At 70.3% G+C, this 54,564-nt stretch carries 58 protein-coding genes (2 of these 58 running past the window's edge); 31 read left to right on the forward strand and 27 right to left on the reverse strand.

Features of this window, described 5'->3' with window-relative positions; all coding sequences use genetic code 11:
• The 3 genes in view from ACVDFE_RS19025 to gabT are tightly spaced (at most 35 nt apart) and all read right to left on the reverse strand, a layout consistent with a single transcriptional unit that may run on beyond the window.
• Positions 1–603, reverse strand: partial view of a LacI family DNA-binding transcriptional regulator gene (locus tag ACVDFE_RS19025; protein ID WP_458431260.1) — the 5' portion only. It extends 387 nt beyond the left edge of the window; the window shows 603 of its 990 coding nt (coding positions 1–603); its start codon is at positions 601–603; its stop codon lies beyond the left edge, outside the window.
• Between the two features lie 35 nt (positions 604–638).
• A complete protein-coding gene (locus ACVDFE_RS19030; protein WP_458431261.1) occupies positions 639–1,949 on the reverse strand; it encodes an aldehyde dehydrogenase family protein in 1,311 nt (436 codons plus the stop codon).
• Complete coding sequence (gabT, locus tag ACVDFE_RS19035; RefSeq protein WP_360396163.1) at positions 1,946–3,229, reverse strand: 4-aminobutyrate--2-oxoglutarate transaminase; 1,284 nt, start codon at positions 3,227–3,229, stop codon at positions 1,946–1,948. The genes ACVDFE_RS19030 and gabT overlap by 4 nt, the downstream gene beginning before the upstream one ends.
• Positions 3,230–3,310: 81 nt before the next feature.
• Here gabT and ACVDFE_RS19040 point away from each other — a divergent pair, with 81 nt between their 5' ends.
• Positions 3,311–4,576 (forward strand): PucR family transcriptional regulator ligand-binding domain-containing protein, encoded by a 1,266-nt coding sequence (locus ACVDFE_RS19040; RefSeq protein ID WP_458431262.1) that lies wholly within the window; start codon positions 3,311–3,313, stop codon positions 4,574–4,576.
• Here ACVDFE_RS19040 and ACVDFE_RS19045 read toward each other — a convergent pair.
• A complete protein-coding gene (locus tag ACVDFE_RS19045) occupies positions 4,550–5,350 on the reverse strand; it encodes a dioxygenase family protein (RefSeq protein ID WP_458431263.1) in 801 nt (266 codons plus the stop codon). The two genes, ACVDFE_RS19040 and ACVDFE_RS19045, sit on opposite strands and share 27 nt — an antisense overlap.
• A gap of 87 nt (positions 5,351–5,437) precedes the next feature.
• Between ACVDFE_RS19045 and ACVDFE_RS19050 the strand changes: the two genes are divergently transcribed.
• A complete protein-coding gene (locus tag ACVDFE_RS19050) occupies positions 5,438–5,998 on the forward strand; it encodes a dihydrofolate reductase family protein (protein ID WP_458431264.1) in 561 nt (186 codons plus the stop codon).
• Here ACVDFE_RS19050 and ACVDFE_RS19055 read toward each other — a convergent pair.
• The gene (locus ACVDFE_RS19055) at positions 5,995–7,167 is read right to left on the reverse strand and encodes an FAD-dependent monooxygenase (RefSeq protein ID WP_458431265.1); all 1,173 of its coding nucleotides are present in this window, start codon (positions 7,165–7,167) and stop codon (positions 5,995–5,997) included. The genes ACVDFE_RS19050 and ACVDFE_RS19055 overlap by 4 nt on opposite strands.
• A 75-nt stretch (positions 7,168–7,242) precedes the next feature.
• Here ACVDFE_RS19055 and ACVDFE_RS19060 point away from each other — a divergent pair, with 75 nt between their 5' ends.
• Positions 7,243–7,704 carry a MarR family winged helix-turn-helix transcriptional regulator gene (locus ACVDFE_RS19060; protein ID WP_360396172.1) on the forward strand — a complete coding sequence of 154 codons (462 nt, stop codon included), beginning with the start codon at positions 7,243–7,245 and terminating at the stop codon, positions 7,702–7,704.
• Between the two features lie 447 nt (positions 7,705–8,151).
• Here the strand turns inward: ACVDFE_RS19060 and ACVDFE_RS19065 are convergent, their stop codons facing one another.
• Entirely contained in the window at positions 8,152–8,460 is a 309-nt protein-coding gene (locus tag ACVDFE_RS19065) for a helix-turn-helix transcriptional regulator (RefSeq protein WP_360396174.1), read from the reverse strand.
• A gap of 251 nt (positions 8,461–8,711) precedes the next feature.
• Here ACVDFE_RS19065 and ACVDFE_RS19070 point away from each other — a divergent pair, with 251 nt between their 5' ends.
• From ACVDFE_RS19070 to ACVDFE_RS19080, 3 genes are all read left to right on the forward strand, one after another.
• Positions 8,712–9,125: a nuclear transport factor 2 family protein gene (locus tag ACVDFE_RS19070; protein WP_360396176.1), complete on the forward strand. Its 414-nt coding sequence runs from the start codon at positions 8,712–8,714 to the stop codon at positions 9,123–9,125.
• Positions 9,122–9,739, forward strand: coding sequence for a ScbR family autoregulator-binding transcription factor (locus ACVDFE_RS19075; RefSeq protein ID WP_458431266.1), 618 nt, complete (start codon positions 9,122–9,124; stop codon positions 9,737–9,739). Before ACVDFE_RS19070 ends, ACVDFE_RS19075 begins: the two co-directional genes overlap by 4 nt.
• A 210-nt stretch (positions 9,740–9,949) precedes the next feature.
• On the forward strand, positions 9,950–11,236 hold the full coding sequence (locus ACVDFE_RS19080) for a serine/threonine-protein kinase (protein ID WP_458431267.1): 1,287 nt from the start codon (positions 9,950–9,952) through the stop codon (positions 11,234–11,236).
• A 154-nt stretch (positions 11,237–11,390) separates the two neighbouring features.
• Here ACVDFE_RS19080 and ACVDFE_RS19085 read toward each other — a convergent pair whose 3' ends face one another.
• The 3 genes from ACVDFE_RS19085 to ACVDFE_RS19095 all read right to left on the reverse strand — a co-directional run bounded on the left by ACVDFE_RS19085 (position 11,391) and on the right by ACVDFE_RS19095 (position 14,472).
• Entirely contained in the window at positions 11,391–12,056 is a 666-nt protein-coding gene (locus ACVDFE_RS19085; RefSeq protein WP_360396181.1) for an HAD family hydrolase, read from the reverse strand.
• Between the two features lie 156 nt (positions 12,057–12,212).
• Entirely contained in the window at positions 12,213–13,511 is a 1,299-nt protein-coding gene (locus tag ACVDFE_RS19090) for a wax ester/triacylglycerol synthase family O-acyltransferase (RefSeq protein WP_458431268.1), read from the reverse strand.
• Between the two features lie 61 nt (positions 13,512–13,572).
• A complete protein-coding gene (locus tag ACVDFE_RS19095) occupies positions 13,573–14,472 on the reverse strand; it encodes an anti-sigma factor RsbA family regulatory protein (RefSeq protein ID WP_458431269.1) in 900 nt (299 codons plus the stop codon).
• A gap of 273 nt (positions 14,473–14,745) precedes the next feature.
• Between ACVDFE_RS19095 and ACVDFE_RS19100 the strand changes: the two genes are divergently transcribed.
• Positions 14,746–15,480, forward strand: a complete 735-nt coding sequence (locus ACVDFE_RS19100) for an alpha/beta fold hydrolase (RefSeq protein WP_458431270.1) — start codon at positions 14,746–14,748, stop codon at positions 15,478–15,480.
• Here ACVDFE_RS19100 and ACVDFE_RS19105 read toward each other — a convergent pair.
• From ACVDFE_RS19105 to ACVDFE_RS19115, 3 genes are all read right to left on the reverse strand, one after another.
• Entirely contained in the window at positions 15,477–15,653 is a 177-nt protein-coding gene (locus ACVDFE_RS19105; RefSeq protein ID WP_458431271.1) for a DUF397 domain-containing protein, read from the reverse strand. The genes ACVDFE_RS19100 and ACVDFE_RS19105 overlap by 4 nt on opposite strands.
• A complete protein-coding gene (locus tag ACVDFE_RS19110; RefSeq protein ID WP_458431272.1) occupies positions 15,628–16,473 on the reverse strand; it encodes a helix-turn-helix domain-containing protein in 846 nt (281 codons plus the stop codon). Before ACVDFE_RS19110 ends, ACVDFE_RS19105 begins: the two co-directional genes overlap by 26 nt.
• A gap of 66 nt (positions 16,474–16,539) precedes the next feature.
• Positions 16,540–17,079 carry an MOSC domain-containing protein gene (locus ACVDFE_RS19115; protein ID WP_458431273.1) on the reverse strand — a complete coding sequence of 180 codons (540 nt, stop codon included), beginning with the start codon at positions 17,077–17,079 and terminating at the stop codon, positions 16,540–16,542.
• A 285-nt stretch (positions 17,080–17,364) separates the two neighbouring features.
• On the opposite strand from ACVDFE_RS19115, the gene ACVDFE_RS19120 reads away from it, so the two are divergent.
• From ACVDFE_RS19120 to ACVDFE_RS19175, 12 genes are all read left to right on the forward strand, one after another.
• The gene (locus tag ACVDFE_RS19120; protein ID WP_360396193.1) at positions 17,365–18,360 is read left to right on the forward strand and encodes a LacI family DNA-binding transcriptional regulator; all 996 of its coding nucleotides are present in this window, start codon (positions 17,365–17,367) and stop codon (positions 18,358–18,360) included.
• Positions 18,361–18,475: 115 nt separating this feature from the next.
• Positions 18,476–20,119 (forward strand): ABC transporter substrate-binding protein, encoded by a 1,644-nt coding sequence (locus ACVDFE_RS19125; protein ID WP_360396195.1) that lies wholly within the window; start codon positions 18,476–18,478, stop codon positions 20,117–20,119.
• Entirely contained in the window at positions 20,116–21,024 is a 909-nt protein-coding gene (locus ACVDFE_RS19130; RefSeq protein ID WP_458431274.1) for an ABC transporter ATP-binding protein, read from the forward strand. Before ACVDFE_RS19125 ends, ACVDFE_RS19130 begins: the two co-directional genes overlap by 4 nt.
• Positions 20,937–22,001: an ABC transporter permease gene (locus tag ACVDFE_RS19135; protein WP_458431275.1), complete on the forward strand. Its 1,065-nt coding sequence runs from the start codon at positions 20,937–20,939 to the stop codon at positions 21,999–22,001. The genes ACVDFE_RS19130 and ACVDFE_RS19135 overlap by 88 nt, the downstream gene beginning before the upstream one ends.
• A gap of 6 nt (positions 22,002–22,007) precedes the next feature.
• Positions 22,008–22,826, forward strand: a complete 819-nt coding sequence (locus ACVDFE_RS19140) for an ABC transporter permease (protein WP_360396198.1) — start codon at positions 22,008–22,010, stop codon at positions 22,824–22,826.
• Positions 22,823–23,779 (forward strand): ABC transporter ATP-binding protein, encoded by a 957-nt coding sequence (locus ACVDFE_RS19145; RefSeq protein ID WP_458431277.1) that lies wholly within the window; start codon positions 22,823–22,825, stop codon positions 23,777–23,779. The genes ACVDFE_RS19140 and ACVDFE_RS19145 overlap by 4 nt, the downstream gene beginning before the upstream one ends.
• A complete protein-coding gene (locus ACVDFE_RS19150; protein WP_458431278.1) occupies positions 23,772–25,127 on the forward strand; it encodes a GH1 family beta-glucosidase in 1,356 nt (451 codons plus the stop codon). The genes ACVDFE_RS19145 and ACVDFE_RS19150 overlap by 8 nt, the downstream gene beginning before the upstream one ends.
• An 84-nt stretch (positions 25,128–25,211) precedes the next feature.
• A complete protein-coding gene (locus ACVDFE_RS19155) occupies positions 25,212–26,480 on the forward strand; it encodes a lysine N(6)-hydroxylase/L-ornithine N(5)-oxygenase family protein (RefSeq protein ID WP_458431279.1) in 1,269 nt (422 codons plus the stop codon).
• A gap of 41 nt (positions 26,481–26,521) precedes the next feature.
• Positions 26,522–26,716, forward strand: a complete 195-nt coding sequence (locus tag ACVDFE_RS19160) for an MbtH family protein (RefSeq protein ID WP_458431281.1) — start codon at positions 26,522–26,524, stop codon at positions 26,714–26,716.
• Positions 26,717–27,038: 322 nt separating this feature from the next.
• Entirely contained in the window at positions 27,039–27,404 is a 366-nt protein-coding gene (locus tag ACVDFE_RS19165) for a GntR family transcriptional regulator (RefSeq protein ID WP_458431283.1), read from the forward strand.
• A complete protein-coding gene (locus ACVDFE_RS19170; protein WP_458431285.1) occupies positions 27,404–28,279 on the forward strand; it encodes an ATP-binding cassette domain-containing protein in 876 nt (291 codons plus the stop codon). The genes ACVDFE_RS19165 and ACVDFE_RS19170 overlap by 1 nt, the downstream gene beginning before the upstream one ends.
• Positions 28,276–29,028, forward strand: a complete 753-nt coding sequence (locus tag ACVDFE_RS19175) for a hypothetical protein (protein ID WP_458431286.1) — start codon at positions 28,276–28,278, stop codon at positions 29,026–29,028. The genes ACVDFE_RS19170 and ACVDFE_RS19175 overlap by 4 nt, the downstream gene beginning before the upstream one ends.
• Here the strand turns inward: ACVDFE_RS19175 and ACVDFE_RS19180 are convergent.
• The 3 genes from ACVDFE_RS19180 to ACVDFE_RS19190 are packed head-to-tail and all read right to left on the reverse strand — an operon-like array spanning position 28,941 to position 31,218.
• Entirely contained in the window at positions 28,941–29,912 is a 972-nt protein-coding gene (locus tag ACVDFE_RS19180; RefSeq protein ID WP_360396212.1) for a LacI family DNA-binding transcriptional regulator, read from the reverse strand. The genes ACVDFE_RS19175 and ACVDFE_RS19180 overlap by 88 nt on opposite strands.
• Before the next feature lie 5 nt (positions 29,913–29,917).
• Positions 29,918–30,385, reverse strand: a complete 468-nt coding sequence (locus ACVDFE_RS19185; protein WP_458431287.1) for a hypothetical protein — start codon at positions 30,383–30,385, stop codon at positions 29,918–29,920.
• Positions 30,382–31,218 carry a DUF1996 domain-containing protein gene (locus tag ACVDFE_RS19190; RefSeq protein ID WP_458431288.1) on the reverse strand — a complete coding sequence of 279 codons (837 nt, stop codon included), beginning with the start codon at positions 31,216–31,218 and terminating at the stop codon, positions 30,382–30,384. The genes ACVDFE_RS19185 and ACVDFE_RS19190 overlap by 4 nt, the downstream gene beginning before the upstream one ends.
• 214 nt (positions 31,219–31,432) lie before the next feature.
• On the opposite strand from ACVDFE_RS19190, the gene ACVDFE_RS19195 reads away from it, so the two are divergent.
• Positions 31,433–33,136 carry a discoidin domain-containing protein gene (locus tag ACVDFE_RS19195; RefSeq protein ID WP_360396217.1) on the forward strand — a complete coding sequence of 568 codons (1,704 nt, stop codon included), beginning with the start codon at positions 31,433–31,435 and terminating at the stop codon, positions 33,134–33,136.
• Here the strand turns inward: ACVDFE_RS19195 and ACVDFE_RS19200 are convergent.
• Entirely contained in the window at positions 33,120–35,045 is a 1,926-nt protein-coding gene (locus ACVDFE_RS19200; protein ID WP_458431289.1) for an endo-beta-N-acetylglucosaminidase, read from the reverse strand. The genes ACVDFE_RS19195 and ACVDFE_RS19200 overlap by 17 nt on opposite strands.
• Positions 35,046–35,229: 184 nt before the next feature.
• Between ACVDFE_RS19200 and ACVDFE_RS19205 the strand changes: the two genes are divergently transcribed.
• Positions 35,230–36,060: a dienelactone hydrolase family protein gene (locus ACVDFE_RS19205; protein WP_458431291.1), complete on the forward strand. Its 831-nt coding sequence runs from the start codon at positions 35,230–35,232 to the stop codon at positions 36,058–36,060.
• Between the two features lie 73 nt (positions 36,061–36,133).
• Here the strand turns inward: ACVDFE_RS19205 and ACVDFE_RS19210 are convergent, their stop codons facing one another.
• The 4 genes from ACVDFE_RS19210 to ACVDFE_RS19225 all read right to left on the reverse strand — a co-directional run bounded on the left by ACVDFE_RS19210 (position 36,134) and on the right by ACVDFE_RS19225 (position 41,134).
• Positions 36,134–38,656, reverse strand: a complete 2,523-nt coding sequence (locus ACVDFE_RS19210; protein ID WP_458431293.1) for an ABC transporter permease — start codon at positions 38,654–38,656, stop codon at positions 36,134–36,136.
• Entirely contained in the window at positions 38,649–39,440 is a 792-nt protein-coding gene (locus ACVDFE_RS19215) for an ABC transporter ATP-binding protein (protein WP_360396486.1), read from the reverse strand. Before ACVDFE_RS19215 ends, ACVDFE_RS19210 begins: the two co-directional genes overlap by 8 nt.
• A gap of 184 nt (positions 39,441–39,624) precedes the next feature.
• Complete coding sequence (locus ACVDFE_RS19220; protein ID WP_458431295.1) at positions 39,625–40,110, reverse strand: hypothetical protein; 486 nt, start codon at positions 40,108–40,110, stop codon at positions 39,625–39,627.
• A 46-nt stretch (positions 40,111–40,156) separates the two neighbouring features.
• Positions 40,157–41,134: an LLM class flavin-dependent oxidoreductase gene (locus tag ACVDFE_RS19225; RefSeq protein WP_458431296.1), complete on the reverse strand. Its 978-nt coding sequence runs from the start codon at positions 41,132–41,134 to the stop codon at positions 40,157–40,159.
• A gap of 39 nt (positions 41,135–41,173) precedes the next feature.
• Here ACVDFE_RS19225 and ACVDFE_RS19230 point away from each other — a divergent pair, with 39 nt between their 5' ends.
• The 5 genes from ACVDFE_RS19230 (at position 41,174) to ACVDFE_RS19250 (ending at position 44,931) form a co-directional block, all read left to right on the forward strand.
• Positions 41,174–41,443, forward strand: a complete 270-nt coding sequence (locus tag ACVDFE_RS19230) for a GNAT family N-acetyltransferase (protein WP_360396228.1) — start codon at positions 41,174–41,176, stop codon at positions 41,441–41,443.
• Between the two features lie 74 nt (positions 41,444–41,517).
• Positions 41,518–42,468 (forward strand): MBL fold metallo-hydrolase, encoded by a 951-nt coding sequence (locus ACVDFE_RS19235; protein WP_458431297.1) that lies wholly within the window; start codon positions 41,518–41,520, stop codon positions 42,466–42,468.
• A 241-nt stretch (positions 42,469–42,709) separates the two neighbouring features.
• Positions 42,710–44,041, forward strand: coding sequence for a hypothetical protein (locus tag ACVDFE_RS19240; protein ID WP_458431298.1), 1,332 nt, complete (start codon positions 42,710–42,712; stop codon positions 44,039–44,041).
• 24 nt (positions 44,042–44,065) lie between these two features.
• Entirely contained in the window at positions 44,066–44,800 is a 735-nt protein-coding gene (locus tag ACVDFE_RS19245) for a lysophospholipid acyltransferase family protein (protein ID WP_458431299.1), read from the forward strand.
• Positions 44,797–44,931, forward strand: coding sequence for a hypothetical protein (locus ACVDFE_RS19250; protein ID WP_360396235.1), 135 nt, complete (start codon positions 44,797–44,799; stop codon positions 44,929–44,931). Before ACVDFE_RS19245 ends, ACVDFE_RS19250 begins: the two co-directional genes overlap by 4 nt.
• Before the next feature lie 119 nt (positions 44,932–45,050).
• Here the strand turns inward: ACVDFE_RS19250 and ACVDFE_RS19255 are convergent, their stop codons facing one another.
• From ACVDFE_RS19255 to ACVDFE_RS19265, 3 genes are read right to left on the reverse strand one after another with little or no spacing between them, the layout of a single operon-like run.
• Entirely contained in the window at positions 45,051–45,491 is a 441-nt protein-coding gene (locus tag ACVDFE_RS19255) for a response regulator (protein WP_360396236.1), read from the reverse strand.
• Entirely contained in the window at positions 45,488–46,990 is a 1,503-nt protein-coding gene (locus tag ACVDFE_RS19260) for a sensor histidine kinase (protein ID WP_360396238.1), read from the reverse strand. The genes ACVDFE_RS19255 and ACVDFE_RS19260 overlap by 4 nt, the downstream gene beginning before the upstream one ends.
• A 7-nt stretch (positions 46,991–46,997) precedes the next feature.
• Complete coding sequence (locus tag ACVDFE_RS19265) at positions 46,998–48,146, reverse strand: PP2C family protein-serine/threonine phosphatase (protein ID WP_458431300.1); 1,149 nt, start codon at positions 48,144–48,146, stop codon at positions 46,998–47,000.
• 65 nt (positions 48,147–48,211) lie between these two features.
• On the opposite strand from ACVDFE_RS19265, the gene ACVDFE_RS19270 reads away from it, so the two are divergent.
• Positions 48,212–48,697 carry a GNAT family N-acetyltransferase gene (locus ACVDFE_RS19270; RefSeq protein ID WP_458434360.1) on the forward strand — a complete coding sequence of 162 codons (486 nt, stop codon included), beginning with the start codon at positions 48,212–48,214 and terminating at the stop codon, positions 48,695–48,697.
• Here ACVDFE_RS19270 and ACVDFE_RS19275 read toward each other — a convergent pair.
• The 4 genes from ACVDFE_RS19275 to ACVDFE_RS19290 all read right to left on the reverse strand — a co-directional run bounded on the left by ACVDFE_RS19275 (position 48,632) and on the right by ACVDFE_RS19290 (position 50,913).
• A complete protein-coding gene (locus ACVDFE_RS19275; RefSeq protein ID WP_360396244.1) occupies positions 48,632–49,102 on the reverse strand; it encodes a YkvA family protein in 471 nt (156 codons plus the stop codon). The genes ACVDFE_RS19270 and ACVDFE_RS19275 overlap by 66 nt on opposite strands.
• Before the next feature lie 2 nt (positions 49,103–49,104).
• Positions 49,105–49,446, reverse strand: a complete 342-nt coding sequence (locus ACVDFE_RS19280; protein ID WP_360396246.1) for a hypothetical protein — start codon at positions 49,444–49,446, stop codon at positions 49,105–49,107.
• 157 nt (positions 49,447–49,603) lie between these two features.
• Positions 49,604–50,347 carry an anti-sigma factor family protein gene (locus tag ACVDFE_RS19285; protein ID WP_360396248.1) on the reverse strand — a complete coding sequence of 248 codons (744 nt, stop codon included), beginning with the start codon at positions 50,345–50,347 and terminating at the stop codon, positions 49,604–49,606.
• Entirely contained in the window at positions 50,344–50,913 is a 570-nt protein-coding gene (locus ACVDFE_RS19290) for a sigma-70 family RNA polymerase sigma factor (RefSeq protein ID WP_030468711.1), read from the reverse strand. Before ACVDFE_RS19290 ends, ACVDFE_RS19285 begins: the two co-directional genes overlap by 4 nt.
• 115 nt (positions 50,914–51,028) lie before the next feature.
• Between ACVDFE_RS19290 and ACVDFE_RS19295 the strand changes: the two genes are divergently transcribed.
• The 4 genes from ACVDFE_RS19295 to ACVDFE_RS19310 all read left to right on the forward strand — a co-directional run.
• Positions 51,029–51,604 (forward strand): hypothetical protein, encoded by a 576-nt coding sequence (locus ACVDFE_RS19295; protein WP_458431301.1) that lies wholly within the window; start codon positions 51,029–51,031, stop codon positions 51,602–51,604.
• Between the two features lie 91 nt (positions 51,605–51,695).
• Positions 51,696–52,406, forward strand: coding sequence for a DUF4142 domain-containing protein (locus tag ACVDFE_RS19300; protein WP_360396252.1), 711 nt, complete (start codon positions 51,696–51,698; stop codon positions 52,404–52,406).
• A gap of 176 nt (positions 52,407–52,582) precedes the next feature.
• Positions 52,583–53,410, forward strand: a complete 828-nt coding sequence (locus ACVDFE_RS19305) for a 4Fe-4S domain-containing protein (protein WP_458431302.1) — start codon at positions 52,583–52,585, stop codon at positions 53,408–53,410.
• Positions 53,407–54,564 carry the 5' portion of an NAD(P)/FAD-dependent oxidoreductase gene (locus ACVDFE_RS19310; RefSeq protein WP_360396255.1) on the forward strand. The gene runs 210 nt beyond the window's last position, so only the first 1,158 of its 1,368 coding nucleotides appear in the window; it begins with the start codon at positions 53,407–53,409; its stop codon lies beyond the right edge, outside the window. Before ACVDFE_RS19305 ends, ACVDFE_RS19310 begins: the two co-directional genes overlap by 4 nt.

Here is a 54,564-nt window from a genome sequence, read left to right on the forward strand (position 1 = left end):
GAGCAGCTCCGCACGGCCCCGCAGGCCCTGCTCCCGCCGGTGGTTCGACCAGCCGGCCGGACCGCCGAGGTAGACGTGGTGCGCGTGCCCCAGCGACTCCAGGTGCGCGACGACCTGGTCCATGCCGAGGGCGCTGTCCATCAGCACCGACGACACACCGGGCACGACGCGGTTGAGCAGCACCAGCGGTGTGGCGTCCGCCAGCTCGGCGACCTGCTCGTCGGACAGCAGCGACCCGCACAGCACCAGGCCGTCGACCTGCGCGGCCATCGTCCGCACCAGCTCGGCCTCGACCAGCGCGTCCTTCCTGCTGTCGCAGAAGAACACCGAGGTGCCCGCCTCGCCCGCCCGCGTCTGCACGCCGCGCAGCACCGCGGGGAAGAACGGGTTCTCCAGGTCGGGCACCACGATGCCGAGGTTGCCGGTGCGCCCGGTGATCAGGCTGCGGGCGGCGCGGTTGGGCTGGTAGCCCAGCCCGCGCACGACCTCCAGCACCCGCTGCCGGGTGGCCTCGCTGACCAGACCGGGTGCGCTGAGCGCGCGCGAGACCGTCGACGCGGAGACCTGCGCCTGGCGAGCGACATCCCTGATCGTGACGGCCACGCGAGCCATCATGGCAGCACCGCGACCGGCTCAGCTCACAGTTCGAGGCCCGTCAGCACCAGCACGCGCGGCTCGGTCAGGTCCTCCATCGCCGCCCGCAGCCCCTCGCGGCCGACACCGGACTCCTTCACCCCGCCGTACGGCATCTGGTCGGCCCGGTAGCTCGGCACGTCGCCGACGATCACGCCACCGACCTGGAGCCGGTGCGCCGCGCGGAAGGCGAGCCGCACGTCGGTCGTGAACACCCCGGCCTGCAGGCCGTACCGGGACGCGTTGACCAGGTCGAAGGCCTCCTCGACGCTGTCGACGCGGGTCAGCGTGACGACCGGGCCGAACACCTCCTCGGCGTTGACCTTCGCGGTCGCGGGCACGTCGGTGAGCACGGTCGGCGCGTAGGTGCGGCCGTCGCGGGTGCCGCCGGTCAGCACCGTGGCCCCCGCCTCGGCCACCCACGCCTCGACCCGGTCGGCGGCGGCGTCGTTGATCAACGGACCCACGTCGCCGGCGACGTCGAGCTTCTTCACCTGCGCCACAACGGCGTCCGCCACCGCGTCGTAGACGTCGGTGTGCACGTACACGCGCTGCACCGAGATGCACGACTGCCCGGCCTGGTACATGGCGAACGTGGCGATGCGCTGCGCGGCGAACTCGACGTCGGTCCAGTCCGGCGCCACGATCGCGGCCGCGTTGCCGCCGAGCTCCAGCGTGACGTGCTTGCGCGGCACCCGGTCCCTGATGCCCCACCCGACCGGGCCGGAGCCGGTGAACGACACGACCGGCAGCCGCGGGTCCTCGACGAGCCGCGCGGTGTCCTCGTTGGCCAGGTGCAGCACCGCCCACGCGCCCCCGGGCAGGTCCGTCTCGGCCAGCAGCTCCCCGAGCAGGAACGCGGCCTTCGGCGTGGCGGGCGCCGGCTTCAGCACGATCGGCGCGCCGACGGCCAGCGCGGGCGCGACCTTGTGCGCCACCAGGTTCAGCGGGAAGTTGAACGGCGCGATGCCCAGCACCGGCCCGCGCGGCACCCGCCGCACCAGCGCGAGCCGTCCCTCTGCGGCCGGGTCGGTGTCGAGGCGCTGCAGCTCGCCGGAGAACCGGCGGGCCTCCTCGGCGGCCCAGCGGAACGTGGAGACCGCGCGGGTCACCTCGACCCGCGACCACCTGAGCGGCTTGCCGGAGTCGTCGGTGATGGCCTGCGCGAACTCCTCCGCGCGCTCGGCCAGCCGCGTCGACACGTGGTCGAGCGCGGCGGCCCTGCGGTGGGCCGGCAGGGCGGCCAGCTCGGGAGCGACCGCGTGCGCCTGCGCGACCGCGTTCTCGACGTCTTCTGGGGTGTGGAAGTCGGTCATGCGAGCAAAGCTCCTTCGAGAACGTCGAGGCCTTCGGCGAGCAGGTCGTCCGGGATGACGAGCGGGGGCAGCAGACGGATCACGTTGCCGTAAGTGCCGCACGTCAGCACGACGACACCCTGTTCGTGGCACGCCTTCGCCACGCGGGCGGCGACTTCGGGCGTGCGTTCGGTGAGCTCGATGGCGAGCATCGCGCCACGGCCGCGGACCTCGGCGATGGTGCCGGTCTTCTCCGCGACCGCCTTGAGCCGGGGGAGCACCGTGTCCTCGATGCGGCGTGCGGCGGCGTTGAGGTCCCGCTCGCGCATCGTGCGGATGGCGCCCAGCGCGGCAGCGCACGCCACCGGGTTGCCGCCGTAGGTACCGCCGAGTCCGCCCACGTGCACGGCGTCCATGATCTCGGCGCGTCCCGTGACGGCGGCCAGCGGGAGACCGCCCGCGATGCCCTTGGCCGTGGTGACCAGGTCCGGCACCACGCCCTCGTGGTCGCAGGCGAACCACTCCCCGGTGCGGCAGAACCCGGTCTGGATCTCGTCGGCCACGAACAGCACCCCGCGTTCGCGGCACCACCGCGCGACGGCGGGCAGGAAACCGGGCGCGGGTGTGATGAACCCGCCCTCGCCCTGGACCGGTTCGACCACGACGGCCGCGGTGTTGTCGCCGCCGACCTGCTTCTCGATCGCGGTGATCGCCCGTTCAGCCGCCTCGGCACCGGTGAGGCCGTCGTGCAGCGGGTAAGACGTGGGCACCCGGTACACCTCCGGCGCGAACGGCCCGAAGCGGTGCTTGTACGGCATGTTCTTGGCCGTCAGCGCCATCGTGAGGTTCGTGCGCCCGTGGTAGCCGTGGTCGAACACGACGACCGCCGCCCGGCCGGTGACGTGCCGGGCGATCTTGACCGCGTTCTCCACGGCCTCCGCGCCCGAGTTGACCAGCACCGACCGCTTCTCGTGCGTGCCGGGGGTCAGGGCGTTGAGCTCCTCGCACACCGCCACGTACCCCTCGTAGGGGGTGATCATGAAGCAGGTGTGGCTGAACCGGTCGATCTGCGCGTGCACGGCCTCGGCCACCGCGGGCGCGGGGTTGCCGACGCTCGTGACGGCGATGCCGGAGCCGAGGTCGATCAGCCGGTTGCCGTCGACGTCGACGAGCAGGCCGTCGTCGGCGGAGTCGATGTGGAGGGGCAGCGCGGAGCCGACCCCGGCGGCGACGGCGTTCGTGCGCCGCGCCTGGAGCTCCAGCGACTTCGGGCCGGGCAGCGAGGTGCGCAGTCGGGTCATGGGGTCAGCATGGTCCTGGTCAGCGCGGTGCGCAGTGGCGGAAATGGCGATCAGCAGCGGCCTCGCTGTACAAACTGGCACATGCCGATCACGTTGCGGGAGCTCGCGTCCGCGCTGCGGTTGCCGGTGCTCGCCGGTGACGTGTCACGACCGGTCGGCTGGGTGCACGGCACGGAGCTCGCCGACCCGGCGCCGTTCCTGGAGGGCGGTGAGCTGCTGCTGACCACCGGACTGGGCGAGCCGGGGGAGGACTACGTCGACCGGCTGGTGCGCGCGGGGGTCGTCGGCCTCGGTTTCGGCACCGGGCTCAGCCACGCCGCCGTGCCGCCCGCGCTCGTCGACGCCGCCCGCCGCACCGGGCTCGGGCTGGTGGAGGTGCCGCGCGAGGTGCCGTTCATCGCGATCAGCAAGGCCGTGTCGAGGGCCGTGGCCGCCGACGAGTACGCCGCCCTCACCCGCACCAGCGAGGCCCAGCGCGCGCTCACCCGTGCCGCGGTCAGGGCCGGGGTCGGGGGTGTGGTGCGCCGGCTCGGCCAGTGGGTCGACGGCTGGGTCGTGCTGCTCGACGCCGCCGGTCACCCCGTGCACGCGCACAACCCGCGCCTGGTGCCCGACCTGACCGCCGAGCTGGCCCGGTTGCGGACCGCCGGCGGGCTCGCGAGCGCCGCGTTCGAGCTCGCGGGGACCCACGTGTTCCTCCAAGTGCTCGGCAGCCAGGCACGCGGTGTGCTCGCCGTGGGCACCACCCGGCCCGAACCCGGCATCGTCAACACCGCGGCGTCCCTGCTCACCCTCGCCCTGGCGCGGAACGACGCCGTCGACGCGGCCCGCGGGGAGCTGCGCGCCGCGCAGTTCCGGCTGCTCCTCGCGGGACTGCCGGTCGACGGCCTGCCCGAGCGGTTCCGCGTCCACCTCGTCACCTCGCCACCGGACGACGACGACGTGTTCTGGGCGGAGCACGACGGTGACGTCGTGGTGCTGGCGGCCGAGTCCGACGGCTTCTCGTCGTCCGAAGTGGACGGAACGCAGGTCGCGCGCGGCTACCGGGAGGCCGTGCGGGCGCGGGAAGCGGGTGTGCGCGCGTTCGAGGACCTGGCCGGCCGGATCCCGTTGCCGGACGGGTTCGCCGCCGCGCTGCTGCGGCCGCTCGACGCCGGGGCGAGGGAGGCCTTGCGGGTCTGGCTGGGCCACCACGGCGCGTGGGACCCGGCGGCGGCCCGGCTCGGCGTGCACCGGCACACGTTGAAGAGCCGCGTGCGCAGGGCCGAGCAGGCGCTGGGCCGCTCCCTGGACTCGCCCGGCCTGCGCGCCGAGCTGTGGCTAGCCCTGCACCGCGAAGGTGAGTGAGGCCGTGTAGCCGGCGGACACGTTGCCGGACATGGTCGCCATCTGCTGGTCGACGCCGTCGCGGAACACCATGTCCTGCTGCAGCGAGGATCGCGACATGGTGCGCACCGACTGCGTGTAGCCGGTGGTGCCGTAGACCTCCTTGCACGTCGACTCCGGCAGTGCGAGCTGCGAGGTCGTGATCTTGTTGCCCGCCCCGGTGGCCTCGGAGAGGCTCGGGTAGACCTCGAAGTGGACGTGCGGCCAGCGCCCCGAGTACGCGCCGGGGAACACGCTCACGAACTTGAGCCTCCCGCTCGCGTCGGTCTCCTGCACGCCGCGCAGGAAGTTCTCGTCCTTCACGCGGTCGGAGTACATCGAGTAGTCGCCGTTGATGTCGCAGTGCCACAGGTAGACGGCCGCACCGGGGTACGGCGTGCCGTCCTCGTGCCGCACGGTCAGCTCGATCGTCAGCGGCACGCCCTCGGCCGTGCGGGTCGACGAGCCGAAGCTGGAGCGGATGTCGGACCGCACGATGCCGCTCTGCGTCAACGCGTTCGGGCCGTTGGAGCCGTCACCGGGGTACGGCCCGGCGGTCTCCTCGGGGATCGCCTCCAGCGCGGCGCCCCGGGCGGCAGCGGAGGTGGAGGCCGTGGGGGACGACGTGGTCGTGGTGGTCGACGGGGCGCAGGCCACGAGGGTGAGGCCCGCGCCGCCGAACAGCGTCAGCGCCCGCCGGCGCCCGAGGAGCGTGGCGAGGTCGTACTGGAGGCCGCGGTCGTGGTTGTCCGTCATGGCACCCAGACTGCGGCCGGTTCCTGTGAGGCACCTGTGGGGAACCTGTTCCTCGGTTGTGCGGTACCTCGACGGCAAGATGGCGTCATGCGGAAGCTGACCTACGGCATGAACGTGAGCCTCGACGGCCACGTCGCCGCGACCGGTGGTGACATCGGCTGGGGCGTGTCGAGCGACGAGCTGTTCGAGTGGTGGCTCGAACAGGAGCAGGCGATCGAGCTGTTCCTGTACGGGCGCGGGTTGTGGGAGGCGATGAGCTCCCACTGGCCGACGGGCGACCAGCGGCCGGGCGCCACCCCGGCCGAGGTCGAGTTCGCGCGGAACTGGCGGGACACGCCGAAGGTGCTGTTCTCCTCCACGGTCGGGGAGGCCGGCTGGAACACCCGCGTGGTGCCCGGCGACGCGGTCGCCGAGATCACCCGGCTCAGGGACGGCGACGGCGGGCCGATGCGGGTCGGCGGCGCGGCGCTGGCCGCGGCGGCCGTGCGGGCCGGGCTGGTCGACGAGTACCAGGTCGTCACCCACCCGGTCCTGGTCGGCGGCGGCACGCCGTTCTTCCCCGCGTTCGACGGCCGGGTGGACCTCGCCCTCGTGGAGACGCGGACGTTCCCCGGCGGGGTGGTCATGACCCGCTACGAGCGGCGTTAGCCGAACTCGGGGAGCACGAGCGCGGAGTGCTCGGGACGGCTGCCGCCCGTCGCCATGGTCTCCCGCTCCCGCAACGCGGCGTTGCGGGCGGCGAGGGCCTCCGCCGTGCCGGGGAACAGCTCCGCGTCGCCTTCCCGCACGAGGTTCTGGTTCGCCTCGACGAACGGCCGGGTGCCGCGTTCGTACGCCGCGAACGCCGCCGCGTGGTCCGGTGCCGTGCCGAGGTGGCCGGCCAGCACGTACGCGCCGACCAGCGCGAGGCTCGACCCCTGCCCGGTGAGGAACGACGGGGCGTACGCGGCGTCACCGACGAGCGCGACGCGACCGGACGACCAGTGCGGCATGCGGATCTGGCTGACCGTGTCGAAGAACAGGTCCTCGGCCGACCGCATCGCCGCGACCAGCCGCGGCACCTCCCAGCCGTCGCCCGCGAAGACCTCCGCGACCAGGTCGCGCTGGGCCAGCGGGTCGTGGAAGGCGCCGAACGGGGCCTCGGCGCGGGTGAAGCTCAGGAACCCGTGCACGGTCGGCTCCTCGCCCACGGCGTAGAGCGCGGCGGCGCGGCCGGGTTCGTTCCACAGCAGCGCCTCGTGCGCGAGACCGAGGTGGTTGGGCAGGGTGAAGCCCGCGAAGCAGTACCCGAGGTAGCGGTGGAACTGCTCCTCCGGGCCGAACGTCAGCGCGCGCACCGCGGAGTGCAGCCCGTCGGCGCCGACGACGTGGTCGTAGGTGCGCTGAAGGCCGCTGCGGAACGTCACGTCCACACCGCCGTCGTGGTCGTCCATGGCCACGACGGAGTTGTCGAACAGGAACTCCACGTCGTCGCGCACGACCTCGTAGAGGATCTCGGCGAGGTCACCGCGCCGCACCTCCAGGTCGCGGTGGTCGTCGCCGCCGGTGATCGTCTCCGGCCGGATCGACGCGACGCGCTCACCACCGGCGTCGAGGAACGTGATCCGCTGGGTGTCGACGTGCGCCTCGCGCAGCCGGGGGAGCAGGCCCATCCGCTCGACCACGCCGAGCGCCGTGCCGCGGATGTCGATGGGGTAGCCGCCGCCGCGCAGGGTGTGGGACCGCTCCACGACGGTGACGTCGAAGCCGTGCCGCCGCAGCCAGAACGCGAGGGACGGACCGGCGACGCTGGCGCCGGAGATCAGGACTGAGCTCACGAAAGCCTCCGTTAACTAACTTAGGTATCGTTTCACGACCGACGCAATCATATACCTAAGTTAGGTAGGTAAGTTGTGGGCGAGGGCCTGAACCCCGCGGCGATGCTGCCGCACCTCCTGCGCCTGGGCACCGTGCTCAACCGGAGCCGCCTGGTCGAGAGGGCCGTGGAACGCGTCGGCATCCCGCTCGACCGGCCGGGCCTGACCGTGCTGATCACCCTGCGCATGGCCGGTCAGCCGCTGCGGGTCGGGGAGATCGCCACGCGGATGCAGGTCGCCGGTCCGCACGTCACGAGGCACCTGCACGACCTGGAACGCGCGGGTCTGGTCCGCCGCGTCACCGACCCCGGCGACCAGAGGGCGCGGCTCGTCGAGCTGACCGAGCCGGGTGACGCGGCGGCCGGGCGGTACCTGGAGGCGGTGCTCGGGTCGTTCGCCGACGCGATCGCCGACTGGTCCACCGAGGACCAGGAGACCTTCGGCCGGCTGCTCGGTCGGTTCGTGGAGGACGTCCAAGCGCACTTCGCCGCCGAATAACGGGCGCCGTGTGCTGTCCTTTCGAAGAGTGGGGCGGGACAATTCCCACCGGTCTTGCCGCTGGATCGGCTCCGGCTCACTCGTTCGGACTCGAAAGGAGTCCGCGAAGACAGCTCAGAGCTCGTTCTCGCCCAGAGAGAGAATGTGGAAGCCGAAGCTCGTGGCGTTGTAGCCGATGTCACGCGAGTCGCTGCCGGTGTGCGCTCGGCACCGTACCGCTGAACGCGCTGCCGACAACGGCGAAGTATTCACCCGAGTGCGATCCTGTTCACCTTCACCGGGAAAGGCCTCGGCATACCGCCAATCGTGCTACTCGCGAGTAGTGCAAATCCCGGAGAAGGGCCGAAGACTTTCTTTCGAGGGCTTGCGGAGGAGCGGCGCCCGTGACGGCCACCGGGCGCCGCCCCTCCCGCGGGCGGGTGGACCCCTGCCGTCCACCCGCTCCCGCTAACCGGGGTGGTCCTCTGCCCTGGCCCTGCGCGACTCCCGTTCGAGCAGCGCTGCCCGGTCGACCTCGTCGTGCGGCACGTCGAGGGCGGCGCTGATCCACGCGCGCCAGTAGGGCCCGGGAATGCGCTTCCCGCGTTCCCACCTCGACACTTCTTCGCGGGTCACGCTGTCGTTCTGTGAGATCTCGCACAACAGGTCCGCCAGTTCGCGCTGGGTCAGGCCCTGCTCTCGCCGCGCCCGCGGAATCAAGGCGGTAATCGGCGGGGTCTCCTGGTGCTCGTGGGCTGCACGGACTGCCTTGAGCACGGTTCTGCTCCGTTTCGGTGAGATGCCGGTGTGCGTCCAGACTGCCGCAAAGCGCGGGAGTTCGGTCCGTGCATTGCGGTGATACCGCCGGTCGTTGAACGTTCGCGTACCGCAGGAATCAACCGATCGGATGTTCGGCCGAACTGAGCTGGGCCAATGGGGTGTGCGCACTCGGATTCCGCACCCCTCAGTAGTGTGACCGCCATGGGCATCGTTGCCGAGGCAATGACCTGGATGACAAGGTAGGAAAAATGCTCTCGACGGTCGAAGTGGTGCAGGTGTTCCTCGCGCGCCTCGCGGCACAGGACGCCTCCGGCATCGCGCGGTTGTGCGCACCGACCGTGGAATGGGAGGCGGCCGACCCGAACGGCGTCCGGTGGGCCCTCGGCGCGCGCACCCGGCGAGAGGTCGAGTCCCACTTCCTGACGCTGTTCGCCACGTTCGACCTGGAACAGCTCGCGGTGCGGCAGGTCGTCGTCGACGGAGGCGACGCGGCCGTGTTCGGCAGGGCGCGCTGGCGGGTGCTCGCGACGGGCGAGCGGGTGCTGGCGCAGTTCGCCGCGGTCCTCTCCGTGCACCTGGGGGAGATCGAGCAGTACTGGCACATGCCCGACACCCTCGCCGTCGCGACCGCGACCGGTGCCGCCGCGCGGACCGGGGCATGAACAGCAGGCGTGAGCAGTCCGCACGTACCCGCGCCAAGCTCCTGGCCGCCGCGGCCGAGGTGTTCGACCGCGACGGCTTCGCCGGCTCCAGCCTGAGCGACGTGTGCTCCAGGGCGGATGTGTCGAAAGGCGCGCTGTACTGCCACTTCCGCTCGAAGGAGGCGCTCGGCGTCGCCCTGGTCGAGGAGCAGTCCCTGCTGTGGCACCGGCTGCGCGACGAGTACCTGGACGCGGAGAAGTCACCGGTGCAGGCGCTGGTGCTGATGTCGTTCGAGTTCGTCCGCAGGCTGGAGACCGACCTCGGCGTGCGGGTGAGCGCGAAGCTGTTGCGGGAGGCCGTGTTCTTCGACATCGCAGCCGCCGCCCAGGTCGTCGGCTGGGTCGCGGTGGTGCGCGAGGTGCTGTCGCTGGCCCAGGAACGCGGCGAGCTCAGGGCCGACGTGAACATCCGGCACGCCGCCGAGCAGATGGTCGCGGAGCTGCTCGGCGCGCAGCTCGTCGCCCAAGCGCTGAGCGGCGGCAGCGACCTGCGGTCCCGGCTCGTGCGGCTGTGGCGGTCGATGTCCGGCTGCCTGGTGACGGCGGACGTCGGCCACCAGCTGCGCTTCGAGTGACGTCACCCGATCGGCCCATCAAGGCGTTACTGCACCCGGTGCACGTGGAATTTTCTTCAGGTCCCGCTCAGTTACGCCGGCCCCGCCTGAACCGATGAGGAGCTGGTGGGACGGCACACGGGCCGTCCGCCACCCGGTTGATCTTCACGGTGGCCGGGTAGCCGGGATTCCACGCGACCGGTTAGGTTGCTGCGCGATGAGCGGAGGCGCATGAACGAGCCGTGGGACGGCGACCTGACCGGGTCGGTGATCGACGACCGCTTCGTCGTCGGTTCGCTGCTCGGTTCCGGCGGCATGGCCGAGGTCTACCGCGCCTACGACCGCTCGACCACGAGCTCGGTCGCCATCAAGGTGTTCTCCGGCCCCGGCCTGCCCGACGACGAGATCCGCCTGCAGCGCGAGGCGACGATGCTCGCCTCCGTCGAGTGCCCCGGCATCATCCCCGTGTACAGCTCCGGCAAGGTCGCCCGCCGCCCGTACTTCGTGATGCGCGAGATCTCCGGCGGCACCCTGCGCCAGCGCATGCGCGAACCCCTGCCCCCGCGCCTCATCGCCCGCATCGGCGGCCAGGTCGCGGCGGTCCTCGACCACGTCCACGGCCTCGGCGTCGTGCACCGCGACGTGAAGCCGTCGAACATCCTCCTCGACGACGCCGAGAAGCAGGCCTACCTCGCCGACTTCGGCTTGGCCCTCCTGCCGGAGCTCACCAGGGTCACCTCCTCCGGCATCCTCGTCGGCACCGCCGGCTACCTGGCCCCCGAACAGGTCCGCGGCGCCGAGGTGGGCCCGAAGGCCGACATCTACTCACTCGGCCTGGTCCTGCTCGAATGCCTGACCGGCCGCGCCGAGTACCCCGGCGGCGACGCGGAGGCCGCCCTCGCCCGCCTCGCCCGCCCACCCCGCGTCCCCGTCGACCTGCCGGTGTCCTGGATCTCGCTGCTGACGGCGATGACCGCCTCCGACCCGTCCCGCCGCCCCACCGCGGCCGAGTGCCGCACCGCACTGGAAGCCGCCCACGAGGCCAGTCGCGGCGTACCCGCCCTCCTGCCCACCGCACCGGTGGCCGCCCACGACACCCCCACCCCACCCACCCGCTCCCGCCGCTGGGCCCTGACCGCCGCCGCGTTCGCCGTCGGGGCCGTCGGTGTCGCGGCCGTGGTGTTCGCGCTGGCCGGTGGCGGTGACAACGCCCCGGCGGCACCGCAGGTGGCATCGGACCCGTCCACGCAGGTCGTGACCGTTTCAGCGTCGACGGTGACCGTGGTGCACACGGCGGAATCCGGCCAACCCGGGGTGGTCCGTCCCACCGGGCAGTCGGGGAGTGCGGGGCCGAGCGGGTCTTCGGCGCCCGGGGTGGTGCCGCCTGAGGTGACCACCACGGACGTCGCGCCCACCAGTGAGGTCGTCGTGGCGGAGGAGACGGACACGACTCGGCGGAGCAAGGAGCGGGCGGCGACCACTTCGAAGCCCCGGCCCACGCAGGGGCAGAAGCCTTAGGGCGTCGGCTGGTCGCGCTTGGCACGGTTCTGGCTCGGAGTGGCTCGGCTCTGTTCGCTTCAACAGCCGCCGCGGCATTCGGCGCACCCCAACGGTCGCCGCAGCTCCACCCCAGCCGCCCCGGCTCAACCGCCGTTCACCGCCACCCAGCCCATCAGCTGGCCGACTCGCCCACCTCCCCGAACGGCAGATCCGCCAGCTCCCCGCGAACCGTGTCCAGGTCCGGGTACACCGCCGACGCCCCGCTGTCGATCAGCTCGTCCTCGCTCACCCCACCCGTCAGCATGCCGATGGACGGCAGGCCCGCGCGGCGGGCGGCTTCGCAGTCCCAGACCGAGTCGCCGATCATCACCGCGCGGTCGCCCTTCACCTTGCGGAGGGCGATCTGGATGAGGTCGGGAGCCGGCTTGCTGGCGTCGGCGTCGTCGGAGGTGGTCCAGGCGACGTCGCCGGGGTCGAGGAGTTTCAGGTAGTGCTCGATGTGCTTGCTCTTGCCGGAGCTCGCCAGCACGACGGACAGGCCCATGTCGGTGGCGGCGTGGATCAGGCGGTGGGCGCCTTCGAAGGGCTGGATCTCGTCGATCAGCTCGTCGAAGTAGCGTTCCCAGGTCGTGCGGAGGGTGTCGCCGTGCTGTTCTTCCACGTGGTCGCCGGCCACCGCGGCCACCATGCGGTCGCCGCCCATGCCGATCGCGCGGTGCACGCGCCAGGCCGGCACCGTCAGGTCGAGGCTGCGGAACGCGCGCAGCCACGCCACGGTGTGGTGGTAGTTGGTGTCGACCAGGGTTCCGTCCACGTCGAGGACCAGGGTGTTGCTCATGGGCGTGGGCTGCCCGTGTCCTCGTCGGAGCAAACTCCCGTGGGCCCTCCTTCCCGCGTTTCCGTTTTGCGGGGCGCGCGAGGTGGTCTGTTTCGGACATCTACCAGACGGACCCCAGCGTGAATCCGGACGAGCTTCACCCGGTCGGGTGAGACCTCAGCGCACCGAGCCCACCAGCGAACGGGTTCCGCTCAACGCCGCCAGCTCGCGCCGCAGCACCCCGTCGAGCCACTGCGGGTCCGACATCCACGACTGGTTCGTGTGCAGGCAGACGTGCACCGACGACCGGTACACCGACAGCGCCACCCCGACCGCGTGACCTGGGGCGACGGGTGCGACCGGGTACATCTCGGCCAGTGCGGCGCCGTCCAGCGACAGCGGCACGGACGGCAGGGGGACCGAGGTGACCAGCGTGTCGAACAGCAGGGGTGCGCAGCGCGCGGCTACCGGGGCGGCCAGGCGGTGGAGCAGGGCCGGGACCTTGTCGGCGAGCAACGGGAGGGCGCCTGCGCCGCGGTCGGGGCCGGCGGCCTTGGCGGACTCCATCTGGGTGCGCACCGAGCGCAGGCGTTCCAGCGGGTCCGGTTCGCCGACCGGCAGGGACACCAGGAAACCGGAGATCGAGTTGCCGGCCGCGCCGTCGCCGGAGCGCGTGCGCTGGTTCACCGGGATCAGCGCACGCACCGCGGCGGTCGGGCCGGCCGCGTCGTGCGCGGTCAGCCAGTGGCGCAGCGCACCGGTCACCAGGGCCAGCAGCACGTCGTTCACCGTGCCGCCGTGCGCGCGGCGGATGCGGTGCACGTCGGCGAGGTCCACACGCGACATGACCACCCGGCGCGGGCGCGTGGACGAGGTGAGCACCGGCGAGTTCAGCGTCGGCGGGCGGGTGTTCTGCAGCACGGCGGACGCGATGTCCAGGGTGTCCCTGATGCCCCGCAACGACGGCAGCGACGGGAGCAGCGGGCGCGGCGCCGGCTCCGCGGCATCCGGAATGGACAGTCGGGACGCGTCGAACAGGCGCAGGCCCAGGCCGACCGCCTTCATGCCGTCGCACAACGAGTGGTGCAGCTTCGCGAACACCGCGAACCGGCCGCCGGCCAGGCCCGTGACCACGTGCAGCTCCCACGGCGGGCGCGCCAGGTCGAGCGGCTGGGCCATCAGGTGCGAGATCAGCGTGGCGAAGCGGTCGCGGCCACGAACGTGGTGCGTGAACACGTGATCTTCAGCCGCGAAACCGGGATCCTCCACCCAGCGCGCGCCGCCGAGCAGGCCGGTGCGGGCGCGGGCGCGCAGGCGGGGGACTTCCGCGGCGCGTTCGCAGAGCACGGCGGCGATGCGCGCCGGGTGCACGAGGTTAGTGGGCGTGAACGTGGCCACCGCGCCGAGGTGCAGCGGATTGCTGTTGCCCTCCATGGCGAGGAAGGCGACGTCGAGGGGGGAGAGGTGGTCGGTCATAGGTGTGCAAGGAAAACAGGTCCGCGTGTCCTGCGCATTGCGATGAGATGGCGGCGACTCCCTACCGCCCCAAGTACACCCGAACGGTGGTGCCGCTGTGACTCGTGTGAGTGCGAACCAGGTCACACAGCAGGTTCACCATCACGATCCCGAAGCCCGACAGGCCCGTGAACGACGGCGGGAAGCCGGTTCCGGAGTCGCTCACCTCGCACACCGCCGTGTCGCCCTCGCGCCAGAACCGCAGCACGCCCCGCCCGGACGCGTGCAGGATGCTGTTCGTGGCCAGCTCGTTCACCGCGAGCACCAGGTCGTCAACCTGTTCGCGGCGCAACCACTGCGCGTACGCCGACACGAGCTTGCGCACGTGCGCAAGCGTCCCGACGGAGAACGCGTGCTCCTCGGCCGTCGCGGGCGGCGGCGGCAGTGGCACGTTGTAGACCTCCGACAGCCCCGCCGGGTCCGTGTACGACTCGGACGCGACCCGCCGCGACCCGTCGATCACCAGCGGATGCGTCCTGCGCGCGTCCGCCAGCACGTGCTCCGGCAGCGAACCGGCGTTGTACGGGCACAAAATGACGCCCTGGCGCCCTTCGAACGCCGTGTTGACGAGCGCCTCGTGCTGGATGCACGCCGGATATTCGAGGTCGCTGCGACCCGGCCACATCGGCTCGCCGACCATCCGGACGCGGCGCTGCGGCGCCGACGCGCTGAACGCCATCAGCACACCGGGGATGATCCGGCCGGGGTTGCGGCCCGCCTCGGTCATGTCGATGAAGTGCACCTGGTCGGCCCGCTCACCCAGCCGCGCCCGCAACAGCGCGATCTTGCGCTCCGGCACGGCCACCAGCACCGGCTCGCCGCTGTCGACCCCGTCCGCCACGAATCTGGCCGTGCTGACGAGGAACTCGTCCTCATCCCGGTAGAACAGGGCCTCGTGTGCGAACGGAGCAATGGAGTTCATCAGCAACCTGAGGGCTTCGGTGGCGTGGGCAACGCTTCATTCTGCTACCCGTAACACCGTTTCGGCGGGGGCCAGCCCGGTGGTTTCGGCAGACGGCGGCCCACTGTGCGGGACGGGCGGCGCAGACCTGCGCGTCCTGTTCTCGACCACCGGCCCACGGGTACCTCCCGTCACGCGGACGGCGGCGCCCGACCGGTGGAACGTCCGAAGTGGAGCGGAGTTGCGGCAGGCCGACGGACCGGCGCATCATCCCGGCGAAGAGGAGGCGAGGGCATGATTCCGCACTTCACGCTGAGCGGCCAGGAGGACGCCCCGGTGCTGGTCCTCGGCAACGCTCCCGGCACCACCACCGCCCTGTGGAACGACTTCCCGCTCCCGTTCCGGCTGCTGCGCTTCGACCTCCCCGGCCACGGCGGCAGCGCACCCGCCGAGCACGCCACGGTCGAGTCGCTCGCGTCCGGGGTGGTCGAGCTGCTGGACCACCTCGGGCTGCGCCGGGTGCACTACTGCGGCGTGTCGCTCGGCGGCATGCTCGGCATGTGGCTCGCCGCCAACACCGACCGGATCGACCGATTAGCGCTCGTGTGCACGTCCGCGTGGCGCCCCGACAAGTCCGGCTGGGACGAACGGATCAGCGCCGTCCGCTCGTCGGGCCTCGCAGCGGTCGCCGACGCGGTCGTCTCGCGCTGGTTCACGCCGGCGTTCTCCCCGGCCGCCGTCACGCGCTTCCGCGCGGACCTGCTGGCGGTCGACACCGCCTCCTACCTCGCGTGCGCGCGGGCCGTCCGGGACGCGGACCTGCGGCCGGAGCTCGCGAAGATCGACGCTCCGACCGTGGTGATCGCCGCGGCACGCGACCAGGAGACGCCGCCGGAGTGCGCGCGGCAGATCGCGGAGGACCTGCCGAACTCCGACCTCTACATCGTCGGCGACGCCGCGCACCTGGCCGTCGTGGAGGCACCGAGGACGATCTCGGTGATCCTCGACGGCCACCTCGGTGACGCCTAGGCGATCCAGCCGACCAGCGAACGCCACGCGGTCGTGGAGAACGCCAGCACCTCGCCGTCCGCGTTCTTGGAGTCCCGCACCAGCGCGTCCTGCGACAGGGCGACCTCGACGCAGTTGCCCGCGCCGTTGGAGCCGCTGCGAGAACTCTTACGCCAGATCCGTTCCTGAGCCATGAGGTTCCTCTCGAAGTCCACTGACGTACTCCATCAGCTTGCTCTTCGATTGTTGCTCATCCAAGGCAACGGCCGACAGTCGCTCGAAGAGACGCCTGCTCCGCTTCACCGCTGCTGCGTCCTGCGCAAAGATCTGAGCGGTGCTGGTCTCGCTGTACACGATCGGGGCAGCTTTCTCGAACTCGTACAGCACGCAGCCCGGCCCCAGGGCGGAGATCCGGACGTCCGCGGGGATCAGCCGCACCATGTGCGTGTTGAACATCAGCCGGAGGTACTGCTCCTCCATGTCCCGCACACTGCCGAGTTGCGCCTGCAGAGCGATCTCGTGGACGTAGAACACGCACTGGGGAGGCGAGACGCGCCGCAGGATCGTCTGTCGTTCACCTCGTGCCTCGACGAACCTCTCCACCTCTTCTTGCGGTTCACCACCGGCAAGAAGTTCGCGTGAGTAGTTCCGGGTCTGGAGCAGACCGGGTGGGGTGATGAGGTCGTAGCTGGTGATCTTCGTCGCCAGCGACTCGGTCATCGCGAGCGTGCGCAGGTTCTCGGGCATCTGCGCGAAGTACGGGTCGAAGGCGTGCCGGTAGCGCTGCCGGAACGCCTCGATGAAGTCGATGTCCTTGCCGCACGTGCTGAGGAACTGGACGATGTCGATCTCGCTGGCGTGCGCCTTGCCGTGCTCGATGTTGGACACCTTGCTCGGGTCCCAGCCGAGCCGTGCCGCCATGGCGCGGCCGTGCATCGACGTCGACGACTCCCGTATGAGGCGGAGCTCGTCACCCAGGTCCCGGCTGTACGCGGTGGAGTAGATCGCGGTCATGGCCAGGGACGCTAAGCGTTGATTTCAAAACAAGGTACTGGCTCGTTCGGGTGAAAACGGACCAGGTCAGACCTTCTCCAGCGGCCGGTGCGGCTCCGCCGGCAGCTCAACCCTGATCTCGTCGCCCGGCCGCACGACGCCACCGGTCAGCACCACGGACATGATCCCCGCGCGCCGGACCAGCTTCCCGCCGGGACCCTTGCCGACGACCTCCTTGAGCATCCCCGTGGAGAACCGGTCGATCTGCACGCACGGGTTGCGCAGACCGGTCACCTCGACGACCGCCTCCGGCCCGAGGTGGAGCAGCGTGCCGGTGGGCAGGCCGAGCAGGTCGATGCTGCGGGTGGTGACGTTCTCGCCGATCGCGCCCGGCTCGATGGCGTACCCCTTGGCGCGCAGCTCGTCGAACAGCTCCTCGTGCATGAGGTGCACCTGGCGCAGGTTCGGCTGCGTCGGGTCCTGCGCGACGCGCGAGCGGTGCTTGACCGTCACGCCCTGGTGCACGTCGCCCTCGACACCAAGGCCGGCGAGGAGCGTGATGCTCTCGCGGACGGGCTTGGTGAACGTGTACTCCTCGCTGCGGCTGACCGCCGTCACAACCCCCATGACGTCGATTGTGCACGATGATCCGGAGGCGTGCTGCTGGGCCGTTCGACGTAACGGAATTCGTCCGGAAAATGTTGCTGCCGCACGCATTGCGCAGACCGGGACGTCCCGGTTCCGTCCACGCGACGGGAGTGTCACCTGCGGTGATCACGGAGAGCGTGGAAACGCTCTCACGAACTTCCGTCTGAACTATTGACTAATCCTCACGTGAGGCTGTTGACTGCGTCACACCTCGGCGGAACCGGTTACGGAACCGGTTCCAGAGGCGGCGGAAGGAAGTTCGGCATGCGTGTCACGATCGCTGAGGTCGCCCAACGCGCCCAGGTGTCCAAGGCGACCGTGTCACGTGTGCTGAACGGCAAGCCCGACGTGGACGCCTCCACCGCGCAGCGCGTCCGCAAGGTCATCGACGAGATCGGCTACGTGCCCAGCGCCCGTGCGGTCGGGCTGGCGCGGGGCCGCACCCGCACGGTCGGCATGCTCGCGCCGTCGCTGACCTGGCCGTGGATGGGCGAGGTGCTGCAGGGCATCGTGGACACCCTGGAGGCCGACGGCTACGGGCTGCTGCTCTACACGATCAACCGCGGGCCGGAGTCGCTGAACCAGTTCGCGAACCACGTGTCCGCCAACGCCTTCGACGGCCTGCTCGTGGTCGAGCCGCCGGACACGCTGCACTACATCTCCACGCTCTACCGGGCCGGGCTGCCCGTCGTCATGATCGACGACCGCGGCTCGCACCCGGAGTTCCCCTCGGTGACGACGACGAACCGGCAGGGAGGCGCGGATGTCGCACGGCACCTCGTCGCGGCGGGCCGCCGCAGGTTCGCCGTCGTCACCGGGCCCCCGCACTTCGGGTGCACCCAGGCGAGGCTGGACGGGTTCCGGCTCGCTTTGGCGGAAGCGGGCCTGACGCTGCACCCGGACCTCATCGTCGACGGCGACTTCACCACCGAGGGCGGCGAGGTCGCCGTCGACAAGCTCCTCGCGAGCGGCATCCCGTTCGACGCGATCTTCGCGCACAACGACCTCTCGGCGGTCGGCGTGCTGCGGGCGTTGCGCGAGGCGGGCCGGGTCGTGCCGGACGACGTGGCCGTGGTCGGCTTCGACGACGTCCCGGTCGCCGGCCACACCGAACCCCGGCTGACGACGATCCGCCAGCCCGGCCAGGAGATGGGCGCCGCCGCCGCGCGGATGCTGCTCTCCACGCTCGAAGGACAGCCGATGCCCGACCACCCGCTGGTGCTGCCGACTTCGTTGATCGTGCGCGAATCCGCGCCCTAGAAAAGCACGCGAACACAAATCCGAATACCGGACCCACCGGTCACCGCACGCGACCGGTGTCTTCGGCCTGCCTGTGAGAGAGCGCTCTCACATCATTCGTATCGGGAGAGTCCCCATGCGCAGAACAGTCATCGTCGCGCTGGCACTGGCGCTCGCGGCGGCCGGGTGTTCCTCCGGTGGCAGCACCACCAAGGCGTCCGGAGTACTGACGGTGGGCATGCCCAACGGGCCGCTGACCGAGAACCACAACCCGTTCCTGCCCACGTCGGCGGCGGGTTCGCTCGGCTACCGCTACCAGATCTACGAGCCGCTGGCGTTCGTGAACAACACGCGCCCGGCCCAGGAGCCCGTGCCGTGGCTCGCGACCAAGTGGGACTGGACCGACAACTACAAGAAGGTCTCCTTCACGCTCCGGGAGAACGTGAAGTGGTCCGACGGCAAGCCGTTCACGGCCGCCGACGTCGCCTTCTCGTTCGAGATCCTGAAGAAGTTCCCTGCGCTCAACAACCGCGACTCGCTCAAGGTCGAGACCGCGACGGCGACGCCGGACGGCAAGGTCGAGGTCACGTTCGCGACCCCGCAGTTCGTGACCCGCAACAAGGTCATCAGCGCGATGGTCGTGCCCCAGCACATCTGGAGCACGATCGCCGACCCGACGACCTACACCAACCCCGACCCCGTCGGCACCGGCCCGTACAAGCTGAAGTCGTTCACCTCGCAGACCGTCACGATCGAGCGGCGTGCCGAGTACTGGCAGGAACTGCCCAAGGTCCCGCAGATCCAGTACACCTCCTACAACGACAACACCGCGCAGACCACGGCGCTGGCCTCGGGCGCGAGCCAGTGGTCGTACGTCTTCATCCCGGACTACCAGAAGCTCTACGTCGACAAGGACCCGAAGAACCACAAGCTGTGGTTCCCGGCCGGTCTCGGCATCCACGGCCTGTGGCTGAACCACACCGTGGCGCCGTTCGACAACGCCGCGCTGCGCTCGGCGATGAGCGACGTGATCGACCGCGAGGCGATCTTCGTCCGCGGTGAGGCGCGGCTGTTCCCGAAGCTGGAGTCGCCCACCGGCATGCCGCTGCCCGCCGGTGACTCGTTCCTCGCGCCGGAGTACAAAGACGCCCGGTTCGAGATCAACGTGGACAAGGCCAAGCAGAAGCTCACGGCCGCCGGGTTCACGCTGGACGGCGGCGTGCTCAAGGCGCCCGGTGGCAAGCCGGTCACGATCGAGCTCACCAACCCGTCCGGCTGGTCGGACTACCTGACCGTGCTCGACATCATCAAGAGCGACCTGAAGAAGATCGGCATCGAGGCGACCGTCCGCACGCAGACCGCGGACGCCTGGACCACCGACTTCGCGAACGGCCAGTTCCAGGGCTCGCTGCGGTGGACGAACACCGGTGCGACGCCGTACGAGATGTACCAGAACATCATGGACGGCGCGGAGCTCAAGGCGCTGGGCCAGACCGCCGCGGTGAACTTCGGGCGGTACAACAACCCCGACGCCACGGCCGCGCTGGCCGAGTACGCGAACGCCACGGACGACGCGGCCCGTGCCAAGAGCCTGGCGACGCTGCAGAAGATCATGGTGGAGCAGGTGCCGATGATCCCGACCTCGGCCGGTCCGATCGGTGCGGAGTACAGCACGAAGAGCTGGGTCGGCTGGCCGTCCGAGGAGGACCCGTACGGTCCGCCGCAGGCCACGCTGCCCAACGCCCTGCAGATCGTCATGAAGTTGCAGCCGGCGTCATGACTCAGGAGGTCGCGCTGGAAGCACGGGGTCTGGTCAAGACCTACAAGCGCGTGCGCGCGGTGCAGGACGTTTCCCTCGTCCTGCGCCGTGGGCGCGTGACCGCCCTCGTCGGTGAGTCGGGGTCGGGCAAGTCGACGGTGGCGAAGCTGCTGGCGCGGCTGGTGGAACCCACGTCCGGCGAGATCCTGCTGGACGGCAGGCAGGTGCGGCGGGTCCGGGAGTACCGGCGTTCGGTGCAGATGGTGTTCCAGGACCCGTTCGCCTCGCTCAACCCGGTCCACACCATCCGCTACCACCTCGTCCGGCCGCTGAAGATCCACAAGCGGACCGAGACGCCGGAGGAGCTGATGGAGCGGGTGCACCTGCCCGCCGACTTCCTCTCGCGGTACCCGCACGAGCTGTCGGGGGGCCAGCGCCAGCGCGTCGCCATCGCGCGGGCGCTGGCCGCCAGCCCCGAGGTGCTGCTCGCGGACGAACCGGTGTCCATGCTGGACGTCTCCATCCGGCTCGGGGTGCTGAACCTGTTGCTGGACCTCAAGGAACGGCTCAAGCTGGCCATCCTCTACATCACGCACGACATCGCGTCGGCGCGGTACTTCGCCGACGAGACGTTCGTGATGTACGGCGGGCAGCTCGTCGAGGGCGGCGACAGCGAGACGGTCACGCAGCGGCCCGCGCACCCGTACACGCAGCTGCTGATCGAGTCGGCGCCCGACCCCGACCGGGCCGTCGTCGCACTCGACGCGCCCGCCGAGGACGTCGCCGAGGTCTCCGCGGGGTGCCAGTTCGCCGCGCGCTGCCCGAAGGTGCAGGCCCGGTGCTGGACCGACGCGCCACCGCGGGTGGACGTCGACTCCCGTGGGCACTGGGCGGCCTGCTGGCTGTACGTGGAGGCGGCGGCATGACGTTCCTGCTGCGCCGTGCCGTGTTCTACCTGGTCACGCTGTGGGCGGCGATCACGGCGAACTTCCTGCTGCCGCGGCTGCTGCCCGGCGACCCGGTGCAGGCCATGATCACCAAGCTCGGCGGCCGGCTGAACAGCGACGCGATGGCCTCGCTGTACGTCCTGTTCGGGCTGGACGAGGAGAAGTCGCTGTGGGAGCAGTACGTCGACTACTGGGGCGCGCTGCTGCGCGGTGACCTCGGGCTGTCGTTCACGTTCTTCCCCACGCCGGTGGCCGACGTGCTGTCGCAGTCGCTGCCGTGGACGCTCGGGCTGGTCGGCGTCACCACGGTCATCGCGTTCGTGCTCGGCACCCTGGCCGGGGTGTACGCGGGCTGGAAGCGCGGGTCGTGGCTCGACTCGCTGATCCCGGTGACGACGTTCCTGTCGTCCATCCCGTACTTCTGGCTCGGGCTGATCGCGATCTCGGTGTTCTCGGTGACGTTCCCGCTGCTGCCCGCCTCCGGCGGCTACGCGGCGGGGCTCGTGCCGGAGTGGTCGTGGGAGTTCGTCGGCAGCGTGCTGGAGCACGCCGTGCTGCCCGGCATCACGATCGTCGTGTCGTCGGTCGCCGGCTGGGTCCTGGGGATGCGCAACATGATGGTCACCGTGTCGGCCGAGGACTACGTCCTGGTCGCGCGGGCCAAGGGGCTGTCGCAGCGGCGGATCATGTTCGCCTACGCGGCGCGCAACGCCGTCCTGCCGTCGATCTCGGGCTTCGCGCTGTCGCTCGGGTTCATCGTCGGCGGCGCGCTGCTGGTCGAGATGGTGTTCTCCTACCCGGGACTCGGCTACGTGCTGTTCCAGGGCATCGGTGCGAAGGACTACCCGTTGATGCAGGGCGTGTTCCTGGTGATCACCCTGGCGGTGCTGGTGGCGAACCTGCTGGCGGACGTCGGCTACCTGCTGCTGGACCCGCGCACCCGGCGGGAGGGCTGAGCCGAGATGAACTTCAAGACCCGCCTGGGACTGGGCATCCTCGCGTTCTTCGCCGTGATCGCCGTGGTCGGCGAGTGGATCGCGCCGTACGACCCGTCGGAGATGGGCAACGACCTGCTGTCGCCGCCGTCGGCCGCGCACTGGTTCGGCACGACGATGACCGGGCAGGACATCTTCTCGCAGGTGCTCGTCGGCACCCGCGGCGTGATGGTCGTCGGGCTCGTCTGCGGTGTGCTCGCGACGATCCTGTCCATCGTGGTCGGTGTGACCGCCGGGTTCCTCGGTGGCGCCGCCGACGAGGCGTTGTCCATGCTGTCCAACGTCTTCCTGGTGATCCCGGCGCTGCCGCTGATCATCATCGTGGCGTCGATGCTGCCGTCGGCGGACACCGTGCTGATCGCGGCGGTGATCTCGCTGACCGCGTGGGCGTGGGGTGCGCGGGTGCTGCGGGCGCAGACGATGTCGTTGCGCCGCAGGGACTTCGTGGAAGCCGCCCGCGCGTCCGGTGAGCGGACCTGGCGGATCATCGTGTTCGAGGTCCTGCCGAACCTCACGGCCGTCATCGCCTCCGGCTTCGTCGGCACCGTGATCTTCGCCGTGATGCTGCAGATCACGCTGTCGTTCGTCGGCGTCGTCTCGCTGTCGACCTGGAACTGGGGCACGGTCCTGTTCTGGGCGCAGTCGAACCAGGCGCTCGGCCTGGGCGCGTGGTGGTGGTTCGTCCCCGCCGGCCTGTGCATCGCACTGCTCGGCACGGCGCTGGCACTCATCAACTTCGGGATCGACGAGTACGCGAATCCCCGCCTGCGGAAGGTGCGCGCATGAGCCCGGTCCTGGAGATCCGCGACCTCTCGGTCGACTACGGCTCGTTGCGGGCCGTGCACGACGTCTCGCTGACCCTGAACGCCGGTGAGGTGCTGGGCCTCGCCGGCGAGTCGGGGTCCGGCAAGTCGACCCTGGCCTACGCCGCGACCCGGCTGCTGCAACCACCCGGCCGGGTGCCGTCGGGCGAGGTGCGGTTCAAGGGCCACGACCTGCTGGCGCTCACCGACCGGCAGCTGCGGGAGCTGCGCTGGAACGAGATCGCGATCGTGTTCCAGGGCGCCATGAACGCACTGAACCCGGTCATCTCGGTCGGCGCGCAGCTCGACGACGTGCTGCGCACGCACCGGCCCTCGATGGACCGGTCCGCGCGGGCCGCCCGCGGCCGTGAGCTCCTGTCGCTCGTGGGCATCCCCGCCGACCGGCTGACCGCCTACCCGCACCAGCTCTCCGGTGGCATGCGCCAGCGCGTGATGATCGCGATGGCGCTCGCGCTGGAACCCGAGGTCGTCATCATGGACGAGCCGACGACCGCGCTGGACGTGGTGGTGCAGCGGCAGATCCTCGGCCAGATGATGCGGCTGCGCGAGACGCTCGGCTTCTCGATCATCTTCATCACGCACGACATCTCGCTGCTGGTCGAGTTCTCCGACCGCATCGCGATCATGTACGGCGGCCGCGTGGTCGAGGAGGCACCGGCGGCGGAGATCTACCGCGCCGCACGCCACCCGTACTCGCAGGGCCTGCTCGGCTCGTTCCCGGCCCTGCGCGGTCCGCGCCGCGAGCTGCGCGGCATCCCCGGCTCCCCGCCGGACCTCAGGTCGATGCCGTCCGGCTGCCCGTTCCACCCGCGCTGCCCGTCCGCGCTCGACGTGTGCAGCGCCGAGATGCCGCGGCTGACCGCCGTGGACGAGCGCCGCCGCGTGGCGTGCTGGTTGGAGGAGATCCATGTCTGAGCTCGCCGGTCTGCCCGCCGACTTCTACTGGGGCGTCGCGACGTCCGCGTACCAGATCGAGGGCGCGCACGACGAGGACGGCCGTACACCGTCCATTTGGGACACATATTGCCGCCGGCCCGGCGCTGTCGTGAACGGCGAGAACGGTGACGTGGCGTGCGACCACTACCACCGCATGCCCGCCGACGTGGCGATGATCGCCTCGCTCGGCGTCGACCGGTACCGCTTCTCGGTGTCGTGGCCGCGCGTGCAGCCGGGCGGTCGCGGCCCGGTGAACCCCGCGGGGATGGACTTCTACTCGCGCCTGGTGGACACGTTGCTGGAGGCGGGCGTCGCACCGTGGCTGACGCTCTACCACTGGGACCTGCCGCAGGAGCTGGAGGACGCGGGCGGGTGGCCGGAACGCGACACCGCCCACCGCTTCGCCGAGTACGCGGAGCTGGTGCACGACGCACTGGGCGACCGCGTCTCCACGTGGACGACCCTGAACGAGCCGTGGTGCTCGGCGATGCTCGGCTACGACGTGGGCCGGCACGCACCCGGTCGCACGGACTTCGCCGACGCGATGCGCGCCGTGCACCACCTGCTGCTGGGCCACGGCCTCGCGGCGCGGTCGTTGCGCTCGCGCGGCGTGACCGACCTCGGCATCACGCTGAACCTGGGCGTCTCCACCCCGGCCTCCGCCGACCCGCGCGACGTGGACGCCGCCCGCCGCGCCGACGGCCTGGGCACCCGCATCTACCTGGACCCGCTGGTGCACGGGCGGTATCCCGAGGACGTGCTGGCCGACATCGCCGCCCGCGGCGCCGCGCTGCCCGTGCACGAGGGCGACCTGGAGGTCATCTCGACGCCGCTGGACGTGGTCGGCGTGAACTACTACTCGTCGCATGTCGTGAAGGCGACCGACGACCCCGCCGCACCCGAGGTGGTGCCGACCGGGCGGCCGGTGACGCACATGGGCTGGGAGATCGTGCCGGAGCGGTTCACCGAGCTGCTCCTGCGGCTGCACCGCGACTACGGGGTGCCGATGGCGATCACCGAGAACGGCGCGGCGTTCGAGGACTCCGCCGACCCGTCCGGGTTCGTCGACGACGCCGACCGGGTCGAGTACTTCCGCACGCACGTCGCCGCCGTCGCCGAGGCGGTCAGGGGCGGGGCGGACGTGCGCGGGTACTTCGCGTGGTCGCTGATGGACAACTTCGAGTGGGCCTACGGGTACGAGAAGCGGTTCGGGATCGTGCGGGTCGACTACGAGACCCAGGAGCGGACGCTCAAGCAGAGCGCGCTGTGGTTCCGGGACCTGATCGCGGAGCTTCCGGGCGGTGCAGATCACGTCCGAAAGCACTAGCTAAGGCGTGCCTTAGTTAGGTTAGGGTCACTTTGCGTGCGAGAACCGCGACGCACAGGGATCCGGCCACGGGAGGACCGCGCGATGGAACCGGTGACAGACCTGGCCGGGATCGGCTTCGGGCCGTCCAACCTCGCGCTCGCCATCGCGGTGCAGGAGCACGAGCAGCCGGTGCTGGCGCGGTTCTTCGAGAAGCAGGCGGCGTTCGGGTGGCACCGGGGCATGCTGCTCGACGACGCGACGATGCAGGTGTCGTTCCTCAAGGACCTGGTGACGCTGCGGAACCCGACGAGCGGGTTCAGCTTCCTGTGCTACCTCCGGGAACGCGGGCGGCTGGTCGACTTCGTCAACCACAAGAACCTCTTCCCGCTGCGCAAGGAGTTCCACGACTACTTCGAGTGGGCGGCGGAACGGGTCGCGCACCAGGTGTCGTACGGCAGCGAGGTCACCGACGTCCGACCGTGCGCCGAGGGGTTCGAGCTCGTCGCGAAAGGCCAGGTCACGCGCACGCGCAACCTCGTGCTCGCGACCGGGCTGGAGGTGAACCTGCCGGAGGGGGTCGAGGCGGGGGAGCGGATCTGGCACAACCGCGACCTGCTGCACCGGGTCGGTGAGCTGGAGGACCCGCGGCGCGTCGTCGTGGTCGGGGCGGGCCAGAGCGCGGCGGAGACCGTGGCGTTCTTCCACGACCGGTTCCCCGGCGCCGAGGTGCACGGGGTGTTCGCGCGGTACGGGTACAGCCCGGCGGACGACAGCCCGTTCGCCAACCGGATCTTCGACCCCGCGGCGGTGGACGACTTCTACCGCGCGCCGGAGGGCGTGAAGAAGAAGCTGATGGGCTACCACGCCAACACCAACTACGGCGTCGTGGACCAGGACCTGATCGAGGAGCTGTACCGGCGGGTGTACCGGGAGAAGGTGCTGGGCCGCCAGAGGCTGGTGCTGCACAACACCTCGCGGCTCACGGACGTGACCGCGGACGGCCGGTGCGTGATCGAGTCGCTGGCCGACGGCGCGCGTGTGCCGGTCGACGCCGACGTGATCGTCTACGCGACCGGGTACCGGCCGGCGGACCCCGTGCGGGTGCTGGGGGAGCTCGGCGACCGGTGCGAGCGGGACGAGCTCGGGCGGTTGAAGGTCACCAGGGACTACCGAGTGGTCACCGACGCCGGCGTCACGGGCGGGATCTACCTGCAGGGCGGCACCGAGCACACGCACGGCATCACGTCGTCGCTGCTGTCCAACACCGCGGTGCGGGCGGGGGAGATCCTCGACTCGATCCTGCGGCGGACGCAGGCCGTGGCCGCGGTCGGGCAGGACGCTGTGGCGAAGGTGGCCGCGCCCGTGAGTTAGGGTGACCTAACTCGTCAGTGGAACCGGAGAGGACCAACGCCATGACCAACCCGTTCGAGGACCCGCAGGGCCGATTCTTCGTGCTGGTGAACGAGGAGCAGCAGCACTCGCTGTGGCCGGTGTTCGCGGAGGTGCCCGCCGGGTGGACGAAGGTCTTCGGCGAGGAGAGCCGCGAGGCGTGCCTGGCCTACGTCGAGGAGAACTGGACCGACATGCGCCCCCTCTCAATCCGCTAGCCCCTCTCCCCCTCCTGCTCTTCCGACATCTGCAAGTACCACCGCCACTTGATCAATCGCCGCTGACTACCACCAACATGTTCGCCGCTCGCCGAACCAGGACTGGGGTTCGCGGGCGGCTGGAAGCGCTGTTGGTAGTAGAAAAGTGCCTGTTGATGTTGAGCTGGTGGTACTTGCAGATGCTTGTGGAGGCGGGGCGCCCGGCTGTCGCGCCCGCGGTGATCGACATGAAGGCCACCCCAGTCATGAGTCGGACCGGGTGACCGGCGTGCCTCGGCGGTGCTATGGTTCATTACATGAGTAACGAACCAGGGAAGTAGTCGTGTTCGACGACCGGAGTCCGATCTACCGGCAGATCGCCGACCGGATCAAGGCGGACGTGGTCAGCGGGGCGCTGAAGGCGGACGAGCAGGTCATGTCGACCAACCAGTACGCCGCCTACTACCGGATCAACCCGGCCACCGCGGCCAAGGCGTTCCAGCAGCTCGTGGACGAGAAGGTGCTCTACAAGAAGAGGGGGATCGGGATGTTCGTGAGCACGCGGGCTCGCGACATGCTGCGGGCACAGGGCAGGGAGACCTTCTTCGGCGAGGTGGTCGACCCGATGGTCGCCGAGGCGCGCGCCATCGGCATTCCGCTCGCCGACGTCATCCGGCGCATCGAGCAGCACGACAGGGGGGAAGTGTGATGCAGGTCGACGTGCGGGGTTTAACGGTCCGCTACGGCACCATCACCGCTGTGGACGACATGAGCTTCTCGTTGTCCGGCAACAAGATCTACGGTCTGCTCGGGCGCAACGGCTCCGGCAAGACCAGCCTGATGTCCGCTCTCGCCGGCTACCGCAGGCCCGTCGGCTCGGTGCTGCTCGACGGTGCGCCGGTCTTCGAGAACGCGCGGGCGATGCGGAACGTCTGCCTGGTCCGGCACACGACCGACGCCGCCGACAAGGGCGACAAGGTCGTGCACGCGCTGGAGTACGGCAAGGCGTGGCGCGAGACGTGGGACGACACCTATGCCCGCGAGCTGGTCGAGCTCTTCGGGCTGCCGCTCAAGACCAAGGTCGGCGAGCTGTCGCTGGGGCAGCGGTCCGCGCTCGGCGTCACGATCGGGCTCGCCAGCCGCTCACCGCTGACGATGCTCGACGAGTCGCACCTCGGCATGGACACGCCGACCCGGTACGCCTTCTACGACGCGCTGCTGCAGGACTTCATGCGGCACCCGCGCACCATCGTCATCTCCACGCACCTCATCGAGGAGCTGGCCTCCCTGCTGGAGGAGGTCCTGATCATCGACAACGGCCGGCTCGTGCTCCAGGAGGAGGCCGACGTCCTGCGCTCGCGCGGCACCGAGGTCACCGGGACCGCCGACGACGTCGACGCGTTCACCGCAGGGTTCACCGTGCTGAGCGAGAAGTCGCTGGGGCGCACCAAGTCGGTCATGGTCTACGGCACGCTCGACGACGCGCAGCTCGTCCACGCCCGCCGGCTGGGGCTGGAGCTAGGGCCGATCGCGTTGCAGGACCTGTTCGTGCACCTCACCGAACCGGTCGGGGGGCTGCGGTGAGGGTCTTCCGCCACCTGGCCACGTCGCTCGCCGGGTTCAGCGCGCTCGTCGCGGCCGGGGTGTTCGCCTTCACCGTCGCCCTCACGTTCGCCGTGTCGCTCTTCAAGGACGTCGTGATCAGCGGGTGGTCGGTGGCCGCCGGTCAGGTCGGGCCCTGGTTCGTGCTCTTCGTCGGCGTCCACGTGATCCACAACGTGCTGCCCGTCGCGGTCGCGCACGGCCGCACCCGCCGGGAGCTGCTGGGCGCCGCGACCGGGTTCAGCGTGGTGTTCGCGGCCGCGATGGCCGCGGTCGCGTGGCTCGGGTTCGCCGTCGAGGGCGGCGTCTACGCGCTGATGGACTGGACCGCGGGGGACCGCGGGCTGCCGCACGCCTACTTCCTGATGTACCTCGTGTGGTGCGCGGTCGGCATGCTCCTCGCCGCGGCGTTCGACACGTCCGGACCGGCGGGCCTCGTCGCACTGCCGTTCGGCATCGCCTTCGCGGTCATGGCCAAGGTGCGGATACCCGGCTCCGGCGAGCTTCCCGTTCCTGCGCAACGAGATGAGCCTGCTCGGCGCCGGCTGGCACGTCGCGTCCGCGGTCGCGTGGCTGCTGGCGGTCGCGGCGACGTGGCTGATCGCCAAGAACATGCCGGTCAGGTCCAAGAGCGCGTGAGCGGTCAGCCGCTCGCCCGCACGACGAGCGAGGGCGCGAACACCACCGACGTGACGGGCGTGGCGGGGTTCGCGATCTGCCGCAGCAGCTGACGGGCCATCTCCTGCGCCATGTCGGCGATCGGCTGGCGGACGGTCGTGAGCTCCGGCTCGCACGTCAGCGCCGCGCTGCTGTCGTCGAACCCCACCACCGCCACGTCACCGGGCACCGTGCGGCCGTGGCGGTGCAGGACCGCGATCGCACCGGTCGCGATCAGGTCGGAGCCGGCGAACACGCCGTCGACGTCAGGGCAGCGGGCGAGCAGCTCCTCGGTCGAGGCGATCCCGGACTCCCTGGTGAAGTCACCGTGCACCACGACCGCGTCCGGCACGACGTCGAGGAAGCCGCGCACGCGGTCCCGGCCCGTGGGCATGTCCTGCGGGCCGGTGATCGTGGCGATGCGCCGGCAGCCGAGCGCCAGCAGCCGTTCGCCGGCCAGCGCACCGCCCGCCGCCTGGTCCACGTCGACGTAGGTGATCGGCATCGGCTGCCACGGCCGCCCGGCCAGCACGACCGGCAACCCGGCCGCGATCAGCTGACCGGGCACCGGGTCCGCCGGGTCGGTGTGCACGAGGACCACCCCGTCCAACCGGCCGCAGCGCAGGTCGCTCACCGCCTGCTCGCGCGTCCCCGGCCCGGTCATCATGAGCACCAGGTGGATGCCCAGCGGCCGCACCACGCGGGTCACGCCGCTCACGACGCTCGCCAGGTGCGGGTCGCCGAGCATCCGGTGCTCGTCGGGCAGCACCAGCCCGATCGCGTCGGCCCGCCGCGTCACCAGCGAGCGCGCCGCGATGTTCGGCAGGTACCCGGTGCTGGAGATGGCGCGCTGCACCGCGTGCCGCAGCGCCTCGTCGACCGTGCCGAGGCCGTTCACGACCCTCGACGCGGTGGCGCGCGACACCCCGGCGACGCGCGCCACCTCCTCCAGCGTCACGCGTTTCACCTGGCGGCCAGCTCCGCCGTGCGGTGGCGTTCCATCAGCTCGACGATCTCCACCGTCGGCGGGTGCTTCAGGTCCACGCGCGCGTTCTCCAGGACCTTCAACGACTCCGTCAGGTGCGCGCGCACGAACTGGTCACGCGCCTGCGGGTCGGTCGCCGCCAGCTGGATCTCCGCGTCGGTCGGCATGCCCGGCATGTCGTGCCCGACGTGGTTGTTCACGTACGGCACGTCCAGCACCGCGCGCAACCGTTCCAGCTCCTCACGGCGGTGCGCCACCATCTCGGCCGGGCCGCCGTTCTCCAGCAGCTTCAGCACCTGTTCGTTGGTCCCGATCGAGAGCTCCACGAACGCGCGTTCGGTCTGGCCGAACGCGCCCTGCGCTTCCGAGCTCACCGGGGTGTCAGGGGTGGGGGGAGGTGCCTGCTGGCAGCCCGCGAGGAGGCCGGCCAGCAGGCAGAGGATCACCCGTGGTTTCCGTTGTGGTCGCATTTGATCACCACGTTGATGCAGTTGCGGACACGGCGTTCCATCTCGGCACGCGGCCAGACGTTGAAGAAGTCGCCGTGCATGGTCTGTCCGGTGCCCGAGGCCAGTCGCAGGCCCGAGGTGGTGCCGTTCACCGGGTAGCGCAGCACCATCCGCAGCTTCGGCACCGGCACCGGGTGCGAGGACGGGCAGCCGCCCGCGACGGGGTACGACAGGTGCGACTTGTGGTCGGACGAGTCGAGGTCGCGGCCGTTCCAGCACTGCGGGAAGTCCAGGTAGGTCTCCAGCATCGTGCCGGACGGGCATTCGACGAAGTTCTTGGACGGGTTCACGTGCCCGGCGTGCAGGCACGACCACCGCGCGTTGCTGTCGCCGTCGCCGGTGGCCTTCGCGTTGCCCGCGACGATCTTCAGCCCGTAGGGCATCGGCTGGATCGCCGCCGGGTTGTTCACGCCCTCGCCGAGGTAGTAGAAGGTGACGCCGGTCGGTGCGATCGCGGTGTTGTCGCGGTAGAGCGTCGGCACCCAGTAGGAGGAGATGTCCGCCGCCGGGTTGCAGTTGCCCGTCGAGCCCTCCAGCGACTGCTGGGTGGTGCGGGCGTTGGTCGAGCGGTTGCCGAAGAAGTCGTGCGAGTGGGAGGCACCGGGCAGGTTCGGCAGGACGATCGGGTCGTCCGGGAGCCGGTGGCTGATCGGGCACTCCGCGAGGAACTCGGCGACGCGCACCGGTGCTCCTTGCGCCGCGCCGGGGACGCTCAGCACCCCGGCGGCCAGTGCGAGGATCGTGGCCAGGTGGAACAAAGGCTTCCTCATTGAAGCTTTCCTCTCCGCAGCAGGATTGGGAGAGCGCTCTCACGCCGTTCGAGCATGGCGCAGGTCGCAAACGGGCGTCAATCCGCAAGAAACGTTCAGAAGTCCCGGTTTTCTTGACACCACGCACCCGTGCCCTGACTCTCGGTGCTGAACTCCTGTCGCAGAGAGGGCTCTCTCACGCCTCGTCGCCCGTTCATCGGCTTCAGGAGCACCCATGTCAGGAAGGCCCCACCGCACGAGACTGCCCCTGCTCGTCGCCGCGGCGCTGGTCGCGGCCACGATCACGCCGGCGCAGGCCGCCGGCCCGTTGCTCTCCCAGAACCGTCCCGTCACCGCCTCCAGCAGCGAGAACGCCGCGTTCAGCGCGACGGCCGCCGTCGACGGCGACCCCGGCACCCGCTGGTCCAGCCAGTTCAGCGACCCGCAGTGGATCCAGGTCGACCTCGGCTCCCCGGCGAAGGTCGACCAGGTCGTGCTGGCCTGGGAGGCCGCGAGCGCCAGGGCGTACACGCTCAGCATCTCCGCCGACGGCAACTCGTGGCAGGAGCTGCGCCGCACCACCGCCGGACCCGGCGGCACGGAGACGCTCGCGGTCTCCGGCACCGGCCGGTACGTGCGGCTCGACCTCACCCAGCGCGCCACGCAGTACGGCTACTCGCTGTGGGAGTTCCAGGTGTTCGGCACCCGCGACTCCGGCAGCGCGGAAACCCTGCTGTCGTACGGGAAGACCGGGTCCGCCTCGACGTTCCAGGACGACCCGAACTGCGGCGGCTGCACCCCGGCCAAGGCGTTCGACCGCGACCCCGCCACCCGGTGGGCGACCAGCGCGACCACCGGCTGGGTCGACCCCGGCTGGATCTCCGTCGACCTCGGCGCCACGGCCCGGATCTCCAAGGTCGTGCTGCAGTGGGACCCGGCGTTCGCGACCGCGTACCGGATCGAGGTGTCCGACGACAACGCGACCTGGCGGCAGCTCTACTCGACCACGACCGGCCGCGGGTTCAAGGAGACGCTGACCGTCAGCGGCACCGGCCGGTACGTGCGGATGTACGGCACGGCCCGGTCGAACGGCTACGGCTACTCGTTGTGGGAGTTCCAGGTCTACGGCACCGGCGGCAACCCGACGCCCGCGCCACCGCTGCCCCCGAACCCGTCGTTCCCCGGCCGGCTCGTCTGGTCCGACGAGTTCAACGCCCCCGCGGGCACCGCGCCGGACGCCTCGAAGTGGCAGCCGGAGACCGGTCCCGGGGTGAACAACGAGCTGCAGTACTACACGAACAACAACAACGCCCGCCACGACGGCAACGGCAACCTGGTGCTGCAGGCCCGCCGCGAGGTCACGCCGGGCAGCGCCTGCCCGGTCGACCCGGTCAGCGGCAGCACGACCTGCCAGTACACCTCCGCGCGCCTCAACACCTACGGCAAGTTCACGTTCACCTACGGCCGGGTCGAGGCGCGGATCAAGGTGTCGTCCACGCAGGGGTTGTGGCCCGCGTTCTGGATGCTGGGCGCTGACTTCTTCGACCAGCGCCGGCCGTGGCCCTACACCGGCGAGATCGACATCATGGAGCACGTCGGCAAGGAGCCGAACCGGGTCTACTCGACGCTGCACGCCCCGGCGTACTTCGGCGCGGGCGGGTACGGCTCCCCGCTCGACCTCGGCCAGCCCGCGGCGGCGGCGTTCCGCACGTTCGCCGTCGAGTGGGACTCCAGCCACATGACGTTCAGCGTGGACGGCAACCGGTTCTTCACCGTCGACCGCAACGTCCTGGAGACCACCCGCGGGCCGTGGGTGTACGACCACCCGTTCTTCCTGATCATCAACAACGCCGTGGGCGGCGACTGGCCCGGCCCGCCGGGGGCCGGGACGCAGCTGCCGCAGGACATGGTGCTCGACTACGTCAGGGTGTACCAGTGATCGTCGTGCGAGCGGGTGGCGAGACGTCGAACGCCTCGTCGACCGCCTCGACCTCGATCTGCGCCGTCTCGCCGTTCGTGAGCGGGATCGCGGGCACGAAGTACGCGTCGTTCGGCGTGCCACCGAGGAAGAGCCGTTCGGGACCGGCTTTGTAGACCCGGTACTGCCGGACCCGGCCGGGGGAGCGGGTCCAGGTGAGCCGTGCCGACACCGTGGCGGCGTCGGTGCGGCTCACCAGCTCCACCCGCGGGTTCGCCGGTGCGGCGGGTGCGGTCATGGCCGGGTCGGTGACGCCGATGCGGCCGACGAGGGCGGTCACCGGGCCGCCGGGCAGCACCCGCAGCGCGATCTCGGTGAGCGTCGCACCGGCGTGCTCACCGAGCGGGAACACGTTGCGCCGCCACCCGCCGCTGACGCCGCCGAGGTCGAGCACCCGCTCGGTGGTCCCGATCCGCAGCACGGCCTGCAACCGCGACGGACCGGTGCCGGTGCGGTGCACGACCTCGAACTGGCTGCTGCCGGTGAGGGGGAGCGCCGTCGCGAACAGCCGCACGTCGTTGGCGGACGCGGGTGTGCCGGTGATCTTCAGCGCGGTGCCGCCGTCGTACGGGTCGTCCCAGTCCAGCGAGGGCACGACCTTCGTGCCGCTGCCGGTGACGCTCCACCGCCAGGTCGGCAGCACGTCCTGCAACGCCAGGTTGTTCCACTGCTGCGTCGAACGGACCGTGCCGCCGACGGCGAACTTGCGGCCGTGCCCGGTGTTGAAGTTCGTGACGAACGGCAGGGAGGTGATCGGCGTCAGCTCGGTGATGTGGTGGGCGACGCCCTTCCACGCCGCGTTTGTCGTCGTGTTGGCCGGGTCGCCGTTCGGCCCGACCCAGAACCTGTTGTCCCGCGCGTAGAAGTCGGCGGGACCGGTCGCGGACTTGAACGTCCACTCCGGACGGTAGAAGCCGAGCGAGGTGGTGTGCGGCCCGCCCTCGGGGAAGATCGAGGCCCAGGCGACGCTGGTGTTGTAGCCGTTCGACTCGACGTCCACACCGGACGCCAGGTCGTACGGGCTGCGACCCATCTGCCGGGCGAGGTTCGCCGAGTTCTGCAAGCCCTGCGCGCTCCACCAGAAGTTCAGGAACATCTCGTCGGAGGGGGCGAAGAACATCCGGTTGCGCGCGGTCAGCGCGTTCTGCCAGGAGACGCTGCCGGTGTCGGTCATCGCGTCGTACCAGATGATCCGCAGGCCGCTCCTCTTCAGGTAGACGATGAAGTCGCGCATGTCGGCGGCCAGCTGGGCGTTGCCGCCGGCGGTCTCCTGGTTGAGGAACCAGCCGTCGAAACCGTGGTGGCGGGCCACCTGGACCATCTTGTCCGCCACCGGGAACCGGTCGCCCTCGCGCCGGACGAGGTCGCGCACCCACTGCAGCTGACCGCCGTACGCGGTGGGCGGCAGGAACACGTTGCCGATCACCTTCACGCCGTTGCGGTGCGCGGCGTCGGTGACGGTCGGGTTCGGCGCGAGGATCAGGCCCTCGGAGGCGCTGCCGCCCCAGAACACCAGCTCGTCGACGTACTGCCAGTAGTTGGTGGCGTAGTAGTTCATGTCGAGCGCGCCCTGGGCGGGGTTGCCGCTCGTCGGCGCGTACGCGACCAGTGCCTGCACCCGCGCCTCGTTCGCGCGGGCGTGCGGGTTGGCCGGCCGGGCGGGCACGACGCGCCGGGCGAGGGGGACCGAGCTGCGGTTGTACCGCGCGTCCCGGTCCGTCGCCGGATCCCAGTCGAGGATCGTGGCGGGGTGCCAGTAGGACGCGTACGGCTGGGCGACATCGGCCAGCGCGGAAGCGGGGGCGTCGGGCAGCAGACCTGTTAGCGCTGCCGTTGAGCTCAGTACGAGGAACTGTCTCCTGGTGGGCACGCGCTCACCCTTGTGCGGCATCTGATTCGTCGCATACCGCCTCTACGGTGACCTGATCGGACGACAATTCCCTGCTCAGCTGCGCTCGGTAACCATCCGACCGGACGAATCGGACGAGCCTACCGAGCGGTAGCGTTGGGGACGCCGTTTTGGTTCCCCTGCAACCAATTGAGGTGTATTCGTCGTGCGCATCAAAGTCGTTGTCGCGGCACTCGTCCTGGCCTTCGCCCCCACCGCCACCGCCACCGCGCTGGCCAACCCCCACGAACGCGGTCCGGCACCCACGGCCGCGTCGGTCGAGGCGTCGCGCGGCACCTTCGCCGTCACCCAGACCACCATCGCCCGCCAGCCGGACTTCGGCGGCGGCACCGTCTACACCCCCACCAGCGACCTCAAGTTCGGCGCTGTCGCCGTCTCACCCGGCTTCACCGCCACCCAGACGTCGGTCGCGCACTTCGGTCCCCGGCTCGCGTCCTTCGGGTTCGTGGTGGTCACCATCAACACCCTGTCCGGCTTCGACGACCCCGACAGCCGCGGCCGCCAGCTGCTCGCGGCACTGGACTACGCCGTCCGCACCAACCCCCGCGTCGACGCCTCGCGCCTGGCCGTGATGGGTCACTCGATGGGCGGCGGCGGCGCACTGCGCGCCTCGGTCTCCCGGCCCGCCCTGCAGGCCTCCATCCCGCTGGCCGCTTGGCACACCACGAAGAACTGGTCGGCCGTCGGCGTCCCGACCCTCGTGCTCGGCGGCCAGAGCGACCCGACCGCACCCAACTCGCAGCACTCGCTGCCGTTCTACACCTCGATGACCGCCGCACCGGACAAGGCGTTCCTCGAACTGCGCGGCGGCGACCACTCCGACCCGCGCAGCGACAACGTGACCGTCCGCAAGTTCACGCTGTCGTGGCTCAAGCGGTTCGTCGACGACGACCTGCGCTACGACCAGTTCCTGTGCCCGGCCCCCGCGCCGAACACCGCCATCAGCGCGTACCGCGACACCTGCCCGCACTCCTGACCCCGGTGGGCAAGGCGTCTGCAAGTACTGCCGACACGGTGGTCGGCAGTACTTGCAGACGCCAGAACAAGGATCACTCGTAGGCGATGGCGTCCAGGACGTTGAGCCGTGCGGCGCGGATGGCCGGCAGGATCGCCGCGACCACGCCGACGAACGCGGCCACCACCAGGTACTGGACCATCGTGGCCCACGGGAAACCGAGCTCGGAGATGCCCTGGTCCTTCAGCGCCTGCACGGTCGCGACGCCCAGCGCGAGGCCGACCGCGAGACCGAGGACCGCGCCGAAGACGGAGATCACCACCGACTCGACGGTGATCATCCGCATCACCTGCGAGCGCCGCATGCCGATGGCGCGCAGCAGACCGAGCTCGCGGGTCCGTTCGATCACCGACAGCGCCAGGGTGTTGATGACGCCCAGCACCGCGATGAGGATCGCGAGCGCCAGCAGGATCTGGATCATCAGCAGGACCGTGTCGAACTGCGAGGTCGTCTGCTTCACGAACGCGCTGCGGTCCTGCACGGTGATCTCGGGGTTGTCGGCGAACAGCGGCTCGACCCGCTTCTGCACGTCCGCCGCACTGGTGCCGGGGTTCACCTGCACGAACGCCTGGGCGACCCGGTCGGAGCGGAAGTTCTTGCCCGCCGACTCCGGCAGCACCAGCGCACCCTGCAGCACCTGGGACTTGGCCCAGATGAACCCGACCGTGAAGGTCTGCGGCTGCGCGGCCCTGGCCAGCTGCAGCGACACCGTGCTGCCGACCGTCCAGCCCTTCTCGGCCGCCATCTCCTCGGGCAGCGCGAGCTGGTCGTCCTTCAGCGGCGCGATCTCACCGGACTTCGGCTTCAGCGCGAACATCGTCGCCAGCGCGGGCACGTCGTTGACGCCGACCGCGAACAGCTGGCTGTCGCCCTGGAGCACACCGTCCTGCGACCAGCCGACGGCCGACTTCACGCCCTCGGTCCGTTCGACCTCCGACAGCACGTCCCGCGGGAACGTCGCCGGCTGGCCCTCCGCCTGGCCCTCACCGGAGATGATCAGGTCGGTCTGCAGCTGACCGGAGGCCAGCTTCTCGATCGACTTGGTCGCCGACGTCAGCACCACGCTCACGCCGGTGATCAGCGAGATGCCCACCATCAGCGCGGCGGCGGTGATGGCGGTGCGGCGCGGGTTGCGGGCGGAGTTGCGCCGGCCCAGCAGGCCCGGCATCGACCACGACAGCAGCCGGCCGATCAGCGACACCATCGGCCGCGACAGGATCGGCGTCAGCAGCGCCACGCCCACGAACGCCACCAGGATGCCGCCGAAGATCAACGACAACGACGCCTGCCGGAAGCCGAAGGCCAGTGCCGTGCCACCGGCGGCCGCGACCAGCGCGCCGGTGATGGTGATCTTCGTCAGCGGCCGGTCCGGCGTGGCCGCCTCGCGCATGGCCGCGACCGGTGCGATCCGCGACGCCCGCAGCGCAGGCAGGACCGCCGCGACCACGGTGACGACGATGCCGACCGCGAACGACGAGATCACCGCGGACGCCGGCACCCCGATGCCCGCGAGCTGCAGGTTCGTGCCGCCCACCGAGCTGAAGATCGTCGCCAGCAGCGCCCCGACGCCGACCCCTGCCCCGAGGCCGGCGATCGACGCGATGAGGCCGATCACGAACGCCTCCAGCACCACCGAGCCGATGACCTGGCCGCGGGAGGCGCCCATCGACCGCAGCAGCGCGAGCTCCCGCGTGCGCTGGGCGACGATGATGGAGAACGTGTTGAGGATGATGAAGATGCCGACGAACAACGCGATGCCGGCGAACCCGAGCAGCACGTAGTTGAAGAACTTCAGGCCCTCGTTGATCTGGTCGGCCTGCTCCTTCGCGAGCGTCGCACCGGTCTTCACGTCGTAGCCGGAGCCGAGCTTCGCGGCCACGGCGTCGCGCAGCGCGTCGTCGGACGTGCCGGCCGCGGCGGTCACGGTGACCGAGGAGTACGCGTCCTGCTTGCCCAGCAGCAGCCGCTGCGCCACGGGTTCGGTGAACGCCACGGACAGCTCGCCGCCCAGCGACTCGCGGCCACCGGCGTACTCGTAGACACCGGCGATCTTGAAGGTCTTCTTCGGCTCCAGCGTGAGCAGCCCGATCTCGTCGCCGACCTTGAAGCCACCGGTCGAGGCGAGGTAGGCGTTGACGACGACCTCGTCGTCGGCCGCGGGAGCCTTGCCGTCGCGGATCTTCTCCTGACCGGTGCCGGTCCAGTTGGTGCCGAACCGCGGTGCGCCGGAGGTCGTGATGACCTTGCCGTTCTTGCCGATCGGCCGCGCGGACCCCTGCACCTCGCCGACCGCGGACGCCACGCCCGGCACCGCCTTCACGTCGGCGATCGCCTGCGGCGTGAGCGGCTGGGGCTCCTTGCCCTTCTCCTGCTTCGGCGACACCGAGACGTCCACGTTGGCGAACGCCGACGAGAACAGGTCGGTGAACGACCGCTGCAGCGTGTCGGTCAGCACGAACGACCCGGACACGAACATCACGCCCAGCACCACCGCGAGCGCGGACAGCACCAGCCGGAGCTTGCGCGACAGCAAGCTCTTGATAGTGGCCTTAAGCATGTGGCACCACGACACCGTCGAGGTGCTTCATCGTCTCCAGGACCTCGTCGGCCGAGGGCGCCAGCAGCTCGCGGACGATGTGGCCGTCCTTGAGGAAGATGACGCGGTCTGCGTACGACGCGGCGTTCGGGTCGTGCGTGACCATCACGATCGTCTGCCCGAACTCGCGGGCGGACCGCTGCAGGAACGCGAGCACCTCGGCACCGGACTGCGAGTCCAGGTTGCCGGTCGGCTCGTCCGCGAACACGACCTCGGGCCGCGACACCAGGGCACGCGCGCAGGCCACGCGCTGCTGCTGGCCACCCGACAGCTGCGTCGGGCGGTGCGAGAGCCGGTCGCGCAGGCCGACGGTGTCGATGACGACGTCGAACCACTCCCGGTCGACCTTCTTGCCGCCGATGGCGAGCGGCAGCGTGATGTTCTCCTCGGCGGTCAGCGTCGGCAGCAGGTTGAACTGCTGGAAGATGAACCCGACCTGGTCGCGCCGCAGCTCGGTGAGCCCCCGGTCCTTCAGGCCGGTGACCTTGGTGTCACCGATCCACACCTCGCCGCGGGTCACGTCGTCCAGCCCCGCCAGGCAGTGCATCAGGGTCGACTTGCCCGACCCCGACGGTCCCATGATCGCGGTGAACCGCGACCGCTCCAGCTCGACGCTCACCCCCGCGAGCGCGGTCACGGCGGCGTCGCCGGACCCGTATTCCTTCCACACGTCGACGGCTCTCGCCGCGACTCCATCGGACGTGCTCACTGTCTGTCCCCTCCTGTGGGATTTCTTGCGCACCATCTTCGACGACGCGGCGTACCGGAGGGTCAGGTCTTCCCCTGAGATCAACCCTGAACCAGTGTGCCCCCACACCTCAGCACCGGCATGCTGAGAGAGCTCTCAGCCCCGGCGGGTGCGCGTCATCGCGTGGTCGCGAGGGGAACGGTATTCCACAGGCGGCACAGTGTCTTCCGCCTTCGGATGACTAGGCGGTCAACTTCCGTCGCATGGGGACGGTGGGTTCCATCCGCCACGAAACCAGTTCCACCCGCAGGCCTTCGCACAGCGCGTTCGCGGCGAGCCAGTGGTCCACGTCGCCGAGGTAGGCGCTCGCGGGCCGCGGCCAGCGGTCCAGCCACCGCCCGAACGCGGCGTTGAGCGCGATCGGTCCGCCCGGCGGGCGCACGCCCAGCACGAGCACGGGGTCCTCCCCGGTGACGAACCCGGTGGCGGTCTCGTGCACGCCACCGAAGAGGACCCGGTCCGCGCCCACCTCACGGGCCTTGTCCGCCACCGCGAAGAACGCCGACCCGCGCCCGGAGGCCCGCACCACCAGCTGGTGCGCGCCGAAGTCGGTGTCGAGGAACTCGTCGGCGCACGTGCCGTCATCGGCCAGCACCAGCACGTTCGTGCCGCCGGGGAGTGCCCCGACCTGGTCCGGGTGCGTGATGCCGATGACGGTGATGCCCACGGGACAGATCCTGACCGGCCCGTGTTAAGCCTTGGCGCCGTTGGTGTTAAACAAGTTTCGGCAGCACCTCGGCACCGAAGAGCCGGATCGTCTCGATGACCGACTCGTGGGGCATGCCCCCGATGTCCACCATCACCAGGTGCGTGTCGATGGACAGCGTCCGCGCCAACGCGTTCAGCCGCGCCGCCACCTCGTCGGGCGTCCCGCAGACCGCGGCACCCTCCATGATCTCGTCGACATCGATGTCACCGTCACCGCGCCACGGGTCGGCGAACCGCGCGTACTCGGCCAGGTGCGGCCGCCACCGCTCGCGCGCGTCGGACTCCGCCACGAACACATGGCTGGGCACCCCGACGCGGCCGGTGGGGAAGCGTTCGCGGTAGCGCTGCACGACGTCTTGGTAGATCGACGGGTCGCGCAGGGTCGAGGGCAGCATCAGCGGCATCTCCAGCTCGGCCCCGAGGTCGGCCGACACCGCCGATCCCGACCCGATCCACACCGTGGGGCGCGGCGTCTGCACCGGCCGCGGCGTCGTCGTCACCTCGGTCAGCTGGCCGCGGAACCGCCCGTCCCAGCTCACCTCCGGCTCCTCCAGCAGCTTGAGCAGCAGCCGCAGGTGTTCCTCGAACCGGGCCCGCAGCTCACCGGGCTGCACCCCGAACGCGGCATCGGTCTGCTGGTCCACCCCGCGCGCCACGATCAGCTCCGCGCGCCCGCTCGACAGCACGTCGAGCGTCGCCAGCGCCTCGGCCACCAGGACCGGGTCGCGGTGGGCGAGCAGCGTGACGCCCGTGGACAGCCGCAGCGTGGTCGTCCGCGCCGCCACGGCCGACAGCAGCAGCTCGGGGGCGGACACGATGTAGCGGGTGAAGTGGTGCTCGCCGATCGCGACGCCGGCGAACCCCGCCTCCTCGGCCACCACCGCCTGCTCGACCATCGCCCGCAGCCGTTCGGCCTGCGGCACCTCCCGGCCCGTGCACGGGTTGGGCAGGTGGTCGCCGAGGATCAGCAGGTAGACGTCCATGACGGACATTTTTCCAGCGCGCGGGGTTAGATGGTCGACATGGTCACCGACAACCGGGCGGAGAGCCGCTACGAGGTCCACGTCGACGGGAAGCTCGCGGGCTTCCTGGAGTACCGGGACGTGGGCGGCGTCCTCGCGCTCGTGCACACCGAGGTCGACGACGCCTACGCCGGGCAGGGCCTCGGCGGGCAGCTCGCGAAGTTCGCACTGGACGACGTCCAGGCCCGCGGGGTGAAGATTTCGCCCCTGTGCCCGTTCGTGGCGAAGTACATCGACAAGCACCCCGAATACCGTGTTACCGTCCGGTAGATAGTTGCGAGCGCTAACGATCGGAGTGAGCGGGCGTGTGGAGTGAGCCGGGCGCGTTCGAGGTGGCACCAGGTGTGCACCGCATTCCGCTGCCGCTGCCCAACGACGGCCTGCGTGCGGTCAACGTGTACGCGGTCGAGGACGGCGACGGCCTGGTGATGATCGACTCCGGCTGGGCCCTCGACGAGGCCCGCGACCAGCTGGAGGCCGCGCTCGGCACCCTGGGCAAGGGCTTCGAGGACATCCGCCGGTTCCTCGTCACGCACGTGCACCGCGACCACTTCACGATGGCGGTGTCGCTGCGCCGGACGTTCGGCAGCAAGATCGGCCTGGGCCTCGGCGAGCAGCCGTCGCTGCGGCACATGCTGCACGGCCAGGAGGACCAGCACGTCTCCGACCTGCGCAAGTGGGGTGCCGGCGAGCTCGCGGAGACGTGGGTCAAGATCATGCACAGCGTCGACCGCGGCGAGGCGCTGCGCGACTACGAGGAACCCGACGAGTGGCTCACCGCGTCGACCCTCGACCTGGAGCACCGCAGCCTGGAGGTCATCCCGACGCCGGGACACACCCGCGGCCACGTCGTGTTCGTCGACCACACCGCGAAGGTCCTGTTCTCCGGCGACCACGTCCTGCCGCACATCACCCCGTCGATCGGCTTCGAGCCGTTGCGCCCCGAACTGCCCCTGGGCGACTACATGACCTCGCTGCGGCTCACGCGCGGGTTGCCCGACCTCAAGCTCCTGCCCGCGCACGGTCCCGTGACCGACAGCGTCCACGCCCGCGTGGACGAGCTGCTGAGCTTCCACGAGCAGCGGCTGGAGGAGATCGGCAAGGCCGTCGCGGGCACCGCGTTCGAGACCGCCCGCAAGATCGGCTGGACCCGCCGGCAACGCCGGTTCGACGACCTCGACATGTTCAACCAGGTGCTCGCGATCGGCGAGACCGCCGCGCACCTCGACGTCCTCGTCGAACGCGGCGAACTGACCCGGACGGAGTCCGGGGGCGTGTTCGAGTACCTGTCCTGACGGCGGAGGGCCTGAGGGAGTTTCGGGCAAGAGCGATGACCAAACGGGCATTCCTCCATTTTCGCTTCATTCTTCTCGACGGGGAAACTACAGTCGATACCACGAGGTGAGGTGACTCACCAGCTTTCCTCGACGGAACCGCGTCAATGGTCCTCGGGCTTTGTCGTGAATTCCGCCGGCGTGTGGCGCACATCTTTTGTTTTTCGACTCGTCGTGTTCCAGGCCCACGGTGGAGTTTGCGATGATTGGTCTAGCGGCATCGGGAGCCGTCGCACGGGCAGACGAGTGGGTGTTGCGGCGCCTGCCCACGGCGGCCTGGGGTGCCGGGAAGAGCGCGGCGGCGGCCGAGGACCTCGTGAGGGAGCTGAGCTCGGAAGTGCTCGCCGGCCTGCCCGAGGTGGCGGAGGTCAGCCGGGACGAGGCGCGGCGCTTGCTCGTCGGCCTGGGGTTCTGCGGCAGCGCGGTGGCGCGGTTCGCCGTGGAGACCGGGCAGGAGGTCGAGCAGGCGTTCGGGCACCTCCGCGTCGGGCGGTCCGCGTGCGCGTTCCGGCGCTACTACGCCGACCTGGCGGAAGCGTCCGGAGCCGGGCATCCGCCACGCCAGGCTTTCGCGTCCGTCGTCACGTGGAACGCGCCCACGGTCGTCGTGAGCGCCGACGGCATGCCGGACGTCCGAATCGCATCCGCGTACGGCGACGGAAGAACGAGGACCTGGACGGGCACGAGCGACGAATCGAATCTTTGGAGGCTGTTCAAGAAGAGCGTCGCCCTCGGTGCCGCCGCCAACGAGTCGCTGTCGCCGCTGATCTCCGGTGAGGTGGAGGTGGAGTCCCCGGAGTTCGTCCGGCGGGCTCTCCTCGCCGCGGAGCTGATCGACAGGATGCGCGAAGAAATGCGCTCGTTCACCGTCAGGAGGCCGACCGGCGGCGGTTCCATGTCGGTCGAGGTCTTCATGGGTGAGATCCGCCAGTACGGCGTTCCCTGGGACCCCGGGGCGGAGGCCCCCAGCGGTCCGCACGAGGCGGAGTGGCTCAAGCGCGACATGATGCTCGGTCAGCGCTCGCCCGAGTACGTGGACCAAGTGCGCCGAAGGTATCCACAGCTGCTGGAAGGGGATGTGCGAGGCGTCGAGGACGCCCTCCGGTCCCCCTCCCTGGAACAGGTCGTGCGGCGGGCCTGCCTGCGCCACCTCTCCTCCGACCACGACAGCGGCGGCAGCCGGCGGGCTCAGGTGCTGTCCGGCGTGCTCGCGGTACGGGCTGTCCACCGTGCGGCAGGCCTGTGCGCCGCCGCGCACCTGGGCCTGGCGAGGAGGTTCCTCTTCGTCCCCCGGCGGCGTTCGGCACCGGCCGGCGAGCGCCCCGGCCTGGAGGTGACCGCGGTGGCCAACGACGCCGGCATCACGGGCATGACCGAAAGCGTCGTCAAACGACTGACCGAGCGCAGGCTCGAACCCGTTCTCGACGACGTCGTCGGGAGAGCGGGAGAAGCCGAGCTGAGCCAGGCGCAGGCCGCACTCGACCGGTGCACCCGCCCCGCGGTCACGATCGTCGATCTTTCCGTCAATCCCTGATCCGTCCCGGGCTCGCGTGCTGGAATGGCGGGCGTGACCCCGCTCGAGCTCGCCGCCTGGACGTGGAAGATGCCACGACGAGGCAGAGGTTTCTGGTTCTCCCTGGCCATCGACGTCCTGTGGCCGATCGTCGTGCTGTTCGTCCGCCTGCGCGTGCGGGGCCGTCAGCACGTGCCCGGCACCGGTGGCGTGATCCTCGCGTTCAACCACCTGTCGAACTCGGACACGGTCGCCGCCGTCGTCTTCGCGCTGATGTCGGACCGCGTCCCGCGCATCCTCGCGAAGGCCTCGCTCTGGCGCACGCCGCTCTTCGGCCGGGTCATGCGCTCAGGCGGCCACATCCCGGTCGAACGGGGCACCGTCAAGGCCGCCAGGGCGCTGCGCCCGGCCGTGGAGGCGCTGAAGGCGGGGGAGTGCGTGATGGTGTTCCCCGAGGGCAGGTTCACCGACGACCCCGGCAACTGGCCGATGAAGGGCAAGTCCGGCGTCGCGCGGATGGCCCTGGAGAGCCGCGCCCCGGTCGTCCCGGTCGCCGAGTGGGGCACCCAGGACCTGCTGCCCAGGGGCACCGTGCTGCCGCGGTTGCTGCCGCGCAAGCGGGTCGAGGTGGTCGCGGGTGCGCCGGTCGACCTGAGCGACCTCTACGACCGCGAACTGACCGCCGAGGTGCTGGACGAGGCGACCGCGCGGGTGATGGATGCGATTGCGGTCACGTTGTCCGGCATACGTTCCGGGGAACCGGGTAGCCGAAGGACATGACTCTGCCCAAGGAAAGCATCAGGCCCGGCGGCGACGGCTTGTGGGCTTCCGTGATCCCGGAACCGCGCGAGGAGCAGCAGTGGGTCGTGCAGGCGGACGACGACCCGTTGATCGTGCTGAGCGTCGACTGACCGCCGGCGACGGACCCGCTACCGCCCAGCTCTGGTGGGCTCGGCGGAGCAGGCAGCCCCGTGGACCAGTCCCGCCAGAACGGCGGGGCTGCCCGCGCTGTCCGGGAAACCGCCCGTGATCAGCGCGGCAGCTTCACCACGGTGACGAAGAAGTCGTCGATCTGGCGCACCACGTCGATGAACCGGTCGAAGTCCACCGGCTTGGTCACGTAGGCGTTCGCGTACAGGCTGTAGCTGCGCAGGATGTCCTCCTCCGCCTCCGACGTCGTCAGCACGACCACCGGGATCGACCGCAGCTCGGCGTCCGCCTTGACCTCGGCCAGCACCTCGCGGCCGTCCTTGCGGGGCAGGTTCAGGTCCAGCAGGATCAGGCCCGGCCGCGGCGCGTTCGCGTACTGGCCCTCGCGGCGCAGGAACTCCAGCGCCTCCACACCGTCCTTCACCACGTGCAGCTGGTTGCGGATCTTGTGGTGCTCGAACGCCTCCTGCGTCATCAGCGCGTCGCCGGGGTCGTCCTCCACGAGCAGGACGTCGATCACGGTCAGCGGTGCCTCGTTCATGCGGTTTCCTCAGGCAGTGCGTCGGTGGCGGGCAGCGTGAACTCGAAGCGCGTACCGGAGTCCACACCGGTGTTCAGCCAGATGGTGCCGCCGTGGTACTCGACGATCTTCCGGCACATCGCCAGTCCGATGCCCGTGCCGGGGTAGGCGTCCTTCGGGTGCAGGCGCTGGAAGATGACGAAGATCCGGTCAGCGTACTCCGGCTCGATCCCGATGCCGTTGTCGTGCACCGAGAACCTCCACATGTCGCCGTCGCGTTCCGCCGCGATGGTGACGACCGGCGGGTCCTCGCCCCTGAACTTCAGCGCGTTGCTGATCAGGTTCTGGAACACCGCGCTGAGCAGCGTCGCCTCGCCGCGCACCGGGGGCAGGTCGGCGACCACGAGGGTCGCGCCGGTCTCCTCGATCCGCTCGGAGAAGCTGTCCTCCAGCTGGCGCACCACCTGGTTGAGGTCCACCATCGTGCGTTCGCGGGTGATGCGGCCCACGCGGGAGAACGCCAGCAGGTCGTTGATCAGGCCCTGCATCCGCTTGGCGCCGTCGACGGCGAAGTCGATGTACTGGTCGGCGCGCTCGTCGAGCTGCCCGCCGTAACGGCGTTGCAGCAGCTGGCAGAACGACGCCACCTTGCGCAGCGGTTCCTGCAGGTCGTGCGAGGCCACGTAGGCGAACTGCTCCAGCTCGGCGTTCGAGCGCTGCAGCTCCGTCTTCGCCGCCTCCAGCGTCGCCAGCTCCTGCACGATGCGGTGGCGCATCGCGTTGACGTCGTCGCCGAGCATCACCGTCTCGCGCGGGCCGTGCACGTCGATGCGGCGCTGGAAGTCGCCGTTCGCAACCTCCCTGACCTGTTCGGCGAGGCTCGCGAGCGGACCGATCAGCATGCGGTGCAGCAGCGCCGACAGGCCGCCGATCACCGCGACCAGCAGCACGCCCATGCCGATGACCAGCCACAACACCACGTTCGCCGCGGCGCTCAGGTCCTGCCTGGCCTGCCGGCCCAGCTCGCCGATGTCGGTCTGCAACCCGGCCAGCTCGGCGCGGATCTGGTCGAACAGCACCTTGCCGCGCTCGATGTCGCTCGGGCTGCCGGGACCGGACAGCTGGACCGCGGTGATCGTCAGCTCCGCGTACTCGGCACGCCACTGGCCCGCCAGCCGGCCGATGCGGTCGAGCCGGCCGCCGGGGTCACCGACGTGGTCGCGCACCCGCTGCGCGGCCTCCCGCTCGGCGTTCTGCCCGTCGAGGTAGGGCCGCAGGAAGTCGTCCTCACCGGTGAGGACGAACCCGCGCAGGCCGGTCTCCTGGTCGAGGAACGCCCGGTTGAGGTCCTTCGCCTCCCGCGCGGCCGGCTCGACCGCGTCGACCGCGCGCTGGCGGGCCGTCGAAAGCGAGTCGAGCGCCACCACGGTCGAGGAGATCGCCACCGCCGTCATCACGAGCAGCACCGTGACGATGACGACCAGCATCCGGCTGGCCGGCATCCGGTCGGACAGTTTCACGTGAGCTTCACCTGGGGTCTTTCAGCAGCAGGACGGCCATGTCGTCGTCTAGTTCCCCGCCGTTGAGCCGGGTAACCTCCGCGATCACCGGATCGAGCCACGACGCGGTGCCGCGGCGCAGCTCGTCCTGCATGATCTCGCACAGGCGCTCGACACCGAGCCGGTCGGTGTCGTCGGGCACCCGGCCCTCGATCAGGCCGTCGGTGAAGCACATGAGCGACCAGCCGGGCGGCAGCGGCACGTCCACGCCGGTCCACGCGTAGTCGGGCAGCACGCCCAGCGGCACGCCGATCTTCGACTGGGGCAGGTCCACGATCTGCTGACCGGCCACCAGCAGCGGTTCGGGGTGACCGGCGAGGAAGTAGCGGGCCGAGCGCCGGTCCGGTGCCACGGTGACGGTGCAGGCCGTGGTGAAGATGCCCTCACCGTGCCGCTCCGCGACCAGCACCTGGTCGAGCGTCCGCAGCACCTTCTCCGGCGGTTCGCCCGCGAGCACCAGCGCACGCCACGCGATCCGCAGGCAGACGCCCAGCGCGGCCTCGTCGGGGCCGTGGCCGCAGACGTCGCCGATGATCGCGTGCACCGTGCCGTCGGGCAGGCCGACCGCGTCGTAGAAGTCACCGCCGAGCAGCATCCGCTGGCCACCGGGCTGGTAGCGGACCTCCAGGTCCAGGTCGGAGCCCTTGAGCAGCGGGGGAGGGAGCAGGCCGCGTTCCAGGCGGGCGCGTTCCTGGGCGACCAGGGTGGCCTCGCGCAGCTTCTGCTGGGCGTCGTCGGCCCGGCGCCGTTCGACCGCGTACCGCACGCCGCGCAGCAGCAGCTCGCCGTCGACCTGACCCTTGACCAGGTAGTCCTCGGCACCGGCCGCGACCGCGTCGATGCCCTCGCCCTCGTCGTCCAGGCCGGTGAGCACGATGATCGCGGGCGCGCGGAGTATGCCCAGCAGCCGGTGCAGGCCGTTCAGGCCGTGGGAGTCGGGCAGGCCGAGGTCGAGCAGCACGCACTCCGCGTCGGCCAGCAGGGTCTCCGCTTCGGCCAGCGTGCGGGCACGCGTCAGCTGGAATGGCGCGTTCGCCTCTTCGAGGAGCGCCTCGACGAGGACCGCGTCACCATCGTCGTCCTCGACCAAGAGGACGCGCACGGTCTTGGTTCGCATCACGTCGGACTTTAACGCGATTCGGCTGCGCGGTCGGTGTCCGGCCTACCAGGATGGCGGGCGTGTTGATCCGCCTCGCCCAACCAGCCGAACTGCCGTACCTCCAGGAGATCGAAGTCGCCTCCGGCGAACCGTTCACCGACGTCGGCATGCCCGAGATCGCCGCCGACGCCCCGATGTCGCTGGAAGCCCTGGCAGAGCACGAGGTCTGGGTCGCGGTGGGCGGCAGCGGGGTGCCCGTGGCGTTCATCGCGGTCGGCCCCGTGGACGACGCCACCCACATCCACCAGGTGAGCGTCCACCCGTCGTGCGCACGGCAGGGCATCGGCGCGGCGTTGATCGAGCACGTCACGCCGGCCGACCGCGCTGTGACGCTCACGACGTTCCGCGACGTGCCGTGGAACGCGCCCTACTACGAGCGGCTCGGGTTCCGGACGGTCACCGAGCCGTCACCGGGGCTCGCGGAGCTCATGCGCGAGGAGGCCTCACGGGGCCTCGATCCCGCGACCAGGGTCGCGATGGTCCTTCTCCCAGCGCACGAACGTCCCTGACGCCACCGACAGGCTGCTGAGCAGCCACACCAGCACCCCCGCGTCGTCGGTCACGCCGATCACCGGCAGCAGCTCCGGCACCAGGTCGATCGGCGAGACCAGGTACACCAGCGCCACCGCCCACAGGGCGAGCTGGTTGCGGGGCAGCCCCCGGTACGCGCCGCTGCGCCAGGCCTTCCACAACCGCGGGAGGGCCTTGGCGCGGGTGATCGGGTTGCCGACCGGCCCCGGCAGGCCCTGCGCGCGCCTGCGGCGGTAGCGCACGACGCCCAGGGCCAGGAACACCAGGCCCAGTGCTGTCATCACCCAGCCGACCGGCGTGGGGCTCAGGCCACCGAGCGGCGCGTCGCGCAGCAGCAGGATCAGCAGGCCGGACAGGGAGATGAACGCTCCGAAGACGACCATCGCTAACTCGGCTCCTGGAACAGCATCGTCGGGATGGACTTCGGCGGCTGCCGCTGCGGTTCCGGCTGCGCGAAGTCGAACACCTGCTCCGGTGCCTCCTCCGCGGGAACCTCCTTGACCACCGGCTTGCGCGCCGCCTTCACCGGTGGCGGCGCGGACACGTCGAGCGCCTGCCGCGCCTTGGAGATCCAGACCTTCTGCATCGCCTCGTCCTTGCTGCCGGCCGCGGACGCCGCGAGTCCGGAGAGGACACCGCGGATGCGCGCGACCAGCGCGGGATGCCGCCGGACCGCCTGCCACACCGCGTGATCACCCGGCAACCGGGCCGAGACGAGCTTCGTCACCTGAGCGCGCAGCTCCGATGTGGACAGATCGAGCCAACGCTCGACCGCTGACGGGCCAATCGCCACGTGCACAGCCTCCCCGAGAACGACAACCGCCCCCACAGGATCTCACGGATCGAGCGGGGGCAGGTGGTCCGGGCGCTTTTCGCCGCTCGGGTCAGGAAGCGACGACCTCGAGCAACACCTTGCCGTTCTCGTCGTGGATGCGGAAGGTGGCGATCTCGTGCCACCGCATGGCCACGTTCGCCTGCAACCGGATCGTCTTCTTGTCGCCGGCCACGGGTTCCGGTGCGAACCAGGACGTGACCTGGGCGACGCGGCCCGCGCGGCCGACCGCGACGAGCGAGCCCTTGGACGGGCCGGACATCCCGCTGACCTCGATGTCCATCGACGTGCCCCACGGCTCGTCGGACGCGGTGATCTTCGTGAACACACCGCTGTTCGGGTCCTGCTGCTGCACCTGCATCGACGAGTCGGCCTGGTTGTTGGCCACCCGCGTCTGCGAGGTCGACGTGCTGGGGTTCTGCCCGCCCCCCGCCTGGTTCGACCCGTCGTCGCCACCGACGACCAGCGTGGTGACCACGGCGGTCACCGCGATGACACCGGCTGCCGCGGCGGCCACGCCCTGCGCGATGAACCACCGCCTGCGCTTGCGCCGGGCCGCCACCGCGTCGAGCATGACCCGCACCGACTTGCCGTCCGGGCGTTCCGGAGCCGTCCCCCTCAGCATCCCGCCCGCGTCGGCCTCGTCGATGAGGTCCGGCACCACCGCGAAGTCGCGCAGGTCAAGAGCACACCGCCGACATTCGGTCAGGTGGTTCTCGAACGCCTCCACCTCATCGGCATCGAGGATGCCGAGCACGTAGGCGGCGACGTCGAGGTGGTCTGGTGCCGTTGTCACCGCGTCTCTCCCCGATCGTGCAACGCACGCCGCAACGCACGCAGCGCGTAGTACACCCTCGACTTGACCGTCCCCGGTGGCACGCCCAGTGCCGCCGCGGCCTCACCGACGGTGCGGTCCCGCAGGTACGTTTCGAGAATAGCCTCCCGGTGCTCCTCGGAGAGACCGTTCATCGCCTCGGCGACGACGATCGCCGCGAGGGTGCGGTCCTCCTCACCGCCCGAGGGCGACTCGTCCGAAGGGGTCAGTTCGAACTCCTGCGGACGGACGCTCCGCTTTCGCCTGTCGTCGATGACCAACCGCCTTGCCACCGTGAACAACCACGACCGCAGGAGCACGGGGTCACGTTCGAGCTTCTCGGCGTTGCGCCAAGCCCTGACCAGTGTCTCCTGCACGATGTCCTCGGCCCATTGACGATCATGGCCGGTCAACCGCATGCAGTGTCCCAGCAGGGCGCTGCCGAATTCCTCGTACAGCCGACGGATCAACTCTTCTTCGAGAGATCCCGGTCTTGGTGATTGTTCGTCTAACTCACGTTGACGTCTATGCCGCGCCACGGGGGACATCCTTGCCCCATCAACCGTCTCAAGTCGAGAGGCAAATATTCCTCACGAAGTTCGTGAACCGTTGCCGGATCGTGTCCGTACTCCTCGGTACCCAAGCCGAGAAAGGACCCTGCCGATGCGACGTGGACAGGCCGTCACCGCCCTGGCGGCACTGGCTCTCAGCCTCACCGCGTGCGGCAGCTCGCAAACGCCCGCCACCACGCCCGATGGCGGTCTCAAGGCCGCACCGGCGGACCTGAGCAAGGTCACGCTGCTCGCGGTGGCGGAGTCCGCGCAGGTCGGCTGGCACGTCACCGACGGCGACGGCCTGCCGCTCTACCGGTACGACAAGGACACGCCCAAACCCGCGAAGTCCAACTGCGAGGGTGAGTGCGCGAAGGCGTGGAAGCCGGTGAAGGCCGACAACGACCCGATGGCCGCCGGCGTGGACCCCGGTCTCATCGGGACCGTGACCAGGTCCGACGGCACGAAGCAGCTCACGATCGCCGGGTGGCCGCAGTACACGTTCGCCGAGGACGAGACGGCCGGTGACCTCAAGGGCCAGGCCAAGGGCGGCGTGTGGTTCGCCACCGCCCCCAACGGCGCCAAGATCACCGGCGGCAAGGCCCAGAACAACGCGAAAACCGGTACGACCGGTGCCACGCCGACGGCGCCACCGCCCTCGTCGTCCGCGGCCGCACCCGGTTATTGACCTCGTGCCGATCCCCGGAACCGACTCCCCGAACCAACTTCCTGAACCAACTCCCAGAACCAACTTCCTGGACAACGAGGACTTCAAGACGATGACCAGAGCCCTCGCCACCGTCTTGGCGATGTTGTTCCTGTTCTCCGGCGGTGCGGTCACCGCGTCCGCCCAGCCCGCGGACACCGGGGGAACGGTGCAGGCCGAAGGCGGCCCGTTGACCGCGAACGACCGGGACCTCCTGGTGAAGGTGCGCCAGGCCGGTCTGTGGGAGATGCCGATGGGCGAGCTCGCCCAGACCAAGGCGCAGAACCCGCGCGTGAAGGTGGTCGGGAAGCAGCTGATGCTCGACCACATGAAGCTGGACGAGGCGGTGAAGAAGCTCTCGGCCCAGCTGAACGTCCCGATCCCCGACCTGCCCAGCGCGGCGCAGCAGTCCTGGATGGACGAGCTGAACGGCCTGGAGGGCGCCGCGTTCGACCAGGCGTTCGCCGACCGGCTGCGCGCGGCGCACGGATCGGTGTTCGCGTTCGTCGCGAAGGTGCGCATCCAGACCCGCAACGACCTCATCCGGCCGTTCGCGCAGGTCGGCATCGACGTGGTGATGAAGCACATGACGTTGCTGGAGAGCACCGGCCTCGCGGGTGACGCCGCGTTCGCCGAGCCCGTGCCCGCCGGCGGCATCATCAACGCGACCCTGGCCTCCGGTGAGGGGCCGAACATGTGGGTGATCCTCACGGTCACCGCCGCGGGAGTGGTCCTGACGATCCTCCTGCTCCGAGTCCTCCGCCCGCGACGGCCGGTGCGGTGAGCCTGCAAGACCCCGTCTGAGAACGGGAAACGGAGGTGGTGTCCCCAGGTAAGAGGCACTCCAACGCGGACCTGTTCCCACCCGCCCGGCCCTGCTGTGCCCACTCCTGCACCGCAGGACCGGGCGGGTTCCCGCGAGAGTTTCACCCGTTCGGAGTTCGTTCGGAGGAAGTGTTGTTGTCCAGCCAGATTCCGCTCCTGGTGGCCCAGGCGTCCGAGTTCGACTCGGGCCTGAAGAAGATGGCCCAACTCTCCGCCAGGCTGGCTTACGTCTTCATGTGCGCGACCTTGTCCTGGGGCGTGCTCATCGCGACCGGGTGGGCCGAGAAGCTCACCGGCCGGGAAGGACTGAAGAACGGGCACATGGTGCTCGCGTCGCTCGCCATCGCGTTCGGTGCGGTGCACGCCTTTGCGTTCACGTTGCTGCAGAACGGGGCGTTCAGCTACGTCAAGCTCATCCTGCCCTTCGTCGACGGCGGCCTCTTCCGGCACGCCCTCGGCATCCTCGGACTGGAGGTCATGGCCGCTATCGCCATCCTGGCGTCCATGCGGCACAAGGTCTTCTACCGCAAGTGGCTGCGGTTCCACCAGACGGCGTACATCGCCGTGGCGATCACCGTTGTGCACTCCTGGTTCGGCGCCATCGCGAACGGCAACCTGGCCGTGCTGTGGCTCGCCGGTCTCACGATCCTCGTCCCCACCGCGACCCTCGCCCTGGCGCGGTTCCTGCCCCCGGAGGTGCTGATGCGCATCGGCATGCTGGAGCCCGAGCGGGGCAAGGAGCCCGGCATCGGCGAGGGCGACGCGATGGACGTCAGCGTCAACAACGAGAAGTGCCACCGCTACGGCACCTGCCAGGCGGAGGCCCCCGACGTCTTCCAGCTGATCGAGGACAACCGCCTGACCTACAACCGCCGCCCGCCGGAGGAGCACTTCGCCCAGGCGCGGTCGGCCGCCCGCGCGTGCCCCATGCGCGCGATCGAGATCAGGGAGCGAGTGAAGTGAGCGAGCGGATTGTGGTCGTCGGCGGCGGACTCGGTGGAGTCCGCTCCGCGGAACGGCTGCGCGAGATGGGCTTCGACGGCAGGATCACGATCCTGTCGGCCGAACGCCACCTCCCGTACCACCGCCCATGCCTGTCCAAGCAGATCATCACGGGGGAGTGGCACCCCGACGACTCGCTGCTGTCGTACTCGGGCGACCTCGACGCCGAGTGGCGCCTCAACTCCCCCGCGCTGCACCTGGACCCGAAGACGCAGTCCGTCTGGGTGCCCGGCGGTGAGGAGATCAAGTACGACGGCATGATCATCGCCACCGGCGTGGACGCCAGGGCCATGGGCGGGGCGCCGCGCCACGACCCGCGGGTGCACGTGCTGCGCACGCTGGACGACGCGGTCGCGATCCGCAGGAACATCCGCCAGTCGCAGGGGCTCGTCGCCGTCATCGGCGGTGGCTTCATCGGCTGCGAGCTCGCCTGCTCCGTGCGGCACATGGGCCGCGACGTGGCCCTCATCGTCCGGTCGCCCGCGTTGCTGGGCGGTGTCGTCGGCGACGACATCGGCAAGAAGATCACCGAGGCGCACGTCGAGCACGGCGTGCGGCTGGCCACCGGCGTCGGCATCAAGCACTGGGTGCGCCAGCCCGGCGGCATCGGCATCCACCTGAGCGACGGCCAGGTGTTCTTCGCCTCCTGCGTCGTGCTCGCCGTCGGCGCCTCGCCCGCTGTCGACTGGCTGCGCGGCTCCGGCCTCGTCATCGAGGACGGCGTGCTCTGCGACGCGACCAACCACGTCGTCGGCGCAGAGAACATCGTGGCCTGCGGTGACGTGGCCCGGTGGCCGAACCTGCGCTTCAACGGCGTCGTCCGCCGCGTCGAGCACTGGCTGAACGCGGTCGAGGGCGGCCGCGCGGCAGCCGAGAACCTGTTGGTGGGCCGCAACTCCGCCAAGCCCTACACGCCGGTCCCGCGGTTCTGGACCGAGCAGTACGGCATGCGCGTGCAGGGCGCGGGCCTGCCCGTGCTGGGCACCGACACCACCGACGTCAACGGCCTGACCGGTTTCATCGCCGACGGCAAGCTCGTCGGCATCGTCGGCCTCGAACAACCCGGCAAGATCATCACCGAGACGCCGGAGCTGTTCCGGCAGAACACCGTGGAC

Source organism: Lentzea chajnantorensis, from assembly GCF_054300775.1.

Bases quoted from the DNA above. Each gene is read 5' to 3' on its own strand.
- ACVDFE_RS19115 (WP_458431273.1), bottom strand. From the start codon at position 17,079: ATGGGGGTTGTGACGGCGGTCAGCCGCAGCGAGGAGTACACGTTCACC.
- ACVDFE_RS19295 (WP_458431301.1), top strand. From the start codon at position 51,029: ATGCGACGTGGACAGGCCGTCACCGCCCTGGCGGCACTGGCTCTCAGC.
- ACVDFE_RS19160 (WP_458431281.1), top strand. From the start codon at position 26,522: ATGACCAACCCGTTCGAGGACCCGCAGGGCCGATTCTTCGTGCTGGTG.
- ACVDFE_RS19290 (WP_030468711.1), bottom strand. From the start codon at position 50,913: ATGTCCCCCGTGGCGCGGCATAGACGTCAACGTGAGTTAGACGAACAA.
- ACVDFE_RS19140 (WP_360396198.1), top strand. From the start codon at position 22,008: ATGAACTTCAAGACCCGCCTGGGACTGGGCATCCTCGCGTTCTTCGCC.
- ACVDFE_RS19095 (WP_458431269.1), bottom strand. From the start codon at position 14,472: ATGAACTCCATTGCTCCGTTCGCACACGAGGCCCTGTTCTACCGGGAT.
- ACVDFE_RS19145 (WP_458431277.1), top strand. From the start codon at position 22,823: ATGAGCCCGGTCCTGGAGATCCGCGACCTCTCGGTCGACTACGGCTCG.
- ACVDFE_RS19210 (WP_458431293.1), bottom strand. From the start codon at position 38,656: ATGCTTAAGGCCACTATCAAGAGCTTGCTGTCGCGCAAGCTCCGGCTG.
- ACVDFE_RS19040 (WP_458431262.1), top strand. From the start codon at position 3,311: ATGCCGATCACGTTGCGGGAGCTCGCGTCCGCGCTGCGGTTGCCGGTG.
- ACVDFE_RS19120 (WP_360396193.1), top strand. From the start codon at position 17,365: ATGCGTGTCACGATCGCTGAGGTCGCCCAACGCGCCCAGGTGTCCAAG.
- ACVDFE_RS19090 (WP_458431268.1), bottom strand. From the start codon at position 13,511: ATGACCGACCACCTCTCCCCCCTCGACGTCGCCTTCCTCGCCATGGAG.
- ACVDFE_RS19255 (WP_360396236.1), bottom strand. From the start codon at position 45,491: ATGAACGAGGCACCGCTGACCGTGATCGACGTCCTGCTCGTGGAGGAC.
- ACVDFE_RS19050 (WP_458431264.1), top strand. From the start codon at position 5,438: ATGCGGAAGCTGACCTACGGCATGAACGTGAGCCTCGACGGCCACGTC.
- ACVDFE_RS19250 (WP_360396235.1), top strand. From the start codon at position 44,797: ATGACTCTGCCCAAGGAAAGCATCAGGCCCGGCGGCGACGGCTTGTGG.
- ACVDFE_RS19085 (WP_360396181.1), bottom strand. From the start codon at position 12,056: ATGAGCAACACCCTGGTCCTCGACGTGGACGGAACCCTGGTCGACACC.
- ACVDFE_RS19230 (WP_360396228.1), top strand. From the start codon at position 41,174: ATGGTCACCGACAACCGGGCGGAGAGCCGCTACGAGGTCCACGTCGAC.
- ACVDFE_RS19300 (WP_360396252.1), top strand. From the start codon at position 51,696: ATGACCAGAGCCCTCGCCACCGTCTTGGCGATGTTGTTCCTGTTCTCC.
- ACVDFE_RS19070 (WP_360396176.1), top strand. From the start codon at position 8,712: ATGCTCTCGACGGTCGAAGTGGTGCAGGTGTTCCTCGCGCGCCTCGCG.
- ACVDFE_RS19075 (WP_458431266.1), top strand. From the start codon at position 9,122: ATGAACAGCAGGCGTGAGCAGTCCGCACGTACCCGCGCCAAGCTCCTG.
- ACVDFE_RS19190 (WP_458431288.1), bottom strand. From the start codon at position 31,218: ATGAGGAAGCCTTTGTTCCACCTGGCCACGATCCTCGCACTGGCCGCC.
- ACVDFE_RS19125 (WP_360396195.1), top strand. From the start codon at position 18,476: ATGCGCAGAACAGTCATCGTCGCGCTGGCACTGGCGCTCGCGGCGGCC.
- ACVDFE_RS19155 (WP_458431279.1), top strand. From the start codon at position 25,212: ATGGAACCGGTGACAGACCTGGCCGGGATCGGCTTCGGGCCGTCCAAC.
- ACVDFE_RS19100 (WP_458431270.1), top strand. From the start codon at position 14,746: ATGATTCCGCACTTCACGCTGAGCGGCCAGGAGGACGCCCCGGTGCTG.
- ACVDFE_RS19195 (WP_360396217.1), top strand. From the start codon at position 31,433: ATGTCAGGAAGGCCCCACCGCACGAGACTGCCCCTGCTCGTCGCCGCG.
- gabT (WP_360396163.1), bottom strand. From the start codon at position 3,229: ATGACCCGACTGCGCACCTCGCTGCCCGGCCCGAAGTCGCTGGAGCTC.
- ACVDFE_RS19275 (WP_360396244.1), bottom strand. From the start codon at position 49,102: ATGGTCGTCTTCGGAGCGTTCATCTCCCTGTCCGGCCTGCTGATCCTG.
- ACVDFE_RS19150 (WP_458431278.1), top strand. From the start codon at position 23,772: ATGTCTGAGCTCGCCGGTCTGCCCGCCGACTTCTACTGGGGCGTCGCG.
- ACVDFE_RS19215 (WP_360396486.1), bottom strand. From the start codon at position 39,440: ATGGTGCGCAAGAAATCCCACAGGAGGGGACAGACAGTGAGCACGTCC.
- ACVDFE_RS19245 (WP_458431299.1), top strand. From the start codon at position 44,066: ATGGCGGGCGTGACCCCGCTCGAGCTCGCCGCCTGGACGTGGAAGATG.
- ACVDFE_RS19080 (WP_458431267.1), top strand. From the start codon at position 9,950: ATGAACGAGCCGTGGGACGGCGACCTGACCGGGTCGGTGATCGACGAC.
- ACVDFE_RS19225 (WP_458431296.1), bottom strand. From the start codon at position 41,134: ATGGACGTCTACCTGCTGATCCTCGGCGACCACCTGCCCAACCCGTGC.
- ACVDFE_RS19105 (WP_458431271.1), bottom strand. From the start codon at position 15,653: ATGGCTCAGGAACGGATCTGGCGTAAGAGTTCTCGCAGCGGCTCCAAC.
- ACVDFE_RS19030 (WP_458431261.1), bottom strand. From the start codon at position 1,949: ATGACCGACTTCCACACCCCAGAAGACGTCGAGAACGCGGTCGCGCAG.
- ACVDFE_RS19170 (WP_458431285.1), top strand. From the start codon at position 27,404: ATGCAGGTCGACGTGCGGGGTTTAACGGTCCGCTACGGCACCATCACC.
- ACVDFE_RS19240 (WP_458431298.1), top strand. From the start codon at position 42,710: ATGATTGGTCTAGCGGCATCGGGAGCCGTCGCACGGGCAGACGAGTGG.
- ACVDFE_RS19045 (WP_458431263.1), bottom strand. From the start codon at position 5,350: ATGACGGACAACCACGACCGCGGCCTCCAGTACGACCTCGCCACGCTC.
- ACVDFE_RS19265 (WP_458431300.1), bottom strand. From the start codon at position 48,146: ATGCGAACCAAGACCGTGCGCGTCCTCTTGGTCGAGGACGACGATGGT.
- ACVDFE_RS19110 (WP_458431272.1), bottom strand. From the start codon at position 16,473: ATGACCGCGATCTACTCCACCGCGTACAGCCGGGACCTGGGTGACGAG.
- ACVDFE_RS19130 (WP_458431274.1), top strand. From the start codon at position 20,116: ATGACTCAGGAGGTCGCGCTGGAAGCACGGGGTCTGGTCAAGACCTAC.